At 68.2% G+C, this 55,462-nt stretch carries 58 protein-coding genes and 1 pseudogene (2 of these 59 running past the window's edge); 42 read left to right on the plus strand and 17 right to left on the minus strand.

The annotated features are described in order from the left end of the window. From EIZ45_RS13475 to EIZ45_RS13530, 12 genes are all read left to right on the plus strand, one after another. A protein-coding gene (locus EIZ45_RS13475) for an aminotransferase class V-fold PLP-dependent enzyme (protein WP_134663298.1) crosses the window boundary here: on the plus strand, positions 1–258 show its 3' portion. 1,077 nt of this gene lie to the left of the window's left edge; 258 of the gene's 1,335 nt are visible here — the last part of the coding sequence; the start codon falls outside the window, past its left edge; the stop codon is at positions 256–258. 60 nt (positions 259–318) lie between these two features. Then, a complete protein-coding gene (locus EIZ45_RS13480) occupies positions 319–1,797 on the plus strand; it encodes an MFS transporter (protein WP_134663297.1) in 1,479 nt (492 codons plus the stop codon). Between the two features lie 41 nt (positions 1,798–1,838). Continuing rightward, on the plus strand, positions 1,839–2,975 hold the full coding sequence (locus tag EIZ45_RS13485; RefSeq protein WP_199818199.1) for an alpha/beta hydrolase: 1,137 nt from the start codon (positions 1,839–1,841) through the stop codon (positions 2,973–2,975). Positions 2,976–3,025: 50 nt separating this feature from the next. After that, positions 3,026–3,712 carry a TetR/AcrR family transcriptional regulator gene (locus EIZ45_RS13490; RefSeq protein ID WP_037820575.1) on the plus strand — a complete coding sequence of 229 codons (687 nt, stop codon included), beginning with the start codon at positions 3,026–3,028 and terminating at the stop codon, positions 3,710–3,712. Between the two features lie 579 nt (positions 3,713–4,291). Beyond that, the gene (locus EIZ45_RS13495) at positions 4,292–5,962 is read left to right on the plus strand and encodes a (2,3-dihydroxybenzoyl)adenylate synthase (RefSeq protein ID WP_240690646.1); all 1,671 of its coding nucleotides are present in this window, start codon (positions 4,292–4,294) and stop codon (positions 5,960–5,962) included. After that, the gene (locus tag EIZ45_RS13500; protein WP_134663296.1) at positions 5,959–7,488 is read left to right on the plus strand and encodes an FAD-dependent monooxygenase; all 1,530 of its coding nucleotides are present in this window, start codon (positions 5,959–5,961) and stop codon (positions 7,486–7,488) included. The genes EIZ45_RS13495 and EIZ45_RS13500 overlap by 4 nt, the downstream gene beginning before the upstream one ends. Further along, positions 7,485–8,243 carry a maleate cis-trans isomerase gene (locus EIZ45_RS13505; RefSeq protein WP_134663295.1) on the plus strand — a complete coding sequence of 253 codons (759 nt, stop codon included), beginning with the start codon at positions 7,485–7,487 and terminating at the stop codon, positions 8,241–8,243. Before EIZ45_RS13500 ends, EIZ45_RS13505 begins: the two co-directional genes overlap by 4 nt. A gap of 13 nt (positions 8,244–8,256) precedes the next feature. Next, complete coding sequence (locus tag EIZ45_RS13510) at positions 8,257–8,895, plus strand: VOC family protein (RefSeq protein ID WP_037812098.1); 639 nt, start codon at positions 8,257–8,259, stop codon at positions 8,893–8,895. Between the two features lies 1 nt (position 8,896). After that, positions 8,897–9,151: a hypothetical protein gene (locus tag EIZ45_RS13515; RefSeq protein WP_043839400.1), complete on the plus strand. Its 255-nt coding sequence runs from the start codon at positions 8,897–8,899 to the stop codon at positions 9,149–9,151. After that, positions 9,144–10,394, plus strand: a complete 1,251-nt coding sequence (locus EIZ45_RS13520; protein WP_134663294.1) for an alpha/beta hydrolase — start codon at positions 9,144–9,146, stop codon at positions 10,392–10,394. The genes EIZ45_RS13515 and EIZ45_RS13520 overlap by 8 nt, the downstream gene beginning before the upstream one ends. A gap of 879 nt (positions 10,395–11,273) precedes the next feature. Then, positions 11,274–12,452: an MFS transporter gene (locus tag EIZ45_RS13525; RefSeq protein WP_134663293.1), complete on the plus strand. Its 1,179-nt coding sequence runs from the start codon at positions 11,274–11,276 to the stop codon at positions 12,450–12,452. A gap of 14 nt (positions 12,453–12,466) precedes the next feature. Further along, positions 12,467–13,279, plus strand: coding sequence for an aldo/keto reductase (locus tag EIZ45_RS13530; RefSeq protein WP_134663292.1), 813 nt, complete (start codon positions 12,467–12,469; stop codon positions 13,277–13,279). A 132-nt stretch (positions 13,280–13,411) separates the two neighbouring features. On the opposite strand, the gene EIZ45_RS13535 is transcribed toward EIZ45_RS13530, so the two are convergent. Then, complete coding sequence (locus tag EIZ45_RS13535) at positions 13,412–14,002, minus strand: dihydrofolate reductase family protein (protein ID WP_043839391.1); 591 nt, start codon at positions 14,000–14,002, stop codon at positions 13,412–13,414. Between the two features lie 71 nt (positions 14,003–14,073). Here EIZ45_RS13535 and EIZ45_RS13540 point away from each other — a divergent pair, with 71 nt between their 5' ends. From EIZ45_RS13540 to EIZ45_RS13600, 14 genes and pseudogenes are all read left to right on the plus strand, one after another. Then, on the plus strand, positions 14,074–14,643 hold the full coding sequence (locus tag EIZ45_RS13540) for a TetR/AcrR family transcriptional regulator (protein ID WP_043839390.1): 570 nt from the start codon (positions 14,074–14,076) through the stop codon (positions 14,641–14,643). Between the two features lie 76 nt (positions 14,644–14,719). Beyond that, complete coding sequence (efeU, locus tag EIZ45_RS13545; protein WP_043839389.1) at positions 14,720–16,753, plus strand: iron uptake transporter permease EfeU; 2,034 nt, start codon at positions 14,720–14,722, stop codon at positions 16,751–16,753. A gap of 19 nt (positions 16,754–16,772) precedes the next feature. Continuing rightward, the gene (gene efeB / locus EIZ45_RS13550; RefSeq protein WP_167754327.1) at positions 16,773–18,005 is read left to right on the plus strand and encodes an iron uptake transporter deferrochelatase/peroxidase subunit; all 1,233 of its coding nucleotides are present in this window, start codon (positions 16,773–16,775) and stop codon (positions 18,003–18,005) included. Positions 18,006–18,047: 42 nt separating this feature from the next. Beyond that, the gene (locus tag EIZ45_RS13555) at positions 18,048–18,452 is read left to right on the plus strand and encodes a MerR family transcriptional regulator (protein ID WP_043839387.1); all 405 of its coding nucleotides are present in this window, start codon (positions 18,048–18,050) and stop codon (positions 18,450–18,452) included. 230 nt (positions 18,453–18,682) lie between these two features. Beyond that, entirely contained in the window at positions 18,683–19,204 is a 522-nt protein-coding gene (locus EIZ45_RS13560; protein WP_134663290.1) for a YlcI/YnfO family protein, read from the plus strand. A gap of 78 nt (positions 19,205–19,282) precedes the next feature. After that, on the plus strand, positions 19,283–20,128 hold the full coding sequence (locus EIZ45_RS13565; protein WP_037812081.1) for a DUF4097 family beta strand repeat-containing protein: 846 nt from the start codon (positions 19,283–19,285) through the stop codon (positions 20,126–20,128). Positions 20,129–20,149: 21 nt separating this feature from the next. Then, on the plus strand, positions 20,150–21,109 hold the full coding sequence (locus EIZ45_RS13570) for an ATP-binding cassette domain-containing protein (RefSeq protein WP_134663289.1): 960 nt from the start codon (positions 20,150–20,152) through the stop codon (positions 21,107–21,109). Then, complete coding sequence (locus EIZ45_RS13575) at positions 21,106–21,921, plus strand: ABC transporter permease (protein ID WP_037812077.1); 816 nt, start codon at positions 21,106–21,108, stop codon at positions 21,919–21,921. Before EIZ45_RS13570 ends, EIZ45_RS13575 begins: the two co-directional genes overlap by 4 nt. Before the next feature lie 14 nt (positions 21,922–21,935). Next, the gene (locus tag EIZ45_RS13580; RefSeq protein WP_134663288.1) at positions 21,936–23,126 is read left to right on the plus strand and encodes a cytochrome P450; all 1,191 of its coding nucleotides are present in this window, start codon (positions 21,936–21,938) and stop codon (positions 23,124–23,126) included. 116 nt (positions 23,127–23,242) lie between these two features. Further along, positions 23,243–24,013, plus strand: coding sequence for an aminoglycoside N(3)-acetyltransferase (locus EIZ45_RS13585; RefSeq protein WP_240690645.1), 771 nt, complete (start codon positions 23,243–23,245; stop codon positions 24,011–24,013). Between the two features lie 120 nt (positions 24,014–24,133). Further along, a pseudogene (locus tag EIZ45_RS13590) lies at positions 24,134–25,105 on the plus strand (type III PLP-dependent enzyme); the annotation flags it as partial. Positions 25,106–25,180: 75 nt separating this feature from the next. After that, positions 25,181–25,558 (plus strand): adenosylmethionine decarboxylase, encoded by a 378-nt coding sequence (speD, locus tag EIZ45_RS46795; protein WP_240690651.1) that lies wholly within the window; start codon positions 25,181–25,183, stop codon positions 25,556–25,558. Continuing rightward, positions 25,555–26,385: a spermidine synthase gene (locus EIZ45_RS13595; RefSeq protein ID WP_134663286.1), complete on the plus strand. Its 831-nt coding sequence runs from the start codon at positions 25,555–25,557 to the stop codon at positions 26,383–26,385. The genes speD and EIZ45_RS13595 overlap by 4 nt, the downstream gene beginning before the upstream one ends. Next, complete coding sequence (locus tag EIZ45_RS13600; RefSeq protein WP_134663285.1) at positions 26,382–27,188, plus strand: nucleoside-diphosphate kinase; 807 nt, start codon at positions 26,382–26,384, stop codon at positions 27,186–27,188. The genes EIZ45_RS13595 and EIZ45_RS13600 overlap by 4 nt, the downstream gene beginning before the upstream one ends. On the opposite strand, the gene EIZ45_RS13605 is transcribed toward EIZ45_RS13600, so the two are convergent. Then, positions 27,189–27,659 (minus strand): MarR family winged helix-turn-helix transcriptional regulator, encoded by a 471-nt coding sequence (locus EIZ45_RS13605; protein WP_134663284.1) that lies wholly within the window; start codon positions 27,657–27,659, stop codon positions 27,189–27,191. Between the two features lie 220 nt (positions 27,660–27,879). Between EIZ45_RS13605 and EIZ45_RS46460 the strand changes: the two genes are divergently transcribed. The 3 genes from EIZ45_RS46460 (at position 27,880) to EIZ45_RS13615 (ending at position 29,286) form a co-directional block, all read left to right on the plus strand. Continuing rightward, complete coding sequence (locus EIZ45_RS46460; protein WP_205669935.1) at positions 27,880–28,116, plus strand: hypothetical protein; 237 nt, start codon at positions 27,880–27,882, stop codon at positions 28,114–28,116. Between the two features lie 51 nt (positions 28,117–28,167). After that, positions 28,168–28,293 (plus strand): hypothetical protein, encoded by a 126-nt coding sequence (locus EIZ45_RS47355; RefSeq protein WP_255409804.1) that lies wholly within the window; start codon positions 28,168–28,170, stop codon positions 28,291–28,293. A gap of 117 nt (positions 28,294–28,410) precedes the next feature. Continuing rightward, positions 28,411–29,286 (plus strand): nuclease, encoded by an 876-nt coding sequence (locus tag EIZ45_RS13615; RefSeq protein WP_134663283.1) that lies wholly within the window; start codon positions 28,411–28,413, stop codon positions 29,284–29,286. Here the strand turns inward: EIZ45_RS13615 and EIZ45_RS13620 are convergent. Beyond that, positions 29,246–30,415, minus strand: coding sequence for a GyrI-like domain-containing protein (locus tag EIZ45_RS13620; protein WP_134663282.1), 1,170 nt, complete (start codon positions 30,413–30,415; stop codon positions 29,246–29,248). The genes EIZ45_RS13615 and EIZ45_RS13620 overlap by 41 nt on opposite strands. 16 nt (positions 30,416–30,431) lie before the next feature. Continuing rightward, positions 30,432–31,163, minus strand: coding sequence for a phosphotransferase family protein (locus EIZ45_RS13625; RefSeq protein WP_134663281.1), 732 nt, complete (start codon positions 31,161–31,163; stop codon positions 30,432–30,434). A 283-nt stretch (positions 31,164–31,446) separates the two neighbouring features. Here EIZ45_RS13625 and EIZ45_RS13630 point away from each other — a divergent pair, with 283 nt between their 5' ends. Next, the gene (locus tag EIZ45_RS13630) at positions 31,447–34,206 is read left to right on the plus strand and encodes a BTAD domain-containing putative transcriptional regulator (protein ID WP_134663280.1); all 2,760 of its coding nucleotides are present in this window, start codon (positions 31,447–31,449) and stop codon (positions 34,204–34,206) included. On the opposite strand, the gene EIZ45_RS13635 is transcribed toward EIZ45_RS13630, so the two are convergent. Continuing rightward, positions 34,203–34,739 (minus strand): M15 family metallopeptidase, encoded by a 537-nt coding sequence (locus EIZ45_RS13635; RefSeq protein ID WP_205669934.1) that lies wholly within the window; start codon positions 34,737–34,739, stop codon positions 34,203–34,205. The two genes, EIZ45_RS13630 and EIZ45_RS13635, sit on opposite strands and share 4 nt — an antisense overlap. Positions 34,740–34,827: 88 nt before the next feature. On the opposite strand from EIZ45_RS13635, the gene EIZ45_RS13640 reads away from it, so the two are divergent. Both EIZ45_RS13640 and EIZ45_RS13645 read left to right on the plus strand, forming a co-directional pair. Continuing rightward, positions 34,828–35,502 carry a response regulator transcription factor gene (locus EIZ45_RS13640; protein WP_037812063.1) on the plus strand — a complete coding sequence of 225 codons (675 nt, stop codon included), beginning with the start codon at positions 34,828–34,830 and terminating at the stop codon, positions 35,500–35,502. Positions 35,503–35,516: 14 nt separating this feature from the next. After that, entirely contained in the window at positions 35,517–36,611 is a 1,095-nt protein-coding gene (locus tag EIZ45_RS13645) for a sensor histidine kinase (protein ID WP_370318139.1), read from the plus strand. Here the strand turns inward: EIZ45_RS13645 and EIZ45_RS13650 are convergent. The 4 genes from EIZ45_RS13650 to EIZ45_RS13665 are packed head-to-tail and all read right to left on the minus strand — an operon-like array spanning position 36,561 to position 40,313. Next, positions 36,561–37,658, minus strand: a complete 1,098-nt coding sequence (locus EIZ45_RS13650) for a glycosyltransferase (RefSeq protein ID WP_134663277.1) — start codon at positions 37,656–37,658, stop codon at positions 36,561–36,563. The genes EIZ45_RS13645 and EIZ45_RS13650 overlap by 51 nt on opposite strands. Beyond that, a complete protein-coding gene (gene vanX / locus EIZ45_RS13655) occupies positions 37,659–38,267 on the minus strand; it encodes a D-Ala-D-Ala dipeptidase VanX (RefSeq protein ID WP_134663276.1) in 609 nt (202 codons plus the stop codon). It lies immediately after the preceding gene. Further along, complete coding sequence (vanA, locus tag EIZ45_RS13660; RefSeq protein ID WP_134663275.1) at positions 38,264–39,301, minus strand: D-alanine--(R)-lactate ligase; 1,038 nt, start codon at positions 39,299–39,301, stop codon at positions 38,264–38,266. The genes vanX and vanA overlap by 4 nt, the downstream gene beginning before the upstream one ends. Further along, positions 39,294–40,313: a D-isomer specific 2-hydroxyacid dehydrogenase family protein gene (locus EIZ45_RS13665; protein ID WP_134663274.1), complete on the minus strand. Its 1,020-nt coding sequence runs from the start codon at positions 40,311–40,313 to the stop codon at positions 39,294–39,296. Before EIZ45_RS13665 ends, vanA begins: the two co-directional genes overlap by 8 nt. 248 nt (positions 40,314–40,561) lie before the next feature. Between EIZ45_RS13665 and EIZ45_RS13670 the strand changes: the two genes are divergently transcribed. Then, the gene (locus EIZ45_RS13670) at positions 40,562–41,437 is read left to right on the plus strand and encodes a hypothetical protein (protein ID WP_134663273.1); all 876 of its coding nucleotides are present in this window, start codon (positions 40,562–40,564) and stop codon (positions 41,435–41,437) included. A 17-nt stretch (positions 41,438–41,454) separates the two neighbouring features. Here EIZ45_RS13670 and EIZ45_RS13675 read toward each other — a convergent pair whose 3' ends face one another. Genes EIZ45_RS13675 through EIZ45_RS13685 form a run of 3 tightly spaced genes read right to left on the minus strand, consistent with a single transcriptional unit; the run spans position 41,455 to position 43,867 of the window. Next, positions 41,455–42,111 (minus strand): response regulator transcription factor, encoded by a 657-nt coding sequence (locus tag EIZ45_RS13675; RefSeq protein ID WP_037812055.1) that lies wholly within the window; start codon positions 42,109–42,111, stop codon positions 41,455–41,457. Beyond that, the gene (locus EIZ45_RS13680; RefSeq protein WP_134663272.1) at positions 42,108–43,262 is read right to left on the minus strand and encodes a sensor histidine kinase; all 1,155 of its coding nucleotides are present in this window, start codon (positions 43,260–43,262) and stop codon (positions 42,108–42,110) included. The genes EIZ45_RS13675 and EIZ45_RS13680 overlap by 4 nt, the downstream gene beginning before the upstream one ends. Then, complete coding sequence (locus tag EIZ45_RS13685) at positions 43,259–43,867, minus strand: DUF1453 family protein (protein ID WP_134663271.1); 609 nt, start codon at positions 43,865–43,867, stop codon at positions 43,259–43,261. Before EIZ45_RS13685 ends, EIZ45_RS13680 begins: the two co-directional genes overlap by 4 nt. A 224-nt stretch (positions 43,868–44,091) precedes the next feature. Between EIZ45_RS13685 and EIZ45_RS13690 the strand changes: the two genes are divergently transcribed. Then, positions 44,092–44,715 (plus strand): VC0807 family protein, encoded by a 624-nt coding sequence (locus tag EIZ45_RS13690; RefSeq protein ID WP_134663270.1) that lies wholly within the window; start codon positions 44,092–44,094, stop codon positions 44,713–44,715. Here the strand turns inward: EIZ45_RS13690 and EIZ45_RS13695 are convergent. Continuing rightward, positions 44,700–45,146, minus strand: a complete 447-nt coding sequence (locus tag EIZ45_RS13695; protein ID WP_051173179.1) for a MarR family winged helix-turn-helix transcriptional regulator — start codon at positions 45,144–45,146, stop codon at positions 44,700–44,702. The two genes, EIZ45_RS13690 and EIZ45_RS13695, sit on opposite strands and share 16 nt — an antisense overlap. Before the next feature lie 130 nt (positions 45,147–45,276). Between EIZ45_RS13695 and EIZ45_RS13700 the strand changes: the two genes are divergently transcribed. Next, entirely contained in the window at positions 45,277–46,464 is a 1,188-nt protein-coding gene (locus tag EIZ45_RS13700) for an FAD-dependent oxidoreductase (protein ID WP_134663269.1), read from the plus strand. On the opposite strand, the gene EIZ45_RS13705 is transcribed toward EIZ45_RS13700, so the two are convergent. From EIZ45_RS13705 to EIZ45_RS13715, 3 genes are read right to left on the minus strand one after another with little or no spacing between them, the layout of a single operon-like run. Beyond that, positions 46,431–47,039 carry a CPBP family intramembrane glutamic endopeptidase gene (locus EIZ45_RS13705; protein ID WP_134663268.1) on the minus strand — a complete coding sequence of 203 codons (609 nt, stop codon included), beginning with the start codon at positions 47,037–47,039 and terminating at the stop codon, positions 46,431–46,433. The genes EIZ45_RS13700 and EIZ45_RS13705 overlap by 34 nt on opposite strands. Beyond that, positions 47,036–47,932: an NAD(P)H-binding protein gene (locus tag EIZ45_RS13710; protein WP_134663267.1), complete on the minus strand. Its 897-nt coding sequence runs from the start codon at positions 47,930–47,932 to the stop codon at positions 47,036–47,038. Before EIZ45_RS13710 ends, EIZ45_RS13705 begins: the two co-directional genes overlap by 4 nt. A gap of 37 nt (positions 47,933–47,969) precedes the next feature. Then, positions 47,970–48,416 (minus strand): MarR family winged helix-turn-helix transcriptional regulator, encoded by a 447-nt coding sequence (locus EIZ45_RS13715; RefSeq protein WP_134663266.1) that lies wholly within the window; start codon positions 48,414–48,416, stop codon positions 47,970–47,972. Between the two features lie 45 nt (positions 48,417–48,461). Here EIZ45_RS13715 and EIZ45_RS13720 point away from each other — a divergent pair, with 45 nt between their 5' ends. The 5 genes from EIZ45_RS13720 to EIZ45_RS13740 all read left to right on the plus strand — a co-directional run bounded on the left by EIZ45_RS13720 (position 48,462) and on the right by EIZ45_RS13740 (position 52,683). Continuing rightward, a complete protein-coding gene (locus EIZ45_RS13720; protein WP_134663265.1) occupies positions 48,462–48,821 on the plus strand; it encodes a hypothetical protein in 360 nt (119 codons plus the stop codon). A 73-nt stretch (positions 48,822–48,894) separates the two neighbouring features. Next, a complete protein-coding gene (locus tag EIZ45_RS13725; RefSeq protein ID WP_238608023.1) occupies positions 48,895–49,809 on the plus strand; it encodes a 3-oxoacyl-[acyl-carrier-protein] synthase III C-terminal domain-containing protein in 915 nt (304 codons plus the stop codon). Positions 49,810–49,821: 12 nt separating this feature from the next. Continuing rightward, positions 49,822–51,108, plus strand: coding sequence for a type III PLP-dependent enzyme (locus tag EIZ45_RS13730; RefSeq protein WP_134663263.1), 1,287 nt, complete (start codon positions 49,822–49,824; stop codon positions 51,106–51,108). Next, positions 51,108–51,896, plus strand: a complete 789-nt coding sequence (locus EIZ45_RS13735) for a hypothetical protein (RefSeq protein WP_134663262.1) — start codon at positions 51,108–51,110, stop codon at positions 51,894–51,896. The genes EIZ45_RS13730 and EIZ45_RS13735 overlap by 1 nt, the downstream gene beginning before the upstream one ends. A 142-nt stretch (positions 51,897–52,038) precedes the next feature. Further along, on the plus strand, positions 52,039–52,683 hold the full coding sequence (locus tag EIZ45_RS13740; protein ID WP_043839341.1) for a response regulator transcription factor: 645 nt from the start codon (positions 52,039–52,041) through the stop codon (positions 52,681–52,683). Positions 52,684–52,814: 131 nt separating this feature from the next. Here the strand turns inward: EIZ45_RS13740 and EIZ45_RS13745 are convergent, their stop codons facing one another. Further along, the gene (locus EIZ45_RS13745; RefSeq protein ID WP_134663261.1) at positions 52,815–54,095 is read right to left on the minus strand and encodes a sensor histidine kinase; all 1,281 of its coding nucleotides are present in this window, start codon (positions 54,093–54,095) and stop codon (positions 52,815–52,817) included. Positions 54,096–54,232: 137 nt separating this feature from the next. On the opposite strand from EIZ45_RS13745, the gene EIZ45_RS13750 reads away from it, so the two are divergent. After that, positions 54,233–55,030, plus strand: a complete 798-nt coding sequence (locus EIZ45_RS13750) for an ABC transporter ATP-binding protein (RefSeq protein WP_037812034.1) — start codon at positions 54,233–54,235, stop codon at positions 55,028–55,030. Continuing rightward, positions 55,030–55,462: the 5' portion of an ABC transporter permease gene (locus tag EIZ45_RS13755; RefSeq protein WP_134663260.1), read on the plus strand. The gene runs 2,141 nt beyond the window's last position; the window shows 433 of its 2,574 coding nt (coding positions 1–433); its start codon is at positions 55,030–55,032; the stop codon falls past the right edge of the window. Before EIZ45_RS13750 ends, EIZ45_RS13755 begins: the two co-directional genes overlap by 1 nt.

A 55,462-nucleotide genomic window follows, 5' to 3' on the forward strand; every position in this document is an offset into this window, starting at 1 on the left:
ACCTACTGGCCGCGACGGACCCGGATGAGCGAGATCACCGAAGCCGCCAACGCCATCCTCCAGAACGGCATGGCGGACAAGGACAACCCGCTGTATCTGTCCACTTTGCGCGTCGACGCGGAGGCGTTCGCCGTGCTGCATCCGGACGTCGAACGGGACGCCGAGACCGTCACGATCCTTCGTTCGGTGTTGATGAAGCCCGAGCACGAGGCCTGGATACCGCAGCTCAAGCAAGCGCTCGACCGGTTGGCGGAGTGAGTCCCGGACAGCGGGACTGACCGGTTCGATCCGGACGGACCGCCGGTTACATCGGTGCGCATGGCTGAGCAACCGCGCACCGCAGAGCGGTCGACCTGGTATTACTTAGCGATCGTCGTGGCGATCGCGCTCCTGACCGAGAATGCCAACTTCGAGTTCACCCTCGTCGGGGTGGGCCTGCCCGACATCGCCGCCGCCTTCGGAACCGACCAGGTGGCGCTGGTGATGACCGTCGTCTTCGTCGCGTCGCTCGTCTTCCTCCCGATCGCCGGGAAACTCGCCGACACGCACGGCAAAAAGAAAGTCCTCCTGGCCGCGGCCATCATGTTCGGCGTCGGCTCGCTGATCTGCGCACTGGCCCCGGTGTACTGGCTTTTCCTCACCGGACGCGTGCTCCAGTCCGCTTTCGTCGTCGCGTACGTCGCCGGTTACGGCCTCATCCGCGACCTCTTCCCGCCGCGACTGGTGCCGCTCGGCGTCGGCGCGCTCGGGGTCGGCACCGGCGTCGCCGCGTTCGGCGGTCCGCTGCTCGGCGGGTATCTCGTTGATACCTACGGGTTCCGGAGCGCCTTCTGGTTCACCCTCGGCTACGACGTCGTCGTCTCGACAATCGTGCTGCTCGTCGTCCCCGAAACCCGAGTGCGGATCAAACGCCGCATCGACGTCGCCGGCGGCTTGCTGCTCGGTGGCGGGATGGCGGTGCTCGTGCTCGGCTTGGTCGAGAAGGAGTATCTCGCTTACGCAGTGGCGCTTTCGGTGATAATGCTGGCGCTTTTCGTGATTGTCGAGCGTCGCCGCGCCGAACCGTTGATCGATCTAGCGCTGGCGGCACAACCCAAGGTGTGGCTGACGCTGCTCGCGTCGGGAACCGCCATCTTCGTCACCACTGCCAACAGTTCCGTGCTCATCCCGCAGCTGCTTCGGACTCCGCACGTGCCCGGAGTGTCAGAACACGGTCTCGGCATGAACGCGTTGGAATACGGCGTGCGCTACGGTCTCCCGTTCGGTCTGGTCGGCGCGGCCGCGGGTTACGCCGCCGGATGGGTATGCCGGAGATTCGCGCCGAGAACTGCTTTGCTCACCTCGATCATCGGCACCCTCGGCGGGGTCGTGCTGATCCTTTTCGGACAGTTGAGCGGACCGGTCCTGATCGTGGTGATCGCCGCGCTCATGGGCATCGGGCTGGGATTTCTCTACGCCGGAGCCAACAATCTCGTCATCGAGGCCGTGCCCGCGGAGGCGCAGGGCGTCACGACTTCGTTGCTCTACACCGCACTCGGCGTGATGAACACCCTCGGCACGGCGATCGTCGGATCGATCACCGCTGCCCATCAGGTCCGGCTCAGCTCCGGTGTCTCGATCACCAACGACACCGGATACCAGGCGGCGTACTTCGTACTGCTCGGCGTGAGCGTCCTCGCGCTCTTGCTGACTGTCCTCATGCGACACGGCCGCACCCCGGCCACTGGCGGAACAGCTGCGGCGGAAAGGCCAGGTCTTGACATCAACACCAGTGTCGATAATATGACACAATCGTAAACATGGGTTGATGCCGTCCGGCCCCATGGAAGGAGACCACCGTGCGCAGCGTCAAACGACTTGCTACTCGGATGTTGGCGGTGATGTCGGCGGGGCTGCTCACGCTGACCGGCGTCGCGAACGCGGCCGACGCCTGGCCTGCGACCGAGGCGGTGCCCGGCCTGCCCGGCACGCCGGTGTCCGCCGACGTGCCAGGAACGGCTTCGGCCAGCGGCGCGCAGTGCCGCGACTACTTCTTCCCGGTCACCGAATCGCCGGAAAGTCCTGCTGTGCTCAAGGAATTCGGCCAACTGTGCACATCGGACCCGGCCTTGCTCGGCAAGCAGCCGGTGCAGATCCTCATCCACGGCGGCACCTACGACCACACCTACTACGACTGGCCGTACCAGCCGGACCGCTACAACTACGTCCGCTACATGACCCAGCGCGGCTTCACGACGCTGAACCTCGACCGGATCGGCTACGGCCACAGCGACCATCCGCCGGCCGCGAGCATGAACTTCGACGTCGCGGCCAATACGACCCACCAGATCGTGCAGTATCTGCGCCAGGGCGCGCTGGGCAAGCAGTTCGGCACCGTGACGGTCAACGGATACTCGATGGGCGGCCTCACCGCGCAGGTCGAGGCGGGCAAATTCCACGACGTCGACGCGTTGATGGTGCACGCCGTCGGCCACGGGCTGCTGACCCCGCGCTCCACGCTGCGGCTCGGGACGTTCGCCTATCCCGCGCTGCTGGACCCCAAGTTCGCGGACAAGCCGTGGGCGCTCGATCCGGCGTACCTCACCAGCATCCCCGGCAAACGCGACCTGTTCCACGGTCCACAAGGGACGTATGACCCGGAGCAGCTGCAGGTCGAAGACGCCACAAAGGACACTATGTCCGCGACCGAGCTGGCGGACATCACCTTGCGCACCTACACCGACCAGACGAAGAACATCGACGCTCCGATCCTGTGGTCGCCGGGCCAGTACGACAAAATCTGGTGCGGCACCACCGACGACTGCAACACCGATCCCATGGCGGCGAACGAAGCGAGCTACTACCGGCCGGGCGTGTTCACGAAATACCTCGTGCAGAACACCGGACACGCCACGCTGCTCGGCTACGGCGGCGTCGACTACCTGCGGGAAATCGTGAGCTGGCTCGGCGAACGAGGGATCCGCGGGGTCCAGTGAGCCGGGTGCGCCGCAGTTCGCCGGGGCAGCGGACCGGTAAACTGCGGCGCATGTCCACGGCAGAGCGAGGCAAGGGTTCGCGCAGCGGGTTGCGCCGGACGCTGATGACGTCCGAACTTCTGGACACCGCGACCAAGCTGTTCGCGGAAAAGGGCTACGAGGCCACGAGCCTGCTGGACATCGCGAACGCGCTGAACATTTCCCGGCCGGCGCTGTACCACTACGTCAGCAAGAAGGAAGACCTGCTGGCGATGCTCGTCGAGCAGGTCACCAACGGGTTCGCCGAGGTGCTGGCCCAGCTGAAGGCGCGCGACGACCTGACGCCGTCGGAGAAGATCGCCGACGTGGTCGCGCTGATCGTGCGGCAGCGGGCGGAGCACTCCGACCAGTTCCGGATCCTCGACCGGTCCGAGCCGATCCTGCCGGAGCCGCTGGCCGGCGAGCATCTGACGGCCAAGCGGAAGATCCTGCGGGAGTTCACGGCGCTGGTCGAGGCAGGGATCGAAGCTGGGGAATTCCGGCGGGTCGACGCGCGGACGGCGGCGTTGTCGTTGCTGGGGATGTGCAACTGGGTCGCTTGGTGGTTCCGGCCTGGGGGCGATGTGGATTCGCTCGTGGCTACCGTCACTGGGTTGGCGACGGGGATGTTGGCGGCTGGGGAGAATGCCGGGCGGGGGCGGCAGGACGCGCGGACTATTGCGGAGATTCGGGGGTTGTTGGATCGGTTGGAGGGGTGAGGTTTCTCCTCCTGCTGGGTCGGGGAAAGAGCGGCTGTGTCGGGGGGAAGAGCGGCTGTGGCGGGGGAAAGAGCGGCGAAGCCGCGAAAAGAGAGCGGCGAAGCCGCGAAAAGAGAGCGGCGAAGCCGCGAAAAGAGAGCGGCGAAGCCGCGAAAAGAGAGCGGCGAAGCCGCGAAAAGAGAGCGGCGAAGCCGCGAAAAGAGAGTGGTTGCGTGGGGCACCCCGAAGTTTGATTGTGACTACGGCGCGGGGGTGCTTGTCAAGGCGGGAAAGATGCCTTGACAAGCACCCCCGCGCCGTGTTTTCGGCTTCGTATCGGGGGCGGGGGAGGTGTGGGTGCCTCGCTCGTTGGGTGCACCGGGTGCGGCTGGGTGGGGATGGGGGCTAGCGCCCCAATGTGGCATTGGGGCGCATCGCGTAGGGCGGGCGAGCTGAGCTGGGGCTGGGCTGGTCGTGAGGGGGACCCTGAGGGAATCAGGGGCTGTGAGGGTGGCCCTCACGAACCTCGCGCTGTGACATGAGTGTCGAAAGTTCGACACAGATATTGAATTCTGCGCTCTGGCGGCTTACCTTGGCTGCATGACGTTGCCTCCAGCTGCACTACCAGTGGCCCCGTTCGACGAGGTCAGCGTGCTTGCTTATCGGCGTGCCGGGTTGTGGGCGGGGCAGTCCCTGCCTGCTGAACTCCTGGCCGCGGCTCGTCGGCACGGTGGCCGTACCGCGCTCGTTTCCGAGGGTGTGGCGTGGTCGTACGACGAGCTTTTCGACACTGCGTCGCGGTTCGCGGCGGGGCTGCTCGGGTCGGGTGTGGTCCGTCCGGGGGAGCCGGTGGTGTTCCAGATGGGGAACGTGGCGGAGACCGTCGTCGCGTACCTCGGGTGTTTGTTCGCTGCCGCGCCGCCGGTCTGTACTTTGCCGCAGCACGGGACTCGCGAGATCGGGTTGCTCGCGGCGCACGTCGGGGCTCGGACGCTGATCGCGCAGGCCGATTTCCGGGACGGGCGGTTGCGCAAGCAGGCTGAGCAGTTGCTGGCGGACGGGGCCGTCTCCGACGTCGTCGTGTGCCGGGGCGAGGCGCTCGGAGATACGCCGTCGTACTCGCGGCTCGTGGCTGAACAAGTGCGGGAACCGTTGCCCTACTTGGATGTTGACCTTGCCCGGCCCGCGGTGTTCCAGCTTTCCGGCGGGACGACGGGGCTGCCGAAGGTCGCGCCGCGGTTGCACGAGGAGTACGCCTACAACGCTCGTGCCTGGGCGGCCTCGATGGCGATGGACGAGCACTCGCGGGTGCTGTATCCGTTGCCGCTCATGCACAACGCGGGTATCTCGCTCGCGCTGCAGCCCGCGATCCTCACCGGAGCGACGCTCGTTCTCGCTCCCTCCGCGGACGTCGACACGCTGCTCGACCTCATCGCCGAGCACCGGCCGGACGTGCTTCCGCTCGTGCCGCCCGCGCTTGCCGTGCGGCTTCTCGAATCGCCGCGGGCACAGGCGGCGGACCTGTCCTGTCTGCGGGATTTCGTGGTCGGCGGGCAGCGGTTGCCGGTGGAGGTCGCCGAGCGGTTGCGGGACGAGCTCGGCATCCGGATCCGGCAGATGTTCGGGATGGCCGAAGGGATGTTCCTGGTCACGCCCGCCGGCGCGGACGAGGACGTGCGGCACCACACCGTCGGTGCGCCGATCTCCGCGGCGGACGAGATCCGGATTCTCGACCCGGTGTCCGAAAGCGAAGTCCCGGACGGAGAGGTCGGCGAGTTCGCCGCGCGCGGGCCGTACACGATCCGCGGCTACTACCGCGCCGAGGAGCACAACAAGACCGCGTTCACGCCCGACGGGTTTTACCGCACCGGCGACCTGGCCCGGCGGCACGTCAGCGCGAAGGGCGTCAGCTACTCGATCGACGGGCGGATCAAGGACGTCATCAACCGCGGCGTCGAGAAGATTTTCGCCGAGGAGGTGGAGGAGATCATTGTTCAGCATCCGGACGTGGTCACTGCCGCGCTCGTCGCGATGCCCGATCCGGTGCTGGGCGAACGAGCGTGCGCGTACCTCGTGCTCGAGGACGGCGCCGAGCCGCTGACGGTGGAAACCCTTGGCGCGCATCTGCTCAGCCGCGGGCTCGCGAAGTACAAGCTGCCCGAACGCGTCGAGGTGGTGCCGGCGCTGCCGTTGACGAACGTCGGCAAGGTCGCGAAGAACCGGCTGCGCGCGGACGTGCAAGCGAAACTGGCCGAAGGGAGTGCCCGGTGACCCGGCGCGCGAACGTAATCGGGGGCGGACCTGGCGGGCTGTATGCCGCCCGGCTGCTGAAACTCAACGACCCGGGTCTGGAGGTCGTCGTCCACGAGCGGACGGACGCGTCGCGGGCGACGTTCGGGTTCGGGGTCGGGCTCACCGAGGCCACCATGCGCAACCTCGAACAGGCCGATCCGGAGACCGCGGACCGGGTCCGGGTGGTCAGCTACGTCGGGCACGAACTGCGCTTCGATGCTCCCGACCGGTCAGTGTGCCTGCACGGCGCGCGCAATCTCGCGGTCGGCCGGGCGGAGCTGCTGCGGGTGCTGCGAGAAGCGGCGACCGAGGTCGGCGTCGAATACCGCGCCGGGTCGCGCGCCGATCTCGGCACCGTGACCGGCGACGTCGTCATCGCCGCGGACGGGGTCGGCAGCGCGACGCGCACCAAACTCAGCGCGGAACTCGGCGTCCGCACCACCCTCGGACGGACGCGGTACGTGTGGTGCGGTGCCCCGTTCGCCGCGTCGTCGGCCTTCTTCGCCGCGGCTCGGCGGGGGCCCGAGCTGTTCGTCACCCACGCTTATCCGTACGCGGAAGATCGCAGCACTTTCCTGATCGAAGTGGACGACGAGACGTGGACGAGCGCCGGTCTCGCTGAGTTCGACGCGGCGACCGGTCCCGGCGAAACGGACCGGCAAAGCGTTCGGCTGCTGGAAAACGTGCTCTCGGACCAGCTTCGCGGCGGCGAGCTGCTCACGAACCGCACTCGCTGGAGCCGGTTCGTCAACCTCGGCCTCGACCGGTGGCACAGCGGGAACGTCGTGCTGCTCGGCGATGCCGCGCACACCGCGCACTACACGCTGGGCTCGGGCACCAAGCTGGCGCTGGAAGACGCGATCGCGCTGGCCGGGGCGTTGACGGGGGAGAGCTCGCCGTCCGCCGCGTTCGCCGCGTACGAACAGGCGCGACGACCGGCGGTGGAGCGGTTCAAGCAGCTCGCCGGCCGCAGTCAGCGGTGGTGGGACTCCTACCGGTGGCGGGCGGACTGGTCGGCCGAACGGCTCGGCCTGTCCTACATGACGCGTTCGGGCAACATCACGATGGCCGACTACGCCAGGTCCGAACCCGAGGTCGTGCGCGCCGCGCTGGAGTGGCTGGGTTCGGCACCGACCGGCGACCCGGAGGAATGGGTGCTCGCACAACCGCTGCGGGGCAACGGGTTCCAGCTTCCGTCGCGGGTCACCACGCGTGCGGACCTCGGCCCGGTCGAAGAGCTTTCCTGGACCGAGCCGGACGTGTGGAGCGAGCCCGCCGACGACACGGTCGCCCGCGCTGGTCGCGGTTCCGGTCCGCTGCTGCTCACCGGAGCCGCGGAGGAGTTCTGGGCAAGGGTCGACCTTGCCGAGCGGCTTCGCCTGCAGACCAGCCGCTGCGTCGGCGTGCAGCTCCCCGAATCCGCGCGGGCCTTCGCGGCGACCTCGATCGGTGCCGGCCGGGCCGATTTCGCAGTCTTTGAAGACTTTCCCAGGAGGAATTCGTGACCAGCACTTCCCGGCGCGTCGGGCTGATCGTGCCGAGTTCGAACGTCACCGTCGAAACGGAGCTGCCGCGGCTGCTCCAGCGGGTGGCGGACGTCGAGTTTTCCTTTCACTCCAGCCGAATGCGCATGCACGCGGTGACGCCTGAGCAGCTGCGCGCGATGAACGCTCAGCGCGAGCGTTGCGTCCTGGAGATCGGCGACGCGCGGACGGACGTGCTCCTCTACGCCTGCCTCGTCGCGGTGATGGCGTCCGGCGTCGGGGCACATCGGGACACGGAGCTGCGGATCGCCGAGCAACTCGCGCTCGGCGGCGCGGACGCCAAAGTCCTGTCCAGCGCCGGTGCGCTGGTGCGCGCGCTGAAGGATCTTGAAGCCAACCGCGTCGCGCTCGTCATGCCGTACACCGAACCGGTCGCACGCACTGTGGTCGAGTACCTGGAGGCCGAGGGCTTCACGATCACCGGCTGGCGTGCGCTGGGCGTCGCGGACAATACGGAGGTCGGCTGTATACCGGGCGACAATGTGCTGTCTGCCGCCCGCGAACTCGACCTCCGGGACAGCGACGCGCTGGTGCTGTCGTGCTGTGTCCAGATGCCGTCGCTCGACTTGATCCAGCCCGCGGAGGACGAATTCGGGCTGCCCGTGCTCTCCGCCGCCACCGCCGGCGCGTACTCGATCCTGCGCAGCCTCGGCCTTCCGGTCGACCTGCCCGGCGCGGGTTCGCTGCTGCGCGCCGACGCCAAAGTCCAGGCCTGAAAGGAGTTTCCGCATGACTGACAAGCCAGTGCACCGCGTGCGCGGGGTCGACCACGCCGCCTTCCCGACCTTCGACCCGGTCGCCACCGTCCGGTTCTACCGCGACGTGCTCAATTTCCCGATCGTCCACTCGATCTGCGCCGCGGGCTGGGGCCCGGAGAAACACCCGGACTTCATCCACTTCTTCTTCGACATCGGCGGCGGCGACCGCCTGGCCTTTTTCTATTACTTCGGCTGGGAACCAGCAGGCGACCAAACCGCCCCGGGCGACGCGTGGGCCCGGCTGCCGCACGGCACGCCGAAGTTCTTCGCCGACAGCAGGCATTTGGCGATCAACGTCGCCGACGAGGAAGATCTGCTGGAATATCGCCGTCGCCTGGACGAATCCGAATGGCCGGTGGAAATGCAGGTGATGCACGAAACCATCGAATCCATTTACACCCACGACCCGAACGGCTACATGGTAGAAATCACCCGAGCCTTGCGTCCAGTGACGCCGCAGGAGGATCTCGACGCGGAACTGACCCTGCGCGCGTTGTGCGATGTCGCTTCGGGCGAGGACCCGTCGATGGACAAACTGCTTACGCGCAAAGCAGAACTGATCGTCGAGGAAGCGGCTTCGTGGGAGCCCGCGGGGAAGGAGATGGTCTGACGTGGCGCGTTTCTATGTCCTAGACGTGCCGGAAAACGAAGGTGTCCTCGCCGTGGCCCGCCAAGACGACGGCAATACGGTCGACCGGATCGGCCCGTACTTCCGAATCAGCGCCCCGGAAACGATCGTCATCGACCGCCGCGCGACGGGCTGTCGGCACGCCGTTTGGTACAGCGCGATCGCCGGTCTGGAAGGGTCCGTGATCACTCAGCACGACAAGAACGCGCTGCGGATCGAAAGGCGCCCCCATGCCTGAAAACGGCCTAGGCGCGGGCCGTTACCTGGCCCCCGCCTCCCTCCCCGAGGCGACCACCACGACCGCCCACCAACTCACCACCTCCGACGGCGCGACAGTCAACGGTCTGCTTAGGACAGTCCCCGGTGCCTCCACAGTGGCGTTCCTGATGCATCCCCGGCAGGATTTCTCCCACCACGTCCTGGTTCCCGAACTGCTAGCCCAAGGCTATGCGGTATGGACCCAAGGCACCCGCACCGTCGGCAACGACCTCACCCTGCTGCACGAACAAGCCCTACTGGACATGGCAGCCGGACACGTCTTCCTGCGCTCCGCGGGCTTCCCGTCAGTAGTCCTCATCGGACACTCCGGCGGCGCAGCCTTGGCTGCTTTCTACTTACAGCAGGCCGCCCTGCCTCCATCCGCCCGACTCCACTGCGCCCCAAGCGGAAAACCCGTCCCTCTCCCTGAGTCCGAAATGCCCGTCGCCGACGGTTTCCTCATGATGGCCCCGCATCCCGGCCAGGGCGCTTTGCTGCTGCGCCTGATCGACCCCTCGGTCACCGACGAACAAGACCCCCGCTCAGCTTCACCGGCCTTGGACCCCTACCTCCCCGCGAACGGTTTCGCCACCCCACCGGAATCCTCGACGTACTCCGCGGATTTCATCACGGCGTACCGCTCGGCCCAGTACGACCGCGTCGCCCGAATCGACGAACGAGCCCGGGAACTGGCAGAGGAATCGGCCACCGCGCGGCGTCGCTACGCCACCTCCAAAGACCCAGAGGACCGACGGAGCGCCCTGGCGACCGGAGTGCTAACCGTCTACCGCACCGACGCGGACCTGCGTTCAGTCGACCTGTCACTGGACCACAACGACCGCCCATACGGTTCGCTATTCGGCCGCCGCCCGGACCTGACCAATTACGGCGTGCTCGGCTTCGGCCGCCTGACGACTCCGGACTCCTGGCTGTCGACCTGGTCGGCTATCTCGAGCAACGCAGACTTGGCCGGCTGCCTGCCGGACGTGAAGGTGCCGACGCTGCTGGTCGAACTGACTGGCGATCAGGCGTGCTTCCCTGCCGACGCCAAACGCTTCCACGACTTGAGCGGCGCGTCAGACACCACGCATGTTCGGGTGCCGGGCAGGCATTTCGGCGCCCCTCTGTACGAGGGCATGACCTCAGGCGCAACCCTCGCCGGCGCGGAAATGGGCCGGTGGCTGGGGGAGCGCTTCCCAGCAGGCGCGCTCGCGGTGCGGTAAGCCGGGCTGCTTGCTCCTGGCGGGTTCGCTCGCGGCGAGGTGAGTTGGGTTGCCTTCTCCTGGTGGGTTCGCTTGTTTTCCCTGAATTCTTTCTTCTGTGCGCCGGTCTTCTCCCGTGGGGAGGACCGGCGCACTTTCGCTTCCCCGAGGGCCTGCGATCCGGCCGCTGCGATCAGGAGGCGACGGGAGTCCCGGGCCGCCGCTCCAACACCGGACGGTCGTTGATCTGCCGACTGACCACCGATATCCAAGTCGATTGCATACGGTCGCCTGACCATGCACCGATAGTTGATTGCATACCGTCGACGGGCGGCGCGCGGACACGGCAGGCCCGGAATGGATTCTGCCGATCGGATCCGGTCGAATCCGGCGGCTCATCTACCGGAGACAGTGAGCAGGATTCCAGTCGTCTGTCCGCCAGTCGCCAGTCGCCAGCCGCCAGTCGCCAGCCGCCTGCCTGCCAGTCGCGTGTCCGCCAGTCGCGTGTCTGCCAGTCGCGTGTCTGCCGGTCACCTGTCGACCAGTCAACGGCATCCCAGTCGATTGCATACAGTCGGCTGCAGTCTGCGGGCAAGCGACATCCGGCAATCGACACCTCGCCGCAGTTGACACCTCTCTCGCTGCAGTCAAACCCCACTGCAGCCGACACCTCTCTCGCCGCAGTCGATACCCCGGCAAGAACCCCCGCGGACTGGCGCAGTGCATTGGCGCGCGGAGACCGCTCACGCGCTCGCAACCCCGGTTCCGCACCCATGCCGTCTCAAGGCCACCCCCAACTGTGACCCTCATCAACAACAAGCGCCAACAACATGCCGCGTATGCAACTATTGCGAAGGCCGACAAACAGCACCAACACGCAGACCAAGGAGACGCGGGCTCATGCCACTAGCACTGGTAGCGCTGGCCATCGGCGCGTTCGGGATCGGCACCACCGAATTCGTGATCATGGGCCTTCTCCCCGAGATCGCCGCCGATTTCGGAGTGTCCATCCCGTCCGCAGGCCTTCTGGTGACCGGTTACGCGCTCGGGGTCGTCGCCGGAGCGCCGGTGATGACGATTCTCGGCACGAAGATCAATCGCAAGACCATGCTCATGCTGCTCATGGGCCTGTTCATCGCCGGGAACCTGCTGTCGGCGGTCGCGCCCGCGTTCGGGGTCATGCTCGCTGGGCGGATTGTCGCGTCGCTTGCGCACGGGGCGTTCTTCGGGATCGGCTCGGTCGTCGCGGCGGAGCTCGTCGCGCCGGACAAGCGGGCCGGGGCGATCGCGATCATGTTCACCGGGCTCACGGTCGCCAACATCGTCGGCGTGCCGCTCGGGACGTTCGTCGGGCAGGCGGTCGGGTGGCGGGTCACCTTCGGGATCGTCGCGGCGCTCGGCGTTGTTGGGCTCGTCGGCGTCGCGAAGCTGGTGCCGGACCTGCCCCGGCCCGAAGGGGCGCATTTGCGCAAGGAGCTCGCCGCGTTCCGGAACGTTCAGGTGGTGCTCGCGATGGCCATGACGGTCCTCGGTTTCGGCGGGGTCTTCGCCGCGATCACCTACATCGCCCCGATGATGACCGAGATCGCCGGGTACTCCTCGGGCGCGGTGACCTGGCTGCTGGTGCTGTTCGGCATCGGCATGTTCCTCGGCAACCTGACCGGCGGCCGGTTCGCCGACCGCAAGCTCATGCCGATGCTCTACGTCAGCCTCGGCGGGCTCGCGATCGTCCTGGCGCTGTTCACCGTCACCGCGCACAGCAAAATCCTCGCCGCGGCAACGATTCTGCTGATCGGCGCGCTCGGCTTCGCCACCGTGCCGCCGCTGCAGAAGCGCGTTCTCGACCAGGCGCACGGCGCGCCGACGCTCGCGTCCGTCGTCAACATCGGCGCGTTCAACCTCGGCAACGCGCTCTCCGCGTGGCTCGGCGGCGTCGTGATTTCCGCCGGATTCGGTTACACAGCACCGAACTGGGTCGGGGCCGCGCTCGCCGGTTCCGCGCTCGGCCTCGCGGTCTTGTCGGCCGCCCTCGAACGCCGACCGCGCGTCGCGGTGCCCGAACCCCTTGTCCAGCACTGAGAAAGGCAATACCGATGAAGATCCGCCTCAACAACGGCGTCGAAATCCCGCAACTCGGCTTCGGCGTCTTCCAAGTCCCGGACGACCAGACCACTGCCGCGGTGAGCAGCGCTCTCGAGGCCGGCTACCGCAGCATCGACACCGCCGCGATCTACGGCAACGAAGCAGGCGTCGGCCGCGCCATCGCCGAGTCCGGGATCCCGCGCGACGACCTCTTCGTCACCACCAAGCTGTGGAACGAAGACCAGGGCTACGACTCCACCCTGCGCGCCTTCGACGCCAGCCTCGCGAAACTCGGTCTCGACTACGTCGACCTGTACCTGATCCACTGGCCGACCCCCGCCCGCGACCGCTACCTCGACACCTGGCGCGCCCTGGAACACCTCGCCAAGGACGGCCGTATCCGCGCCGCGGGCGTGTCCAACTTCCAGCCCGCGCACCTGCGCCGCCTGCTCGACAACAGCGGCCTCGTGCCCGCGGTCAACCAGATCGAGCTGCACCCCGGCCTGCAACAGGCCGAACTGCGCGCCTTCCACGCCGAGCACGGCATCGCGACCGAAGCGTGGAGCCCGCTCGCTCAGGGGGCCGTCCTGACCGACCCGGCGATCGTCGAAATCGCCGCGCGCACCGGGAAATCCGCCGCACAGGTGGTGCTGCGCTGGCACCTGCAGTTGGGCAACATCGTCATCCCGAAATCCGTGACGCCCGCCCGGATCCGCCAGAACCTCGACGTCTTCGACTTCGACCTGACCGACAGCGACCTCGCCGCCATCGCCACCGCCGACCGCGGCCTGCGCACCGGGCCGGACCCGGATCAGTTCAACTGACGGATCGCTGCGGGCTTCTGTTCCAGCCAAGGTTCGTGAAGGGCTCCTTGAGGGAATCAGATTCCCTCAAGGAGCCCTTCACGGACGGCTGCGGGCGTCGGGCGGACCGCTCGGCACCCGAAACGCCTCCGGTCACGGCCTGTTCCGCACGAGCCGGGTCGCCGTGACCCCGTTCGGGAAGGCCGTCCGTTCCGCCACCGAAAACACCGTCGGATCGAACCCTCCCTCCACCATCGGGATGCCCGCACCGGCCACTACCGGGTAGCTCTTCAACACGATTTCGTCGATCTCCGGCAGCAGCGCCCCGGCGAGTTTGCCGCCGCCGCAGAGCCAGATGTCTTTTCCGGTTTCCTCCGTCTTCAGGTCTCTCACCAGGCCGACCGGATCGCCGGGGACGACGGTCACTGCTGGGTCGAGGTCCGGTTTCAGGGTGCTCGACACGACGTACTGGCGAAGGTGCGCATAGGGACTGGGGACGCTCGGATCGAGTTGATGGGTCGCGCGGCCCATCAGGACAGTGTCGAACCGGCGGTTCGGGGCGCCCTCGACACCGGCGCCGGCGCGGAAGGCGGTCGGGACGGTTTCCGGGTACAGCGTGTTCATGAATCCCATGTAAGCGGCGGTCTGCTGGGCGTCGCCCTGCGGGAAGAAGTCGAACTCGCCCGCGGGGCCGGCGATGCGGCCGTCGAGGGTGACTGCGATGTAGTACACGAGCTTTCGCATCTGGTAACTCCGTCTGTAGTACTATGGATGAAGTGGTTTAAAACATACTACTACGGCTGGAGTGGTGTCAAATGGTGCGGAGGAACGACCAGCGGCGGGCTGCGCTCGTCGACGCGGCGATCGAGGTGCTTGCGCGCGAGGGAGCGCGAGGGCTGACGTTCCGGGCGGTTGACGGGGAGGCCGGCGTGCCCGCGGGCACCGCGTCGAACTACTTCGCCAATCGTGACGAGCTTTTCACGCAGGCCGGGGCTCGGGTGTACGAGCGGCTGCAGCCGGAGGACGACTCGCTGCCGCCGGGGCTCGGGGACCGGGAGTCGTATGCCCAGCTGATGCGTGAGCTGGTCGGCCGGATCGCGGCGTTCCGCACCGGGTATCTGGCGTTGCTGGAGCTCCGCCTCGAAGCCACTCGGCGGCCGGAATTGCGGAGGGTGCTGACGGAGCGGGTCCGGGACGACGTCGAGGGGAACGTCGCGTACCACCTGGCGTCCGGGCTGCCCGGCGACGCCACCGCGGTCAAGCTGCTGATTCTCGCGCTGAACTGGCTGATCGTCGAACAGCTGACCTTGCCGGACGTTTTCTCCGAAGCGGAACGGGAACACTTGATCACCGAGGCGGTCGAACGGATCATCGGCCCCGAATAAGGACTATCCGGGAGAAAAAGAACCGTTTCCCGGCCCGCTCTCGACCGCTAATTTAGGTTTGCCTATCGTAATCTGCGTGCAGTGGGCAGACGCGGTTCCGAACCTGATGATCGGCTTGCGCGAAGGGCTGGAAGCGGGCCTCGTGGTGAGCATCCTGCTGGCCGCGCTGCGCAAGATCCGGCGGCCGGAAGAGGGCACAGCGGGGCCGGTTTCGGCCGCTCCGGTGTGGCTGGGCGTGCTGGGCGCGGTGACCGTAGCGGGCAGTTTCGCCACAATTCTCACCTTTTCCACCGATGTCCTTTCTTCGCGCGCGCAGCAGATCGTCGGCGGCTCGTTGAGCGTGCTCGCGGTATTCCTCGTCACCGGCATGGTGTTTTGGATGCGGCGTACCGCGATGGGGCTTTCCGCGCAATTGCGCGGCGAAGTCGAACGCGCGGTGGCGATCGGCGCGGGCGCGCTTACCCTCACCGCGTTCCTGGCGGTCGGCCGCGAGGGCCTGGAGACCACGCTGTTCCTCTGGACGGCGGTGAAAGCGTCCGGCACCACGGTCGCGCCGCTGACCGGAGCGGCGCTCGGGCTCGGTCTCGCGATCCTGCTGTGCTGGCTGCTCTACCGCCGCGCGGTAAAGCTCAACCTCGGCGTTTTCTTCAGCCGCACGGCATTCGTGCTGATCGTCATCGCGGCGGGCGTTCTGTCCTATGGCCTCGGCGACCTCCAGGACGGGGGCGTGCTGCCCGGCCAGAGCTGGGTCGCCTTCGACCTCACCGGCACGTTCGACCCGAACTCGTGGTGGGTTTCGCTGATCAGCGGCGTTACCGAGTTGACGCCCCGGATGACCGTCCTGCAGGTGACGGCCTGGCTCGGTTACCTCGCCGTCGTGCTCCCGCTGTTCGTCAAGGCCGGTCGGCAGCCCCTCGAGCGCAAGCCGGAAAGCGAACCTGCGCCGGCGGGGAAGTGGGAACGGCTGGCGGGCAAGCACACCGCGATCGTCGCGGGCGCGCTGGTGCTGGCACCGGTCGCGGTGGCCGCGTTGGTGATCGCCGTACTTCCCCAAGCCGCAACGGGTTCCACGATCTCCGTATCCGAGCACGATTGCGCGCCGGAGTGGAAGTCCGCGCAGGCCGGTACGCAAAGCATCACGGTGACCAACAAAACCGCGAAGGCAGGCGAGATCCGGCTCGACGACAGCAGCGGCGGAATCGTCGCGGAGATCGAGACGATCGGCCCGGCCACGAGTGCCACGATGTCCGCGACGCTGGCCGACGGTTCCTACACCTTCCACTGCCTGATGTCCGGGCAGGCGACCACCGCGTCGGCTCCGGTGCAGGTCAGCGGTGGGGCGGCGAACGACGGTCCGGCTCCGGTCAAGCCGGTCACCACTGAAGATCTCACCGGCCCGAATCAGAAATATCTCGCTTACGCAGCCCAGCAACTCGGCACGGTGTCGATCGCGGTGGGCACGGTCCGCGCGGATCTGGCCGCGAACAACACCGAAGCGGCGAAGAAGGATTGGCTGACCGCGCAGCTCGCGTGGGAGCGAGTCGGCGCGTCCTACAACAGCTTCGGCGACGCGGGTACCGCGGTCGACGGCCTGCCCAACGGGTTGCCCGCCAACGCAGCTGATCCCGGCTTCACCGGGTTGCACCGCTTGGAGTACGGCTTGTGGCACGGTCAGGCTCCGGCGTCCCTGGTCCCGGTCGCCGACCAGCTCACCCAGGACCTCACGGCCCTGCGCGGAAAACTCGCCACTGACGACGTCGCGGGCGATCCCACGAAGCTGCCGATCCGAGCGCATGAAATCCTCGAAGACGCGATCCGCGATCATCTGTCCGGAATGGACGATCAAGGCAGCGGAACCGCTTACCCCGCAACGGATGCCGACGTCGACGTCACCCGAACGGTGCTGGTCGAGCTGACCCCGCTGCTCAACGAGCGCGCTCCCAATCTGGTCCAGACAGCGGAAAAGCAGCTCACCACGTTGCACGAGGCGCTGGTCAACCACGCGCCCACCACTCTCGCCCAGCGGCAGGCGGTGAACGGCGCGGCCGGAGCTGTCGTCGAAACGCTGTCCGCGGTGCCCACTCTGCTCGAAGTTCCCCCGAGCCACTGATCGGCTGGTGAATCCCGAAGTGACGAACGTCAATCGCCGCAACTTCCTGAAAGGCGCGGCCGCCGGAGCGGCAGGCACCGCGCTCACCGGAGGCGTGCTGATCGGCGGCGCACAGGCAGACGAACGCTCCGCCGGCGCCGCGCCGACCCCGGCGACGGAGTATCCGTTCCACGGCGCCAACCAGTCCGGTGTGCTCACCCCGGCTCCGGCCGAAAAGCAGGCTTCCGCCGCCTTCGTGGCATTCGACCTGCTCAGCGGCTCGAAGACGGACCTGATCGCGCTCCTGCGCACGCTCACCGACCGCGCCCGGTTCCTCACCACCGGCGGTACGCCGCCGAATCTGGGCGTCGGACGGCCGCCGTCGGACAGCGAGGTGCTCGGCCCGTCCGTCGTCGCCGACGGTCTCACCGTCACGGTTTCCTTCGGCTCGAGCCTCTTCGACCGCGTCGGTCTCGCTGTGCGGAAACCGAAAAAGCTGACCCCGATGAAGATCTTCCCGGACGACGCGCCGGAAGCCGCCTGGATGCACGGGGACCTGCTGATCCAGTTGTGCGCCAACAATCCGGACACGGTGCACCACGCGCTGCGCGACCTCACCCGGCACACGCGCGGCGCGATGCAGTTGCGGTGGAAGATGCACGGCTACAACCCGCCGCCGCGGCCGTCCGGCGCGGGCCGGAACCTGCTGGGGTTCAAGGACGGTACGGCGAATCCGGTCGGCGGCGAGGCGAGCGGGCTGGTGTGGGTCGGCGATCCGGCCGAACCCGCGTGGGCGCGCGGCGGCAGCTACCAGGTGGTGCGGCTGATCCGGATGCTGGTCGAGTTCTGGGACCGGGTGTCGATCAACGAACAGGAGAAGATGTTCGGCCGCCGCCGCGATTCGGGCGCGCCGCTGGACGGCAACGCCGAGACCGACAACCCGGACTACGCCGCCGACCCGAAGGGCGCGGTGATCCCGTTGACCTCGCACATCCGCATGGCCAACCCGCGCACGCCCGCCACCGACAACCAGCGCCTGGTCCGCCGTTCCTACAACTACGACCTCGGCGTGGACGCGAACGGGGAACTCCAGGCCGGGCACGTGTTCGTCTGCTACCAGCAGGACGTGCGGCGGCAGTTCGAGACGGTGCAGCAGCGGCTGGCCGGCGAACCGCTGGTGGACTACGTCCAGCCGTTCGGCGGCGGCTATTTCTTCACGCTGCCCGGCGTCCGCGACCAGGCCGACTGGTACGCTAGCGGGCTATTTGGTTAGGCTAACCTTGCTTCGAGTGGTCGAGGTGCGGTGCAATGAGGTATGGACCTGTACTCGATCGGCGAGGTGTCGGCGCGCTTCGACGTGCCGGTGTCGACGCTGCACTACTGGGAGAGCTGCGGCCTGATCGAGCCGCGCCGCCGCTCCGGCTGGCGGTTCTACGACCGGGACCAGCTCTACCGGATCGCGCTGATCCGCACCTGGCGCGAAACCGGCCTGCTGAGCCTCGACGACATCGCGGCGCTGCTCGGGGTCCACGGCCAGTCCGGCGACTGGCGGAGCACGGTCACCGCCCGGATCGAGTCGATCCAGGCGCAGGTGACGCGGCTGCTCGACGCGCAGGCTTATCTGCACCACCTCATGACGTGTCGGCACGACGGTCCTCTGGACGAGTGCCCTGGGTTCCGGGCCGGGGTGGAGCTGCCGGTGGCCAAGGCGGCCAAGTAGCCGAGCCTGGCCAGGTCGCGTCGTTCCGGTGAAGTGCGTGAGGGGAACCCTCAGGGAATCAGAGTCAATGAGGGTTCCCCTCACGTACGTTCGCCCGGCGTGGAGCGGCACGGGGTTGCTCGAGATGGCACCAGGTTTGAGCTGCTGGTTTGCTGATTTCGGTGCCATGGTGATGCCAAACTGAGCCATGGTGGCTTGTGGTGGTGCCAAGCGTGTGCCATAGTGGTGCCATGAACTTGACCACGTACGTAAGCAACCTCGGGCGGGAATTCGCGACGCTGGCCGAGGCCGGCGGCGAAGAGGGACGCGCGCTGGTCGAGCGGCTGACCGGATCGCTCGAATCGGCGATCCGGATGACCCTCCTGGACACCCTGTCCGGCGCCGTCGACGAGATCACCCGGGACCTCGCGCCCGGCTCGGTCGAACTGCGCCTGCGCGGCCGCGACCCGAACTTCGTCGTGACCGCGCCGCCCGCCGAACCCGCTCCGGCTCCGGCGCCCGCGGCGGAACCGGCTCCGGAGGCCGAACCGCTGTTCTCCGAGGACGGTCCGTCCGCGCGGATCAACGTGCGGCTGCCCGAACAGCTCAAGGCCGCGGTCGAGGAGGCCGCCGCCAAGGAGGGCCGTTCGGTCAACGCCTGGCTCGTCCGGGCGGCCACCGCGGCGCTGCAGCAGCGGCCCGAACGCGAGCAGCGGTTCGAGCCGCCCGGCGGGACGTTTTCCAAGCAGAGCTTCACCGGCTGGGTCCGGTAGCTCTCTCTTTTTCGCGCACTCCTTCACCCGTCTCTGACCTGCGGAGACGGCACACCTATCCGAAATGTGGGGACAACCATGCCTAAATTCGACACTCCCGACCCGATTTCCGTCACCCTCGACTTGGGCGTCGGCCAGGTCCGGTTCGCCGCGAGCGACCGTGCCGACACGGTCGTCGAGGTCCGGCCGACCGACGAGGCGGACTCGTCCGACGTGAAGACCGCGAAGCAGGTCCGCGTCGACTACAGCAACGGCACGCTGCACATCACCGGCCCGAAGATGCGGGCGTTCGACTTCTCCCGCAAGACCCGCTCGGTCGACGTGACGGTCGAACTGCCCACCGGCTCGCGGGTCACCGCCGAGGTGCAGGCGGGTGCGTTCCAGGGCACCGGGCAGCTCGGACAGTCGCGGTTCAAGACCGCGGCCGGGAACGTCAGCCTCGACCGCACCGGTCCGCTGCGCGTCGACACCTCGGTCGGGCACGTGACGGTCGAAGGGGTCGCGGGCGACGCCGAGGTCTCCACGTCGTCCGGGAAGGTCCGGCTCGGGCAGATCGACGGGACCGTCGCGGTCAAGAACTCCAATGGCGAAACCACGATCGAGTCCGCCGGCGCCGAGGTCCGGGTGCGCGCGGCCAACGGCGACATCACCGTCGAGCACGCTGGTTCCGGGGTCGACGCGAAGACGTCCAACGGGGCGATCCGGCTCGGCGAGGTCGTCCGCGGTTCGGTCCTGCTCGAGAGCGCGATCGGCGACCTGCGGATCGGCATCGCCGAGGGCACCGCGGCCTGGCTCGACGTGAAGACCAACTTCGGCCACGTCCGCAACCAGCTGGAGACGTCGGCCGGCGCGGGCGAGTCCAAGGAGACCGTCGAGGTCCGCGGGCACACGGCGTTCGGCGAGATCGTCATCCACCGCTCCTGACTCACATCTGAGGGGAAACCTATGTCCAGCAACCATTCCCGGCCCGCGATCGCCGCGACCGGACTCCGCAAATCCTTCGGCGACCACGTCGTGCTCGACGGCATCGACCTCACCGTCGCCCGCGGCACGGTCTTCTCGCTGCTCGGCGCGAACGGCGCGGGCAAGACCACCACGGTGAAGATTCTGTCCACTTTGATCAATGCCGACGCCGGTGCGGCGCAGGTCGCCGGGTACGACCTCGTCGCGGAAGCGGACGGGGTGCGGGCTTCGATCGGGGTCACCGGGCAGTTCTCCGCCGTCGACAATCTGCTGACCGGCGAGGAAAACCTGCTGCTGATGGCGGATCTGCACCACCTCGACCGGACCGCCCGGCGGCAGCGCACGGCGGAGCTGCTCGAACAGTTCGATCTCGTCGAAGCGGCGAAGAAGCCGGTGTCGACGTACTCCGGCGGCATGCGGCGCCGGCTCGACCTGGCGCTGACGCTGGTCGGCAGCCCGCAGGTGATCTTCCTCGACGAGCCGACCACCGGCCTCGACCCGCGCAGCCGCCGGGCGATGTGGGAGATCGTGCGCAAACTGGTGGCCGACGGGGTCACGATTTTCCTTACCACGCAATACCTCGAAGAGGCCGACGAACTGGCGGACCGGATCGCGGTGCTCGACCACGGGCGGATTGTCGCTGAGGGTACGGCGGAAGAGTTGAAGCGCCAGATCCCCGGCGGCCACGTCCAATTGCGCTTCGAGGAAGAGGCAGACCTCGCGGAGGCGCAGCGTGCGCTGAGCGAGGCGTCGCGGCAGAACGACGCGCTGGTGCTGCGCGCGCCCAGCGACGGCAGCTTGCAGTCGCTCAAAGCGTTGATCGACCGGCTCGACGCTTTGGCGGTGAAGGTCGGCGAACTGTCCGTGCACACCCCTGATCTCGACGACGTTTTCCTTGCCCTGACTGGCAATCCCACTGACGAAAAGGTGACTTCCCGATGACTGCTCCCGTTCTCGCCGGCCCGGATCTGCGGTTCCACCCGGTGCGCGATTCGCTGACCATGCTGCGCCGGAATCTCAAGCACATGCTCCGGTATCCGTCGCTGACGATCATGCTGGTCGGCATGCCGGTCGTGTTCCTGCTGCTGTTCGTCTACGTTTTCGGCGGCACTCTAGGCGCGGGGTTAGGCGGCGCGGGCGGAGGCAGAGCCGAGTACGCCAACTTCGTCGCGCCGACGATTCTGCTGATGACCATTACCGCCACCGTGCAGGGAACGGCGATTTCGGTGGCGATGGACCTGACCGAGGGGGTCATCGCCCGGTTCCGGACCATGCACATCGCGCGGGTTTCGGTGCTGACTGGGCATGTGCTCGGCAGTGTGCTGCAAGCGTTGTTCGGGCTCGTGGTCGTCACCGGGGTCGCCTTGCTGGTCGGGTTCCGGCCCGCCGCCGGGGTCGGTTCGTGGTTCGCGGCGGTCGGATTCCTGGTGGTGGTGGCGCTCGCGCTGGTGTGGCTGTGTGTCGCGCTCGGACAGGTGAGCAAGAGCGTCGAATCGGCGAGCAACACGCCGATGCCGTTGCTGCTCCTGCCTTTCCTCGGCAGCGGGTTCGTGCCGACCGACTCGATGCCGGGTGCGCTGCGGTGGTTTGCCGAGTACCAGCCGTTCACGCCGATCATCGAGACCCTGCGTGCGCTGCTGCTCGACAAGCCGCTGGGCAACCACCTGTGGTTCGCGCTCGGCTGGTGCGCCGTGATGGGCGTCGGCGGCTATCTCTGGTCCAAGAAGCTTTTCAATCGCGAATACGCACACTGAAGGGGGCATGGGGGATGACTGGCGAAGAGATCGTGCAAGGGGTTCCGATGGGGCGGGCGCGGGGATGCCCGTTCGATCCTCCGCCGTCGCTGACCGCGGTGCGGGACCGGGCTCCGCTGACGCGGATGGCGTTCCCGGACGGGCACGTCGGCTGGCTGGCCACCGGGCACGCGGAGGTCCGGGCGATCCTGGCGGACCAGCGGTTCAGCAGTCGGTACGAATTGTGGCACTACCCGTTTCCCGGGATGGAGCAGTTCCCGGAATTGCCACCGGCTCCGGTGGGGGATATGACGGGACTCGACGCGCCGGAGCACACGCGGTTCCGGAAACTGCTGACGGGCAAGTTCACGGTGCGGCGGATGCGGTTGCTCAGCGACCGGGTGGCCGAGGTCGCCGACGAGTATCTGGACGCGATGGAGAAGGCCGGGCCGGGGGTCGATCTGCTCGAAGCTTACGCGTATCCGGTTCCCGCGGTGATGATTTGCGAACTGCTCGGGGTGCCTTATTCGGATCGGGCTTCGTTTCTGGGGTATGCCGCGGCGATCAGTGATGTCGATCTTTCCGAAGCGGAGAGGATGACTGCTTATGGACAGCTGCAGGAGTATGTGGCTTCGCTGGTACCGGCTAAGCGGGCCGCGCCCACGGACGATCTGTTCAGCGACCTGACCGGCAGTGACCTGACCGACGAGGAATTGGCGGGGCTGGGGACGTTCCTGCTGGCGGCAGGGCTGGATACCACGGCGAACATGCTGGCGTTGGGGACTTATGCGTTGCTTCGCCATCCGGAGCAGTGGGCGGCGGTGCGGGATGAGCCGGAGGCTTCTGGCGGGGCGGTTGAGGAGTTGATGCGGTATCTGTCCATCGCGCATACCGGGGTGCGGGCGGCGCTGGAGGATGTCGAGGTCGGCGGGCAGGTTATCCGGGCTGGGGAGTCGGTGGTGCTGTCGGTGCAGGCGGCTAATCGGGATCCGCTGAAGTTCGAGCGGCCGGATGAGCTCGATGTGCGGCGGGGCGCGGTGGGGCATGTCGGGTTCGGGCATGGGATTCATCAGTGTTTGGGGCAGCAGTTGGCTCGGGTGGAGATGACCGTGGCGTTGCCTGCTTTGGTGCGGCGGTTTCCGGAGCTGCGGGTGGCGGGGGAGGTTGTTTTGCGGCCTGAGTTGCAGAATATTTATGGGGTTTCGCGGTTGCCGGTCGCCTGGTGAGTTCGGGTCGGTTGTGGTTGCGTTGGCTCCCTCGCTTTTGATTGTTAACTGCGGCGGGGGCGAGGGGATGGGGGTGGAGTGGTCGTCTTGGTGAGTTATGACGGTTGGTGGCGGTTGTGGGTGTGGTTGACGCGGATGTGGTGTGTGCGGGGGTTCGGGAGTTGGGGGTTTCGTTTGGCGGGGTGGTGATTGTGCATTCGTCGTTGTCTGCGTTGGGGGACGTGGATGGCGGGGCGGATGCGGTGGTGCGAGGGGTGTTGCGGGCGGTGGGGCCCGAGGGGACGGTGGTGGTGCCTGCGTTTACGCCGCAGGTGGCGGATCCGTTTCCGGAGTGTGTGGGGGCGGGGGACGTCGAGGTGGACGAGGCGCGGGGGAGGGTGCCGCTGTTTCATGAGGGGCTGGCGACGCCGATGGGGGCGATTCCCAACGCGGTGCTGGGGTGGGAGGGGAGCTGTCGCAGCCGGCATCCGCAGGCGTCGGTAGCGGCGGTGGGGGCGCGGGCGGCGGAGGTTGCTGGTCGGCAACCGCTGGCGTATGCGGTGGGGCGGGGGTCGCCGTTCGAGTGGTTGTACCGGGAGCGCGCGCGGATCTTGTTGCTCGGGGTCGGGCACGACCGGAACTCGTTCTTGCACTACGCCGAATCGCTGGTCCCGCATCATCGGCGGAAGGTTCGGCGGTTTCCGTACCTGGTGGACGGGGAGCGGGTGTGGGTGCGGACCGACGACGTCGGGGACGACAACGGGCGCTTCTTTCCTCAGGTCGGGGCGGAATTCGAGGCGACGGGCGGCGTCCGGCGGGGGAAGATCGGGAGCGCGGAGTGTCAAGTAATGGACTGTGTACCGTTCGTAGGGTTCGCGCGGCGCAGGCTCGCGGAGCTGCTTCGGTGAAGCCGGCACCTATACTCGGGCGTTGTGACTGAAGGGTTCTCGCAGGTGCTGGAGCGTTGCCGGGCGTTCCTGGAGGAGCGGCAGCCGTCGACGCCGTGTCTGGTCGTGGACCTTGACGTGGTGCGCGGGAACTGCGAGCGGCTTGGGCGGGTGCTGCCGGAAGCGCGGATGTACTACGCGGTCAAGGCTAATCCGGCGCCGGAGGTCGTGCGGGTTCTTCGGCAGGCGGGGGTCGGGTTCGATGTCGCGGGGCGCGAGGAGATCGAGTTGTGTCTCGCGCAAGGGGTGCGGCCCGAGTTGCTGTCTTACGGCAACACGGTGAAGAAGGCTCGGGACATCGAGTTCGCGCATCGCGTGGGGGTGCGGCGGTTTACCTTCGACAGCCTCGAGGACCTGGAGAAGATCGCGGAGTTCGCGCCGGGGGCGACGGTCTCGTGCCGGATTCTGGTGGACAGTCCTGGATCGCAGACGCCGTTCGGGCGCAAGTTCGGCTGTGCTCCCGAGATGGCGGTCGACCTGCTGGTTCGGGCGGCGGGGCTGGGGCTGGATCCGGAGGGGGTCGCGTTTCACGTTGGGTCGCAGCATGTCGATCCGCGGGCTTGGGAAGTCGGGATCGCTGCCGCGGGCGAGGTGACTCGTGCGGTTGCGGAGCGCGGGGTTTCCTTGCGGGGGTTGAATATCGGCGGTGGGTTTCCTGTCGGCTATCGGACTGAGCCGCCGCCGTTGGAGGAGTACGCGGCGGTTATTCGCGACGCCCTCGGGCGGCATTTCGCGGTGGCGCCTGAGTTGTCGTTCGAGCCGGGGCGGGTGGTGGTGGCGTCGGCTGGGGTGATTCGCAGCGAGGTCGTGCTGGTGTCGCGCAAGTCCGCAGCGGATGAGAAGCGTTGGGTGTATCTCGACATCGGCCGGTACGGCGGGCTCGCCGAGACGGAGAACGAGGCGATCGCGTACCGGTTGGTCACCGCACATGACGGCGGTCCGGATGGGCCTGTTGTGGTTGCGGGGCCGACGTGCGACGGGGACGACGTGCTTTATCAGCGCACGCCGTATCGGTTGCCGTTGGCGTTGCGGGCTGGGGATTACGTCGATATTCCGGACGCTGGAGCGTACACGCAAAGCTATTCTTCGGTGTCGTTCAACGGGTTTCCGCCGCTGCGGTCATACTTCATCGGAGGGGAGCACGGCGGGGTCGGGGAATTCGCTGGACGGCATGTGCTGGCTGAGTTCTCCGGAGTGTCCGCGGAGCTGCTCGACGATCCGGCGTTTCTGTGCGAGAGCTTGGAACGAGTGCTGGACAAGGCCGGCGCGACAGTGTGCGAGCTGACGTACAAGCAGTTCGAACCACACGGGGTGACGGCGATGGCGTTGCTGTCGGAGTCGCACGCTTCGATCCACACGTATCCGGAGCGCGGGTCGGCGTTCGTGGATGTGTTCACGTGCGGGCACACGGCGGATCCGGAGCAGGCGGTTCAGTTGTTGCGGGACTTGCTCGGCGCGAGCGTTTCGCGGGTCACTACTATCCACAGAGGACAGGAAGACAGTTGAACATCGAGGAACCAGTCGGCGCGGGACTGACCCGGACGTGGCACGTCTCGGACGTGCTGGTCGACACGCGGACTGCCTATCAGCACCTGGTGATCGGCAAGACAACGCAGGGGATTTCGCTGTTCTGCGACGACGAGCGGCAGAGCACCGAGTTCAGTCAGCTGGTATATCACGAGGCGTTGCTGGTTCCGGCGTTGCTCCTGGCGTCCACTGTGGACCGGGTGTTGGTCGTCGGGTCCAGCGAAGGTGTGGTGTGCCAGATCGCGGCCGAGGCGGGGGCTTCGGTCGATCACGTGGACATCGACGCCGAGGCGGTTCGGCTGTGTGCGGAGCATCTTCCGTACGGGTACACGTCGGCTGAGCTGGCTCGGGCGGAGCGTGGCGAGGGGCCGGTTCGGGTGCATTACGTCGATGGGTGGGAGTACGTCCACGCCTGTGCGGAGAAGTACGACGTGGTGCTGGTCGATCTGCCGGATGAGCAGGACGGCACCGATGCTCAGCACAATCGGTTGTACGGCAAGGAGTTCCTGGAGCAGTGCCGGTCGTTGCTGACGCCTGGTGGGGTGGTCGCGTATCAGGGCGGGTGTCCGACGTTGTGGCGGAACTCGACCTTGGTGAAATGCTGGCGCCGCTTCGAGGAGGTCTTCCCGACGCCGGTTTACTTCGGGTCGCCGGAGCACGAATGGGCGTTTTTCTTCGGGACGGACGTGGAAGCGCCGCTGGAGACCATGGTGGCGCGGTTGGAGACGATGCCGTACCGCCCGGTGTCGGTCGACGCGCTGACGTTGCGCGGGGCGACGGTTCCGCCGATCAGCCTTCGCCGGTGACGGATGTGTGGACGTTCGCGCTGATCACTCCGGACGGAGTGGTCAGTGAAGCGTTCGATTCCGTTGTGGATCTGGTGCAGCGCAACGGCTTCGTCGTGGTGACGGGTCGGGTGCTTCAGCTGGATCTGCCGACGATGATGCGGGTGTACCGGGCGTCGGAAGCGGTTGATCTGGAGAACGATCCGTTCGCGCGGCTTTACGGTTCAGGAGCGGCGTGTTTGCTCCTGCTGCATCGTGCCGACGGGGACGCTTGCGCGACGTTGACGCGCTGCAAGGGCGCGACCCGGCCGGACGCGGCGGAGCCGGGGACGGTGCGGTACCTCGGGGAGAACGTCATTCTCAATCTCCTGCACTGCCCGGACGATCGAGCCAATGCGCTGCGCGAACTGTCCATTTTGGTCGGTCCGGAGACTGCTGAGCGGTACCGTGCGGACGCGGTGTCCGGGATGCTGCGCGGGGCGGCGGCGGTGCGCGCCAGTCTTCCCGCGACCCATGGCTGGGAGGCGATTTCCTGCCCCGCAGTGGTGAATCGCATCCGGCGGCGGATCGCACAGCAGTTCGCGCCTGCCGATGCGGGCCTCCAAGCCGCCCTGGAAGACGAGCATCACCGGATCACTGAGTGCCGGACCAGTGGTGAACGGCGGCGGGCAGCGAAGCGGGCGAATCCGGCGATCCAGCGGCGGCTCACCAGCCTCGGGCTCGGAGAGCTAGCCGGAGCGCCGCCGGATCAGGCTGTGCTTGCCGAGCGCGGCGTCTTCGTTTCGCAGCTCGAGAGGCTGGTCATCGACACGCACAACGCGTGATCAATGCCCGGAGAACCACCCCGGCAGATCCAGCCTTGCCGATTCCGGCGAAGCGACCTTCCGCAGATCCTCTTCCATCGACCGCAACCGCCCGGCGCCCAAGGTCTCAGCCCACTCAGCCCGCAACTGGTCGAAGATGTGTGCGGACTTGGTCAGGCAGTCGAGACCGCGGTCGGTCAGGCGCACCAGCATGCGGCGACCGTCCTCGGGGTCGCGTTCTCGGTGGACGTATCCGAGCCGCTCCAGGGTGTCGATCGTCTTGCCCGCGGCCTGCTTGGTGACCCCGAGCGTGCGGCCCAGTTCCACGGCGGTGGTGCCGGACGGGCCGATTGCCTGGAAGACGAAACCGTGCATCGGGCGCAGGCCGGGGTGGCCCTGCTTCGCCAGCTCGGCGTGCAGGTCGTCGATCAGGCTGCGGAAGGCGAACAGCAGGCGCAGCGGCAGCTCGTATCCGGGTGGATCGCTTGACATAGGTAGACAACCTCGTTGACTATATGGACAACCTGATTGTCTATCTTAACGGGGAGAGCAGCATGACAGTGATCCGGGACAGCCGTCGGACCGAGACGCCCAACGCGGTGATGACGACGTTGGCTTCGCCGACGCAGGGCGGCAGTCAGCAGGCGGTCTGGAGAGTCGAGATGGCGCCCGGCGCGGTCGGGCCGGTGCACGCGTTCGATACCGAGCAGGTGTGGACGATCCTCGGGGCGCGGCGGAGATCACCGTGGGCGGTGTCGTTGAGGCGGTGCAGGAGGGGGAGACGGTGGTACTGCCTGCGGACGCGGAGCGGCAGGTGCGGGCGGACGCGCGGAGCGGCATGGTGGCGATCGCGTGTGCGCCGGGGAGCACGCGGGTGTATCGGACGGGTGTGGTGCCGGCCTGTGCGACGGCGGACGGGGACAAGATTCTTCCGGGCTGGGTCGCCTGAGCTGTGGCGGGCGTCACGGAATGTTCGGCGATCTTGGGCGCTACAACGGATATGTCTGCTCCCACTACGCCAGAAGAGTCCGCCGCGGTCGTTCCCGTTCTGGACGACTTCGATTTCCCGCTCGTCGACGGCGCCGCCTGCCGGATCGACGACCCGGACTGCGAAGCCTGCCAGTAACACCGCACGCACGGAGGAATCCGCTGCGTGACAAGTGGTAACAACACGAGTGACCGGTCGGTGACGGCTCGGGAAACACGGTAACTGCCGGCCCTTCCGGCAGTTACCGTCATTCTCGTGCCGTTGACATTGATCAAAGGTCAGTTCCGGGTCGTCGGGGCCTCCCCGGACGGGGATTCGGTCCGGTTCTATCCCGACCGCGCCGACGCGTTTTCCGCCGCCAACCTCAAAGTGCGGACCAATTCCCGCGGCGGGGTGCAGTTGCGCCTCGACGGGATCGACGCGCTCGAAACGCATTACCGCCCGAGGGTCGCCGGGGCCGAGTTGTGGCGTCAGCCCAAGGAACTGGCGGACGCCGCCGGGGCGGAACTGTTGCGGTACCTCGGTTTCACGAAGATCGAGCGCGACGAAGGCGGCCGCGTTTCCACCAGTACGCCGGGGGAGACGAGCGGGCACATCCTGACCCGGTTCGCCGACAAGTACGGCCGTGCGGTCGCGTTCGCGTTTCCCGGGCAGCGCGCGGGGCGTTCCACGGACGGCGGGAGCGTGCACCTCGACCCGAAAGCGCTGAAGGCGTCGGCGAATTTCCGTCTTCTCGAAACCGGGCTGGCGTATCCGACGTTCTACTCCAAGCTTTACCCGGATCTCCGGCAGGCGATGTCCGACGCGGCGGTCGCGGCGCGCACTGCGGGCAAAGGCGTGTGGGAGCACGACGTCACCACCAAGGGATTCAAGCTGAGCAGTCGCGCCCAATTGCGCGACGATGTGGTGCTTTTGCCGAAACTGTTCCGCCGTTTGGCCGATTACCTGAGTCTCGACGAAACTGACGGTGTCTCGCTCGCCGGGTTCGCGGATTACATCGACACCCGCAACGACCGGCTTTTCACCATCCCGGACGGGCACGCGACGGAACTCCACACGCTCCTGTCCGTCCGGCGGCAGACGCTGAAGCTCACGACTCCGCCGGAGCAGATCGTGTTCGAAGAGGCTTGACCGGCTGCCGCAGCACGGTCTTCAGCTTCTCGGGCGCGGTGCGGCGTGGGTCGCTCAGGTAAATCTCGTGGTGGTCGCCGTTGAAGGTCAGCTCGTGCGCGGGCAGGTATTCGTCGTGGAGTCGGTGCAGCGTGGGCGTTTCGTCGTCGTACGAGCCGAGGTGCAGGATCTGGACGCTCGTGCCTTCGGTCAGCGTGCGTAGCCGAACGCTGGTGAGGGCGGGGTTGTCCTTCTTCTTCGCGACGCTTTCGGCGGCTTCCCGGACCATCTCCTCGGTGACCCAGGCCGGCTGATTGATCATCATCGTCCAGTCCCACTTCGCTTTTTCCCGAGTGAGGAAGACGGTGGGGTCGTCGGCGCGCCACAGCCCTTCGAGCGGTCCGACGACGAAGTCCCGGCCGAGGGTTTTCTTGCTGGCGAACTTCACCGAATACGCGATTCCGTACAGCGCTTCGACGGCGTTCGTGTACTCCGGCGCGGTGTTCGGGTCGCCGTGGCCGTCGACGGCAAGGTACTGCAGCGCGGGGACGTCGACGAGGGTGAAGTCCTTCGACGGCGGCGCGTACAGCGTGCGGTGAGCCTTCTTGACGTCGTACTTCTCCATCGCGGTCTCCTTGGCGAGGACGCTCTCGGTCCAGGTGAGGTCGGCCGTGAGCATCGCTTCGCTGTAGTCGAAGATCGCCGCCGCGGCGTCCGGCAGGGGTTCTTGGCGGGCGCGCGTCGCTCGGACTTCGGCGAGTTGTGCGCGTACCGCGGCGAGCCGGGCGGTCAGGCCGGAATGCACTTCCGCGTCCGGCAGGCCCGGGCTGTTGGCCATCGCGATGAGGACGCGCGCGTGGACCGGCGTGAGGGTGGTGAGTGCTTCGCGGGTGGCGTCCGCGCAGAGTTCGACGCCGGACGGCGTGGCTTGGAAGGTCGCGCGCGATTTCCCGGAGCGCGGGCCGCCGGTGGCTTCGATCAGGCCGCGTTTGGCCAGCTTGTCGAGGACGTAATAGATCGAGGAGAAGCCGAGCGCGGTCCAGGCGCGGATGCCGCGGTCCTCGATCACCCGCTCCAGTTCGTAGCCGTGCCGGGGTTGTTCGACGAGCAGGCCGAGGACGGTCAGTTCGGCGTCGGTGAGGGCGGGCACGCCAGCTATTCTAGTACTAGAATAGCTGCGCCTCCAGGACCGCGACCTCCGGTGCCGGGTCGAAGCCGTGTCCGAGCAGCCAATGGACCACCCGGAGGCTGCGCAGCGACCACCACGCGCGGAGTACGTCGAGGTCGATGTCCGTGCCGTAACCGGCGACGACGTCGGCGAGGTGTTCCTGGTGGGCGAGGGTCAGGGCGGCGAGGTCGAAGAGGGCGTCGCCCTGGGCGGCTTCAGACCAGTCGAGGATGCCGGTGACCTCGTCGCCTTCGACGAAGATGTGGGCGACCTGCAGATCGCCGTGGGTGAACACCGGGGTCCACGGCCGCAGCGCCGCCTTGGCGAGCTGGTGGTTGCGGGTGACCAGGTCGGCGGGGAGGGCGTCGTTCGCGATCAGCCACGCGCATTCGCGGTCGAGCTCCGCGGCGAGTTCGTCGGGGTCCCAGCCGGGCGAAGGCGGCAGCGGCGCCTCGTGCAGTTTGCGGGCGGCGGCTCCTGCGGCGGCCCAGGCCTCGGGCGACGCGGTCGACGGTGTGCCAGGGCGGCCCAGTTCGCGGCCGGGCAGGGCGGCGAGCGCTAGCACGGGCGGTTTCCGCCACAGGATCTCCGGCGTCGGGACCGGGGCCAGCGCCATCGCCGCGACCTCGGCGTCGGCGCGCGCCTGATCGGTGTCGACCTTCAGGAACACGTCGCCGACGCGCAGGGTCGCGCGTTCGTGGTGGGCGACGATGACTTCGACTTCCTCCATGGCCGCGATTGTCACGAAGACGATCACTCGCGTCGCCCCATTTTTCCGGCGCGCCGCGGCGAGTACCCCCAGCACTCGCCCCTCCCGCGGAGGCTGTCCGCCCGGCCCCACCGCCGCCGGCCCGGAGGCCGGCGACCAGGTCCCCACCTCGGGGGCCGGACGTGGTTCCCACCCTGCCCGGCGCCGTCCCCAAGCTGTCCCCGGTCTGTCCTTTCGATCTTCGCGGTGCCGGTGACCTGCACGGGTATGCTCGTAACCCGGAGCGGAGGAGGGAAGTCGCGGAATGGATTTTCGCGTGCTCGGAGCGCTGGAAATCCAGGACGGGACCGACCGGCTGACGTTGCCCGGCGCGCGCCATCGCCGCGTGCTGGCCTGTTTGCTGCTGTCGCCCAACTCGGTCGTCCCGCTGCCGAAGCTGATCGAGGCGACGTGGGACGGCGAGCCGCCCGCGACCGCCACGAAGCAGATCCAGAACTGTGTGTCCGTGCTCCGCGAGCGGCTCGGCGATCCCAAGCAGAAGCTCATCGTCACCGACGGCTCGGGCTACCGGATCACGGTCGACAATCTGCAAGTCGACTGGCTTCGGTTCACCGACGCCGTTGCCGCCGCCCGGCAGTCGGCGGAGGCAGGCGCGCTGGCGGACGGGGTCGAGAAGATCCGGTCGGCGCTGCGGCTGTGGCGCGGTCCGGTGCTGGACGGACTGGACGCAGCGGCGCTCGCCGGGCGGGCGGCGCGGCTGGAGGAGCAGCGGCTCAACGCGGTGGAGCTGTGCATCGACTGGCAGCTGAAGCTCGGTCAGCACCGCGAGGTCGTGGACGAGCTGGGGGAGATCGTCGAGGAACATCCGCTGCGGGAACGGCCGTACGCGCAGCTGATGCTCGCGTTGGACCGCAGTGGGCGGCAGGCGGACGCGCTCGCGGTGTTCCAGCGATTGCGGACGCAGCTCGCTGAGGAACTCGGGGTCGATCCCGGTGCCGAGGTGCGCCGGTTGCACGAGCAGATCCTGCGCGGGGAGACCGAAGAGCCGGTTGTCGTGGAGCAGGTGCGGCCGGAGCAGCCCTCGAGTCAGCTCGACCGGGCGGCCGAGGAACTCGCGGCGGCGATCGTCCGGCAGTGGACCGCCGAGACCGAGATCCGCTCGCTGCACCGTCCGGAGCCGGTGCCGCTGACCTGGACGAGCACCGAGCGTCCGGTGGCCGCGGCCGCGGCGGCGGTGCTCGGCCGGCCCGGCGACCCGGAGCGGCTGACGTTCAGCGGCGATCTCACCGACGTCGTCGCGAAGTTCCGGCAGGTCCCGGCGCGGCAGCTGGTCGTGCTCGGCGAGCCGGGCGCGGGGAAGTCGGTGCTGGCCATCCTGCTCACGCTGGGGCTGCTGGCCGACCCGCCGCCGGGCGAACCGGTGCCGGTGCTGCTGCCGCTGTCGTCGTGGAATCCGCGCGAGGAACACCTGCACGGCTGGCTCGCCCGACGGCTGGTCGAGGAGTATCCGGGCCTGGCGAACACCGGCGCGTACGGCAAGGGCGCGGCGCTGCGGCTGGTGCTCGAAGGCCGGGTCATCCCGGTGCTCGACGGTCTCGACGAGCTGGCTCCCGGGCTGCACACCGCCGCGATCGACGCGCTGGACCAGGCCGTTTCCGGGGGCCGTCCGCTCGTGGTGACCTGCCGCAGCACCGAGTACGAATCCGCGGTGGAGCAGTCCGGGACCTTTCTGTCGCGCGCGGCGGTGGTGGAGATCGAACCGGTCGAGACCGAGGACGCGATCGACTTCCTCACCGCCCGGCAGCGCTTCGGCGAAACCCGCTGGGACCCGGTGGTCCGGCAGTTGCGGCAGCATCCGGAAAGCCCGCTGGCGCAGGCACTTCGCACGCCGCTGATGGTCGATCTGGCCAGGACGGCGTACGCGCATCCGTCGACCGATCCCGGCGAACTCTGCGACACGACGCGCTTTCCCGACCGCGCGGCGATCGAGCGACATCTGCTGGACGAGTACCTGCCCGTGGTCTACACCTCGCGACCGGCCCCGCCCGCCCGGCTCGACCGGCCGACCCGGCCGCGCGATTACCCGGCGGAACAGGCGCAGCGGTGGCTGAGCTTCTTCGCCCGGCAGCTGGAACGGGATCAAAGCCGCGATCTCGCGTGGTGGCAGCTGGATCGTGCGGTGCCGAGGCTGGTGCTGGGGCTGTGCCTCGGGCTGCCGCCGGCGTTGCTGTTCGCGCTGACCGGCTGGATCGCCGCGGGTCCGGTGATCGGGGCGATCTACGGGCTGTCGTTCGCGGTGGCAGGTTGTGTAACGCATACAGTCGGCAGCCGACCGGGCCCGTTGCGGGTGGAGGCGCGGTTCCGCGGTACTGCGGGCCGGTTCCTGCGCCGGTTCGCGGTCGGGGTGCTGATCGGGGTGTGCCTCGGCTTGGCCTGGTCGCTGTCGATCGGGGTGATCGCCCTGCTCGCGATCGTGTTCGGGCTGGCGATCGGCGTCCACGTCTGGCTGGATACGCCGCTGGAGGCGAGCCGCGTGTCGAGTCCGGCGAGCGTCCTGCGCAACGACCGCGCCGCGACGTTGTCGTTCACCTTGTCCTTCATCGTCTCGCTGGGCCTGTTCTACGGGATGGCGTTCGCCTTCACGAAGGAAACGCGGTTCCTCGGCGTCTTCAACGACCATTACGACCTGGCGCTGGCCTTCGCCGGCGGACTGGCGTCGGCGTTGCTGGGCCGGTTTTTGGTGCGGAGTCCGGGAAGTCTCGCCTACGGCATCGCTGGCGTGATCATCGGCGGCCAGGTCTTTTCGCGGGCTTCGAGCACGGCACAGGCGGTGGCGGCCGGGCTGATGTTCGGGTTGGCCGTGGGGCTGAGCGTGTGGATCTCCCGGGCTTGGGGCGCGTATACGTTCAGCCGGTTGTGGCTGGCCTCGCGGAAGCGGATCCCGGTGGATCTGATGGGTTTCCTCGACGACGCGCATCGCCGCGGTGTGCTCCGGCAGGTCGGCGAGGTCTACCAGTTCCGGCACGCGCGGTTGCAGGAACGGCTCGCGGCGGATCCGGGTTAACGCTGCAATCGCGGGTCTTGCGATGGGTCCGCGTACATCGGCGGGCAACCCTGGTCGATGGCTTCGGGACGCAGTTCGTAGTGCCACGGTTCGTTGCGGTAGATCTGGCACAGCCCATACGCGGCACCGTGTTTCGACAGCCACGACGTCGCTTCGGCGGGACCGAGGTCGATCGCGTTCCCCAGGACGTGCGCGGACCGGTCGGCGGTGGCTACCCAGCGAGCGGCTTCCTGTTCCGAGCCGTACTTCGCGATCGCCTTGTGCCGAAGTTGATTCTGATACGCCGGGGAACGCCAGCCGCTGTTGACGCGGAATTCGACGCCGTCGTTCGCGGCGTCCTTCGCCGCTCGACGCAGCGCATCCAGGAAAACCGGGTCGAGATTGGCCACGGCCGGAATCTCGGCGAACACCGTGGTGCCGGGCGGGACGGCTCCGTCGGCCTCGCTCAATGCGCCACGACGGCGAAGCACCTGGCGGACGGTTCGCCGGAAAACGGCGAGAGCCGGGCGTCGTGCGGATTCGCTGCGGGTCATGGCATTCAGCCAAGGCGAACCGGTGTTGCCAGCACGTACGCGGTTTCGGATATGCCAGCGATACGTGTCTGCTCGTAGCATCGACGGCATGCGTGTGCTGATCGTCGAGGACGAGCCCTACCTGGCTGAGGCCATCCGGGACGGGTTGCGCCTGGAGGCGATCGCGGCCGACCTCGCCGGGGACGGGGACACAGCGCTGGAAATGCTGAGCGTCAACGCGTACGACATGGCTGTGCTCGACCGGGATATCCCCGGGCCCTCGGGCGACGAGATCGCGAAGCGCGTCGTCGCGTCCGGCAGCGGCATGCCGATCCTCATGCTCACCGCCGCCGACCGGCTCGACGACAAGGTCTCCGGCTTCGAACTCGGCGCCGACGACTACCTCACCAAACCGTTCGAGATGCGGGAACTCGTGCTCCGGCTGCGCGCGCTCGATCGCAGGCGCGCGCACAACCGGCCGCCGGTGCGGGAAATCGCGGGACTGAAGCTGGACCCGTTCCGCCGCGAGGTTTACCGCGACGGCCGGTACGTCGCGCTGACCCGGAAGCAGTTCGCCGTCCTGGAGGTGCTCGTCGCGGCCGAGGGCGGGGTGGTCAGCGCCGAAGAACTCCTCGAACGGGCCTGGGACGAGAACGCGGACCCGTTCACCAACGCCGTGCGCATCACGGTTTCGGCGCTGCGCAAACGGCTCGGCGAACCGTGGCTGGTCGCGACCGTCCCCGGGGTCGGCTACCGGATCGACGACGGATCGGACCGCGCGTGATCCGCGAGCCGGGGATGAGCGTCCGGCTCAAACTGACCCTCAGCTACGCCGGATTCCTCATGCTGGCCGGGACGCTGCTGCTCGGCGCGGTGGGTTTCTTCCTGCTGGACTACCAGGACCGGGCGCTGGAGGTCATGCCGGTCGTGATGGCCCCGTCCGGCCGTGACCTGATCAAGGATTTCGCGCCCGACGCCGCCGTCGTGATGCTGCTCCTGCTGCTGTTCGGCCTGCTGGGCGGCTGGATTCTCGCCGGGCGCATGCTCGCCCCGCTGAACCGGATCACCGCCGCGACCCGGCAGGCGTCGACCGGGTCGCTCGCGCACCGGATCGAACTGGAAGGCCGCGACGACGAGTTCCGGGAACTCGCTGACAGCTTCGACGCCATGCTCGCGCGCCTCGACGCGCACGTCGCCGAACAGCGGAGATTCGCCGCCAACGCCTCCCACGAACTGCGCACGCCGCTGGCGATCACGCAGAGCCTCCTCGAAGTCGCCCGCGACGACCCGGAGCGCGATATCGGCGAACTGCACGAGCGTCTCCGCGTCGTGAACGCGCGGGCGATCGAACTCACCGAAGCGTTGCTGCTGCTCAGCCGCGCGGATCAGCGGTCGTTCACCCGGGAGCCCGTCGACCTGTCGCTTCTGGCGGAAGAAGCCGCGGAGACGTTGCTCCCGCTCGCCGAGAAACACGGGGTGACCATTGAGACCGCTGGTGATGTCACTGCCGTGAACGGGTCTCGGGCGCTTTTGCTGCAGCTGACGACGAATCTGCTGCACAACGCCATCGTCCACAACCTGCCGGAAGGCGGGACCGTGCAGCTCCGCACGACTGCGTCCGCCACGTCGAGCACGCTCATCGTGGAAAACACCGGGGAGGAAGTCAGCCCGGAGCGGATCTGGACGTTCACTGAGCCGTTCCAGCGCGGCACCGAGCGGATCCGTCGTGATCACGCTGGGGTCGGGCTGGGGCTGGCGATCGTGAAGAGCATCGCGCAGGCGCATGACGGGACGCTTTCTCTCGCGCCGGGCGTTGCGGGCGGGCTTCGGGTGACGGTGCGGCTACCTGGCGGGTCGATGTTGTTGGGCGATCGACAGGACGTGTCGCGCTAGGACGGTGTCGGCGTCGGGTGCTCCGGTCGCGGAGGCGCGGGCGGACATCGCCGCGAGACGTGCTGGGTCGGTGAGGATCGGGACGAGGGCGGATTCGATCCAGGCTGGGGTGAGGTTGGCGTCGTTGACGAGCAGTGCGCCGCCTGCCGCGACGACTGGCCCGGCGTTCAGCCGTTGCTCGCCGCCGCGGTCGGGCAGCGGGACGAACGCGGCGGGGAGTCCGACGGCGGCCAGCTCGGCGCAGGTCATGGCACCGGAACGGCAGATCGCGAAGTCGGAGGCGGCGTAGGCGTACTGCATTTCGTCGACAAACGGCAGGACTACATACGACGGGTCGGCCGCTTCGACGGTGTGCCGCGGGCCGGTGATGTGCAGGACTTGCACCCCGGCTTTCCGTAATGCGGCAGCCGCGCCGGAGGCGGCGGCGTTGATCGTGGTGGCGCCTTGTGAACCGCCGGTGACCAGCAGGACCGGGCCATCGGTGCTGAGGCCGAACTTGCGGCGAGCTGCTTCGCGGGTCGCGGGACGGTCGAGTCCGGTGATCGCTGGGCGCAGCGGGATCCCGATCGCGGTGCCGTTTTTCAGCCGGACGTCCGGGGAAGCGGTGTACACGTGGGGCGTCAGCCTGGCCGCCATGCGGTTGGCTGCTCCCGGGCGGATGTTCGCTTCGTGGATGACGATCGGCAGCTGGCGCCGGCGGGCGGCGAGGTAGGCCGGGGCGGCGACGTAGCCGCCGAAGCCCACCACCACGTCGGCTTCAACCTGGTCGAGGACTGCGCCGGCGGCGCGGATCGAAGCGCGCAACCGGGACGGCGTGTGCAGCAGCGCCCGGGTTGCCTTGCGCGGAAGCGGGACCGGCGGGATGAGTTCCAGCGGGTACCCGCGCGCCGGGATCAGCGTCGTGTCCAGGCCGCGGACGGTGCCGAGCGCGGTGATCTCCGCGGCGGGGGCCAATCTCCGTAGTGCGTCGGCGAAGTTCATCGCGGGTTCGATGTGCCCGGCCGAATGGCCTCCGGCGACGACCACGCGTGGTGCTTTGATGTCCATCTAGGCAACGAGAAAATCGAAGTACGTGTCCGGATAGGGTTCGTCCTTCAGCGTGTAGTGCCACCACTCGGATTCGTACGCGGCGAAACCGCAGTCCTCCATGATGGAACGGAGGTGCTGCCGGTTCGCCGCCTCGGTCGCGGTGAGACCGGGTGCGCCGTGGTGCGAGACCGCGTCCATCAGGTCGAAGCCACCGCCCATCGCGACGAGCTCGCCGGTGTCCAGGTGGTACAGCGTCAAATCCGTTGTGCTGCCTCGGGTGTGTCCGGATTTGGTTGCCACGTAACCATTTTCGAACATCTCCGCACGGTTGAGGTTCGGATAGTGCTGACGCTTTTTCCGGCCGTCCTCCGGCTGTTTCGCCCAGCGCAGGAAACAGTCCACGGCGCGCTGCGGCCGGTAGCCGTCCCAGATCAGCAGGCCGAAGCCCAGCGTCGCGGCTTTGTCCTGCGCGCTGTGCAGTGCGCTGCACAAGGCGTGGGTGCCGACGATCCGGTTCGCCAGGTAGCCGTCGACCGGTTTGCCGGTGAAGTTGTCCCAGGTGGCGTACTTGGCGTCCCAGCGGATCCCGGGCACGGCCTCGTCGAGGAAGGCGAAACCGGGCTTCATCGGGGCGTCCCGGCCAACGCGAGCGACACCATCCGGTCGAGCATGTCGGCGAACGAAAGTCCGGCCGCTGCCATCATCCGCGGGTACCGGCTGTAGGAGGTCAAGCCCGGGAAGGTGTTGACCTCGTTGAGCATGGCGGTGCCGTCTTCGAGCAGGAACAGGTCGACGCGGGCGAGTCCCTGGCAGCCCAGGGCGCGGTAGATGGTCTGCGCGGTCGCCTGGACGCGGGCGCGCGACTCCGCCGGGATGTCCGCGGGGACGAGGATGGTCGAGTTCTCCGAGCCGCTTTCCGGGTTGTCCTCCTGGTGGATTTTGAAGAACCCGTGCGACAGCCGGATCTGGTCCGGTTCGCCGACGAGCAGGTCCGCGCCGTTGCCCAGTACCGCGCACCCGACCTCGCTGCCCTCGACCGCTTCCTCGATCAGCAGCTTGGAATCGAACCGCGCCGCCTCCGCGAGCGCGCCCGGCAGGTCTTCCTCGCGCGAGACCTTGGTGACGCCGAACGACGAACCGGACCGGGCCGGTTTCACGAAGACGGGGTAGGAGAACTTGCTGGCGTCGACGTCCTCGTCCGCGGTGCCGGCCCAGAAGTTCGGTGTGGCGATGCCCGCGCTGTCGACGACCAGGTACGCGAGGGATTTGTCCATGCACAGCGCCGAACTCTGCACGTCACAGCCCGCGTAGGGGATTCCGGACAGTTCGAGGAGGCCCTGCATCGCGCCGTCCTCGCCGAGTTTGCCGTGCAACACCGGAAGCACCACGTCCAGCCGGACCGGCTCGTACTTGCCCTGCTCCTCGACGAGCAGCCCGTGGACGCCCCGATCCGGCGACAACATCGCCGGGCGACCGCTGTCTTCCCACGCCTCGCCGGGTCCGTCGCAGAGTTGCCACGAGCCGTCCTTGGTGATCCCGACCCAGTACGGTTCGTATTTTTCCGGGTCGAGGTTCTTCGCGACCTCTCGCGCAGATTTCACCGAGACGGGGTGTTCCTCGGAGATTCCGCCGAAGATGACGCCAACCTTGAGTTTAGCCATGGTTTGTCCAGCTTTCGAAATTCAGGCAGTTGAGGAGGCTGTTTTCCACCGCGTCGCGCAAGGCATGGTCGGTGTGGTACGCGGTGTGCGGGCTGATCAGGACGTTCGGGAGGTTTTGCAACCGCACCAGATTCGTGTTCTCGAGGGGTTTGCGGCGGCAGTCGGCGTAGAACATCCCTTCCTCCCCTTCGAGGACGTCCAATGCCGCGCCGCCGAGCCTGCCGCTTTCCAGTGCGGACAGGAGAGCGTCGGTGTCGATCAGCCCGCCGCGGCCCGTGTTGACGACGATCGCGCCGGGTTTCATCTGCTCGATCCGTTGGCGGTCAAGGAGATGGTGGGTTTCCGGAGTGAGCGGGGTGTGCAGGGTGACGATGTCGCTCTGCCGCAGCAAATCGTCGAGGGGAACGTAATCGGCTGACGTCCGGGGGTACAGGTCGTAGGCCAGCTTCTGCCCTCCGAAACCCCACAGCCGATCGATGACCGCCGCGCCGATCCGTCCGGTTCCGATGACGCCAACAGTGAGGTCGCGCAGTTCTCTTCCGGGGGTGTGGCTCAACCGGTAATCGTGCGCGTCCGTCCGGCGGATGAGGGACTTCGCGTTGCGGATCGCCATCAGCATCAACATGAGCGTGTAATCAGCGACACTGTCGGGCGAATACGCCACGTTTTCCACGGTGATGCCCATTTTCTCGGCATATTCGACGTCGAGATGGTTGCAGCCGATGCTCCGCGTCGAGAGATACTTGACGCCGACGTCGCTCAGCGCACGCAAGGTGCCATTGGTGATGCGGGTTTTGTGACTGACGCTGACACACCGGTTCCCGGCGGCGAGTTCGACAGTGGCCTCGGACAACGCCGCCGCGGTGACAGTCGGTGTCACCCCCAAACGAGACACCGCCTCCTCGACCAGAGCGGCTTCGTCGGGCCCGCAGCCGTAGATCGTGATCCCGGCCGCCGGAACCAGCGACCGAACCCGAAGCCCCGCGGCACGTGCCGGTTCGCGGTAGGTCATGGGTGCCAGTCAAGGCAGGAGGATGTTGCCAGCACGTATGCGGTTTCAGATACACGGACGATATGCGGATCGCGGGTCGCCGGGGGGATGGTGGGGAAAACCGGTGGAGCTCGCAGACCTCAGCGTGGTCGGATAGACGAGTGGGGGAGTGGGAGCAAAAGAACGCCGCGCGCCGGGCAGCGGTCTTGGCCCTGCCGACCGTCCACGCCTGGCATCATGCGCGAATCGTGCCGCCACAGCACGGAGATGTGCGGATCTCAGAGTCGATCGGGCCGCTCGGTGAGCTGCTGGCGGTGTGGTCGGCTCCTGCGGACCGAGCGGTGAAGCTTCCGGAAGTACGCGCCTCGCGTCCGGTGCGGGTGACCGTGCATGTGCCGGAAATGGCGGTCGCCGCGCGGATTCCGGATTTTCGGCTGGCGCATCCGACGGTGCAGCCACTGCCGGACGGTCGCGTGCTCACGGTCGACGCGCGGTGCACCTGGCGGTCTGAAGGGCCGGACCGCAACGCGATCGTCTACGACTCTGACGGTGAAGCGGTGGCCGAGCAGACCTTCGGCGACGGCATCGATCACGTGCAGGCCACACGAAACGGCGAGATCTGGGTCGGCTACTTCGACGAAGGCGTCCTCGGTTCGCACGGCTGGGGTGACGACGGTGCCGCGCCTCCCGTTGGCCGGAGCGGGCTGGTCCGGTTCTCGGCCGAGTTGACTGAGCAATGGCGTTACCCCGATTCCGCGCGGGCGGCGTGGGGGCACATCTTGGATTGCTACGCCCTCAACGTCGACGGCGACACCGCATGGACGTGCTTCTACACCGAATGGCCCGTCGTCCGGATCCACGACGGCGGCGTGACCGGGTGGCGCAACGAAATCCGCAGCGCCACCGCGTTGGCAGTGCGTGGTTCCCGGCTGGCCTTCTACGGCGGTTATCCGGTGTACCGGGATCGGCTGGTTGCCGGAGTGCTCGATGACGACCGGTTCCGGGTCATCGGCGAGTACCGGCTCGTGTTGCCGGATGGGGAGGAAGTACCGCGAGATGCCCGGGTTTTCGGGCGGGGCGCGGACTTGCACGTCGTGACCCGGGACGACTGGTACCGGCTCAGTCTCGAAGACCTGCCTGGATAGGAACCGCGCCGCAAAGGTTATGGCCGACGCTGGCCGTTCTGATAGTTGAGCGCGTAGCGGACCGCGTCGGCGCGCGAGTGAAAACCGGCCTTGGCGAAAAGGTTGTTGATGTGGGTTTTCACGGTGGCCTCGCTGATGACCAAGGCGGCCGCGATTTCCGGATTGCGCAGGCCGTCGCCGATCAGGCCGAGGATTTCGCGTTCGCGTGCGGTCAGCGCCAGATCCGGTTCGGCGGGAGGGGCCGGTTTGGCGGCCAGCGCGAGCAACCGTCGCTGCACCTCGGGCGAGAGCACGGTCTGGCCCTGCGCCGCGGTGCGCACGGCGTGCAGGATCGTGGTGCGGTCCGCTTCTTTGGTCAGGTATCCGCTCGCGCCCGCCTGCAGTGCGGCCAGGATCGACTCGTCGTCGTCGAACGTGGTGAGCACGAGAACGGTGGTGTCCGGCTGGCTTTCGCGGATGCGCCCGGTCGCGCCGACCCCGTCGAGCACCGGCATGTTGAGGTCCATCAGCACGACGTCCGGACGGTGTTCCTGCGCCGCCTTGACCGCTTCCGCGCCGTTGGTCGCGGTCGCGACGACGTTGACGTCCTCGGCGAGGTCGAGCATGACCGCGAGCGCTTCGCGGACAGTCGCCTGGTCGTCGACGACAACGAGACTGATCGGGCGGTCGGTCATCGAGGCAGCTCCAGTTCCACGGTCCAGCCGTCGCCGGCCGGGCCTGCTTTCAAGGTGCCGCCGAGCAGGGCGGCCCGTTCGCGCATCCCGACGAGCCCGACCCCGGAACCGCCGGCCAGTTCGGCGCGGCGGGGTTCGGTCGCGGGCCCGTTGTGCACGGTCAGCCTGACATGATCGGCGGTGAAGGCGAGCCGGAGGCTGCGAGTCGCGCCCGGCGCGTACTTGGCCGCGTTGGTCATCGCCTCCTGCGCCGCCCGGACCATGGTGTGCGTGGTCTCCGGGCCGACCGAGCCGGCTTCGCCCTCGATCGCGTACTCGGCCGACGCGTGTTCGGCGAGCTGGCTCAACGTCTCAGGCAGCGGCAAGGTGTCTTCGCGCAGCGCGTGCACCGCGCGGCGGGTCTCGCTGATCGAGTCGACGGCGATGGCGCGTGCCTTGCGGACCGCGGCGGCTGCCTCGTCGTCGCGGCCGCTGCCGCGCAGTGCGTCGGCCAGGTCCAATTGCAGGGCGATCCCGGAGAGCGAATGACCGAGGACGTCGTGAATCTCGCGCGCGATCCGGCCGCGTTCGACGAGCGCTGCCTCGCGGGCTTCGGACTCGCGGGCGCGCTGGGCCGAGTCGGCGGCGAGCTGGGCGTTGCGGACTGCGTCGAGACGGTCGTGGTGCGAGATGCCGACCGCGACCGGCAGACCCACGGTCAGGGGCACCCACACCGGCCACACCGGGAATCCCGGCAACAGCTCGCCGACCGTCCAGGTCGCGGCGGCCGCGATGACCGATCCGGCGACCGCGATGGTCACCGCGGCCCGGCGGGACGCGAGCTTGACCCCGGACGCGGACGCGGCGACGAACGGGAACATCGCCGCGAACGTTCCGTGCGCCAGCGGCAGGAGCAGCGCGCCGAACAGCATGTACGCGCCCATCACGGTGATCTGCCGGTTCTCCGCGACCCGCGCCCAGGGCAGCAGCGAGACGATCCCGGCGACCGAGCACAGCACGAACAGCGACAAGGCCAATGGCCGGTACGCGACGGTCGCGTCCGGCCATTGAACCGCGGTGCAGGCGATCGCGGTGAGGACGAGGGCTGGCTGGATCAGCTCGTCCCGGTACTGCCCGAGAAGGGACAGCGACCGCCGGTCCGTCGTGCTCATGGGACCAGGTTCCTCCTCGTCTGGCCGGCGTCGTTCGCGGACTGAGTGTTCCACTCGGCCGGGCGGCCGGTGAGGTTGCGCTGGATGTTGTCCAGCAGCGGCGAGGTCTGCCCGGGCGCGCCGTCGCTGCCCCGGGTCCACATGACCTGGTGCCCGGCGCGCAGTGCGCGGTAGAGCACGACCAGCCCCTCGGCGAGGATGCCGACGCCGATGGTGAGCAGCATGCTGTTCGAGACGCCGCCCGCGTCCTGCGGGGCGAACGCGTCGAGCGCGACGTTCACGCCGATCTTGACCACGATGTTCGCCACCCACAGCCCGACGGTGACCGGCGTGTAGCGGACGAAGGCGGTGCCGTCGCGCCGGGAAATCCGGACGCTGTACCCGCGCAGGACGCCGAGGACGACGCTGATCGCCGCGGTGCCGATCAGGAAGACCAGCGAGGCCGCGGTCTTCACGTCGCCGGACACCGTGCTGAGGCCGACGACGGACAGGATCGCGGGCAGGATCAGCATCTGCTTGGCCTGCGCGGGTTCGCCGATCATCCGCCGCACCATCAGGTAGCCGACCGCCGCCACGATCAGGACGATCTCCACGGGTCCGCTCATGGGTTGTTCCTGCCTTTCGATTTCGTTCCGATGCCGAGAAAACTACGGCGGAACGGCGGCGAAGTCGTGCGGTGAGCGGCGTATTCGCGGGTGGAGAAACGCCTCCACCCGGCCCTGGATTTCTCCACCCGGGATACGCCCGCGGCGCCAAGACGGCCGGGCGCGGCGACCGTAGCGTTTTCCTGGCGAATCCCAGCAGCCAAGCCAAAATCGGGGAGTACGGCATGACCTCGCACGCCCGCACGATGATCACCACTTTGTTCCTGGACGTCGGCCTGTCCGTCGTCGCCTACTACGCGGCCAACCTGCTCGGCGCGAGCGCCTACGTGTCACTGCTGATCGGCACGATCGTCGCGGGACTGCGGACGATCTGGGTCGCGGTGGCACAGCGGCGGCTCGACCTCTTCTCGTCGTTCCTCGTGCTGCTTTTCGGCCTGGGCCTCGGGTTGAGCTTCCTCACCGGCGACCCGCGCCTGTTGCTGGCGAAGGAATCGGTGACGACCTTCTGCGCCGGCGTTGCTCTGGTCGGCAGCTGCGTGCTCAACCGGCCGCTCGCGTACTACGCGGCTCGACGCTTCGCGCTCTCGGCCGGCGGCGAGCAGCAGCGTGAATTCGAGGCCACCGCGAGCGACGCGAGGTTGCGGCGGCGTTGGTACCAGGTCTCGCTGGTGTGGGGCCTCGGGTTGACCGCCGACTCCGTGCTGCGCATCGTGGGCGTCTACACGCTGCCGTTCGACACGGCGGCCGCTTTTTCGCAGGCGTTGATGGTCGTCGCGTTCGCCGGGCTGATCGGGTGGACGCTGCTGACCCGGCGGCGGGGCGAGCAGGCGGTTCAGCGCCGGTCGTAGGCGCGCATCGCGGCCGCGACGTCGTCCAGGAAGGACAGGACGACCGGGACGTGCTCCGGCTCGAGCCGATCGGTGATGGCTTCCATCTCGGCGAGCAGCGGGCCCAGCGCGTTCCGGACGTCCTCGCGGGCGTGGTCGGTGGCCTCGAGGTGGACGCGCCGCCGGTCGCCCGGATCGGCGTGGCGGGCCAGGTGCCCGGCCGCGGCGAGCCGGTCGACCAGCACGGTCGCCGACGCCGAGGTGATGCCGAGCCGGGTGCCCAGCTCGCCGGGCCCGATCGGCTCCGGACTGGAAACGACCTGGTCGAGGGCTTGCACGTCGGTGACCCGCAGCGACAGTTTCCGCGCCAGCGCCGCCTGCATGCCCCGGCCCGCTTGCAGCAGCCGCCGCACTGCCAGGGAGAGGTCCCGCGCCGCTTGCTCGTCCGCCACGTCGGCATGGTAGCTAGAACTTCTAGCGACGAGGTACAGTGCCGACTATGGCTAGAAAATCTAGCGAATTAGCCGACGTCAATGCCGAGATGGTGCGGAAGCTGCTCGACGGCCTCGAACCGGGGGCGGAATGACCGGCGTGGTCGTCGCAGGCGGCGGACCCGGCGGCATGATGCTCGCCTACCTGCTCGGCCGCGCCGGAATCCCGGTCACGCTGCTGGAAGCGCACCAGGACTTCGACCGCGACTTCCGCGGCGATTCGTTGCACCCCTACACCCTCGAACTGCTCGACCGCCTCGGCTTGGCCGACCGGCTGCTCGCCCTTCCGCATCACAAAGCGCGCTTCTTCCGCTTCCACACCCCAGCCGGGTCGATCACCACCGCCGACTACGGCAAGCTCTCCTCGCCGTACAACTACGTCGCCCTGATGCCGCAGGCGCACTTCCTCGATTTCTTCGCCGCCGAAACCGCCGCGCTCCCGGGCACGAGTGTGCGGACCGGTGCCAAAGTTGTCGATCTGAACCGCGATGGCGACGGCCGGATCATCGGCGTCCGCTACCGCGACGACACCGGTACCCACGACCAGCCCGCTGCGCTCGTGGTCGGCGCGGACGGCCGCTTCTCCCGGATCCGCCGCCTGGCAGACGCTCCGGCCCGCTCCCTCGGCGCCACCACCGACCTGCTGTGGTTCCGGCTCCCGCACCGTCCCGAGGACCCGCCGGACGCCGACGTCGACCTCTTCTTCGGCCGGCACCACTACGTCGGCCTGCTCGCCGGGACCAGCGGCTGGCAGGTGGGATACAGCCTGCCCAAGGGCGGTTACGCGGAGGCGCGCGAACAGGGCGTCGGCCCGATCCGGGCGTTCCTCGCCGAGCACGTGCCGTGGCTGGCCGACCGTGCCGATCTGCTGACCGATTTCAGTCAGACGACCCTGCTGTCGGTCGACATCTCCCGGGTGGAGCGCTGGTGGCGGCCGGGTCTGCTGCTCATCGGCGACGCCGCGCACGTCATCTCGCCGGTCGGCGGCAACGGAATCCTCATGGCGATCCAGGACGCCGTCGCCGCGGCCAACCACCTCGTGCGGGATACGTCCGACGCTGCCCTCGCGCGGATTCAGGCCGAACGCGAACCCGCGATCCGGCAGGTGCAGGCGCAGCAGGTCCGGCTGGAACAACGCGCCGCTCGGGCGAGGGAGCGTGGTCGTCCGGCCGCCCCGCCGTATCGGCTGCTGCGTTTGCTCACCGGCATCCCGGGTGCCCGCGCTCGCGCCGCCCGCGCCAATGCCTACGGACCGACTCCGCCGGTGCTGGAATCCTGAGGCGGGAAAAGCCGCGGCAGGCAGCCGATCATCAGGGCGGACCAGGTCACGTGCGTCAACAAGGGTGCCTGAACGCCGCCGCCCCAACGGCGTTGCAGCGTGAAGAGCGTCCCCATGGTCGCTGACGCCAGCACCAACGCCGGATTCCGTGTCGCCGTGGTCGACAGCACGTACATCGCGGTCGATGTACGCGCGCCGAATGCGTCGTAAAGCGTGCCGCGGAAGAAAATCTCCTCAGCGGCACCGGTTACGAGCGTCGTCGTCACCACGGTCGGCGTCGAACCGTGATGGGCGTGGCCGAGCACGCCGGTGATTGCCCGGCGCAGCAACGGAATCCGGCGAGCGACCAATGCGCAGCCGTAAAACACGCCGAACGCGCCCGCGCCCGCCAATACCGGTTGAACGACGGCGGTACGACCTCGTGGCACCGGCCCGGCCGCGCGCGCTCCGGCGAACCAGGTCGCCGCGACCGCCGCGGTCAGCGCGTGAAATCGGCGCGACCCCGGCTTGCTCGCCAAGGACGCGCCCAGCAGCCCGGAGCCGGCCGCGGTCACCGCTGTCAGGAGCTTCTTCACTTGGCCCGCCGACGCCGCGCTCGTTCGCCCAGTGCTTGCAGCACGGCGTCGTTGTAGCCCATCGGCTCGAAGTCGACGATGCGGCGGATGGCGTCGTCGCGGACGACGACCTCGTTGCCCATCGAGTCGATCAGCGCGCGCCCGGTCGTGGCGTCGATGTCGGTGACCAGCGAAAGCCAGTAGGACGAGAGCCGGGGCGTGAGCAGCGGGACCGGCACGATCGCCAGCATCCGGCCCTCGATCACCGCGACGCGTTGCAGCATGTCCCGGTAGGTCAGCACTTCCGGGCCGCCGATGTCGAACGTCCGGCCCTCGGTCTCGGGATGCTCCAGCACGCCGGCCAGGTAGCGGACGACGTCGGCGAGCGCGATCGGCTGGGTGCGCGTCCCGACCCAGCGCGGGGTGATCATCGCGGGCAGGCGTTCGACGAGCTGGCGGGTCAGCTCCCACGACGTTCCGCCGTGCCCGATGACGATCCCCGCGCGCAGCACGGTCACCGGCACCCCGGTTTCCGCCAGCAGTTGTTCGACCTCGCGTCGGCTGGCCAGGTGTGCCGACAGCGAGTCCGCGTCGTCGCCGAGACCGCCGAGGTAGACAATCCGGCGCACTCCCGCTTCCGCGGCGGCACGAGCGAACGCGCGGGCCGCGGCGGCGTCGCGCTGCTGGAAATCGGTGCTGTCCAGGGAATGCACCAGGTAGTAGGCGGCTTCGACGTTCTTGAGCGCGTCCCGCAAGGAACCGATGTCGGCGACGTCGCCGTGGACCGGCTGGCCGGCGCCGCGGTAGCTGTCCGGGCGGCGGGTCATGGCGAGCACGTCGTGCCCGGCGTCGGTCAGCGCCGGGCACAACCGTCTGCCGACGAACCCCGAGGCTCCGGCGACCAGTACCCGCATGCTTGCGACGGTAGCCGGATCAGCGGAATTCCGCTGATCACCGCTGCCGGTCCGTCATGAGCTTGCCCATCAGCCGCGAGAGCGCCTCGTCCAGCTGGCCGCCGAGCCGCGAGCCGAGCACGGCGGCCAGTTCGGCGTCGACGGCCGCCGCGAGCGAACCTATCTCGGCCAGCAGGGTTTTCCCTTCCGCAGTGACGGTGAGGATGTGCTTGCGCCGGTTGTCCGGGTCCCGGCGCCGCTCGATGAGGGCGCGCTGCTCCAGCTGGTCGGCCAGCCGGACGACCAGGCTGGGACTCACCCGCATGAGCCGGGCGATGTCGTCCTGGGTCCGGGCGAAACCCTGGTCGACCATGGCGAGCGTCCCGAGGTGTTTGGGCGTCAGCCCGGTTTCGCGCAGGTGCCCGGCGAAGTCGTTCGCCAGGTCGGTGCCGAGCACCATGAGCCGGAAGGCCGCGGTCTCGGGCAAGGAGCTGTCGGTCGCCACGCGGGTACCCTATCATCGGTGCATAGTTCAATCTGTAAATAGTTGATGAGTGAGGTAACGATGACCGTCCTGGTGGTGGCCAATGCTGTGCTCGCGGTGGTCAGCGTCGTTTTCGCGGTGGTGGCGGCCGTGCGGCCGGCGGCGTTGAGCCACAGCGAGGCACCGGCGAACGGCGAGAAGTTCTACAGCTGGATGTACGCGGTCAGAGCCGTGCCGCTGGGCTGCGCGGCCGCGGTGGTGCCGTTCATCTGGTCTGGACCAGTCTGCGCGGTGGTCCTGATCGCGGCGGCGGTCGCGCAGGCAGGCGACGTCGGCATCGGCATTTTCCGCGGGGAGAAGGGGATGATCGCGGGAAGCGCAGTGGTGGGCGCGGCGCATGTGCTCACCGCCGTCGTGCTGTGGTGAACGAAGCCGGTTGAAAGCCGCGCGTCAGCGTCACGTCAGTGCCGGTTGCGACGCTGTCGGGGTGACGTGCCTGATGTCTGTGTCCAGTTACCTGCCCGCCGCGGTGCCGATCGCGACGCTGCAGGACGCGCTCGGCCTCACCGACGCCCAGTTGCGCAGGCTGCATCGCATCTACGGGTTGTCCGAGGTCTGCCGGTCGCCCGAGTCCGAGGCCGAGATGCTGCTCGGCGCGGTCGCGAAGCTCGACGGGTTCGCCGGGGTCGAGGAACGCGTCCGCTACGTCCTGCGGCCCAAGACCGTGCCCGCGGCGTCGCCGCATCCGTTCGATCCGCTGGCCGAAGTGCAACAGAGGCTGGGGCTGCAGAACGCGCTCGCCTTCACCGTCACCGATCACGCCTGTGCGTCCGGGCTGCTCGCCCTCGACCTCGCCGGCGCACTGCTCGAACAGGACGGCGACCCGGACGCGCTGGCGCTGATTCTCGCTGGGGAGAAGGCTTTCACCCCCGCCGCGCAGATCATCCCGGACGTCGCGGTGATGGGCGAGGGGACCGCCGCGGTGCTGGTCGCGCCTGGCGGGCAACGGGACCGGCTGCTCGGCTACGCGACGACGACGCTCGGCGGTCCCGGCGGCGAGGTCATCACGAACGAAGAGCAGAACAAGGTGTTCCGGCAGATCTATCCGGACGCGCTGGGCGACGTCACCCGCGCCGCGCTCGAGGCCGCGGGGTGTGCGGCGGGCGATCTCGCGCTCGTCCTTCCGCACAACGTCAACAAGGTTTCGTGGATCCGCGCGGCGGAGGCGATGGACGTGCCGCGGAAGCGGATCTTCCTCGGCAACGTCCCGCGCACCGGCCATTGTTTCTGCGCGGACCCGTTTCTCAACTACCACACCGCGACCCGGCTCGGGCTGCTGAACCCGGGCGAGCGCTACCTGATGGTTTCGGTCGGCCTCGGCTCGACGTTTTCCGCGATGGTCTTCGAACACTAGGAGCAGAACCTGATGAGTACGGAACTCGAGATCGAGGGCGTCGGGATCACCGAGCTGGCCGACCGTTACGGCACCCCGCTGTTCGTCTACGACGGCGGCGAACTGTCCGGCCGGATGGCCCGGCTGCGGCGGGAACTGCACGACAGCATGGAGGTCTTCTTCTCGCTGAAGTCGAACCCGAACGTGTCGATTCTGGCTGTGCTGCACGACAATGGGGCTCGCGCGGAGGTTTCGAGCCTCGCCGAACTGCGCACCGCACGCCGTGCTGGGGTGTCGCCGAATGACATCATTTTCCTCGGTCCGGGCAAGAGCCAGGCGGAGCTCGAAGCCTGTCTGGACGAGGATATCGCGGCGATCGTCTGCGAATCCTTCGGGGAACTCACGTTGATCGACCAGCTCGCCGCGGCGCGCGGAGTGCGAGCGCGGGTGGCGTTGCGGGTCAACCCGAGCTTCGCGGTCAAGGGGTCCGGGCTGACAATGGGCGGGAAGCCGCGCCAGTTCGGCATGGACGAGGAACAGCTGTTCGCCGCCGAGGATCTGGTTTCCCGGCATGCGAACGTGCGGATCATGGGCGTCCAGGTCTACATGGGCACGCGCATTCTCAGCGAGGAATCGGTGGTGGAGAACACCACTCGCATCTTTGCGCTGGCCGAACAGCTGTCCGCGCGGCTGGGCTTCGGGCTCGACCTGGTCGACGTCGGCGGCGGGCTGGGCGTGGCGTACTTCGACGGGGAACGCGACCTCGACCTCGATCTGCTGACCTCGCGGCTGAACCCGGTGATCGACGAGTTCGCCACGCGGCATCCGGACACGCGGCTCGTGATGGAACTGGGCCGCTACCTGACCGCGATGAGCGGCACCTACGTCGTGCGCGTCCGTTACGTCAAAACCTCGCTGGGACAGAACTTCGCGGTCGCTGACGGCGGCACCAACCACCACATGGCCGCGGTCGGCATCGGCTCTTACGTCAAGCGCGATTTCCCGATGCGGCTGCTGAACCGGATCGACGAACCGGCCACGGAAACCTGGCAGATCACCGGCCCGCTGTGCACGCCGAACGACGTGCTGGGCAAGAAGATCCCGCTGCCGCCGGTGCAGCCGGGTGACCTGATCGGCGTGGAACGCTCCGGTGCTTACGGCCCGAGCGCGTCACCGGTGCTGTTCCTGAGCCACGGCTACCCCGCTGAGGTGTTGGTCCATGATGGACAGTCCTATGTGATCAGTGAACGGGACGAGCCGGAGGACCTGCTGCGCCGCCAGCACCTGCACCGGCTGCCGGTTCCCGCGGTGGAGGGCTGATGTTCAGTGCCGGCGCTGCCGTGGCGACCACACGGACCTCGCCGTTCGCCGTGCTGCCGATGGGGCTGAAAACCGTGCTGCACCGGCGTTTCAGCTCTGGTGCCGACCGGCTCGACGGCCCGATCATGACGCGGTACTTCACCGACCTGGCCGCCGGACACGACGTCGGCTACTCGCCGGACCTGGTCGCCCAGGCGCAAGGCAACACGTTCATCTCCCTGGCCCGGGAATTGCTGCACGACCAGGTGCGCGAGCCGATCGACCTGGTCGTCGTCGCCCACGACGGCCCCGACTTCGACCCGCGGCTGTCCGCTCCGGTCAACCTGACCGCCGTGCTGCCGGGCGGCCCGATGACGTACTCGGTCTCCGGGCAGGGCCCGCTCGCCGGTTTCCTCGCCCTGCGGGTGGCGGCCGGATACGCGCGCCGGAGGCCGATGCGGCGCGTGCTGATCCTCGTCATGGAGCAGCGGGGAATGCCGTACGCCGGAGCCCGCCCGCCCGTGGACGCGGCGACCGCGCTGCTGTTCGAGTCCGGAGCAGGCAGTACTCGTGTTGCGCTGCTGCCCGGGATCGACCCGGTTGATGCTCGGGCCGAGGCTGATCGGCTCGCGTCGGCGGATCGTTATGGGCCAGGTTTGACTGGCGGGTCGGTCGTGGAAGGACGCTCCGCTACCGCCTTGTGGGCCGAGCCGCCTGCGGTTCTCGCTGATTACGACCCGATTCGCGGGACGCTGGGAATTTGCGCCTTCACGCGAGAAGCCGAGCCGTCCACGCCCCTGCCAGCCTGACCGCCGCTTTCGCGGTACGTGAGGGGAACCCTGAGGGAATCAGATTCCCTCAGGGTTCCCCTCACGCAACCGATCCGGAACTCTCGTCCGCGCCGCTATAATCGGGAGCGGAACTGCCGCGGCGAAGAAAAGGTGAAGATCTGTGCGCGTGGTCATCGGCGAAGACCAGTTCCTGCTCCGCGACGGGCTGGTCCGGCTGCTCGAAGCGCACGGGATGACGATCGTCGCGGCGCTCGACAACGGGCCGGATCTGCTGAACGCGCTGGTCACGGAGAAGCCGGACGTCGGCGTGGTCGACATCCGGCTTCCGCCGTCGTTCACCGACGAGGGGTTGCGCGCGGCGATCGAGGCGCGCCGCCAGGTGCCGGGGCTGCCGGTGCTGGTGCTGTCGCAGTACGTCGAACGCTTGTACGTCAACGAATTGCTGGCCGACGGTGCGGGCGCGGTCGGCTACCAGCTCAAGGACCGGGTGCTCGACGGCGACCACTTCGTCGACGTCCTGCGCGGGGTCGCCGCGGGCAACACGATGATGGACCCTGAAGTGGTGTCGAGGCTGTTCACGCACAACACGCGCGACGTCGCGCTGGAGAGCCTCACCCCGCGCGAGAACGACGTGCTCCGGCTGATCGCCGAGGGGCGGTCCAACAGCAACATCGCCGCCGAGCTGTTCGTCACCGAGAAGGCGGTGTCCAAGCACATCAACAACATCCTGGCGAAGCTGCAGCTGCCGGTGTCCGAGGACAGCAACCGGCGGGTGCAGGCGGTGCTGGCCTACCTCCGCCGCTGAGGCTCCATCGCCAGCGCCACGCCCCCCGGCCGATTACCACCTGGTTGAATCGCCATTGTCCGTGAGGGGAACCCTGAGGGAATCAGATTCCCTCAGGGTTCCCCTCACGGACCGCGAACCCGGCCCGGCGTTCAGCCGATCGGCCGGCACGGGATTTCGATGACCACCGAGGTCGGGCCGCCGAGCGGGCTGAGCACGGTGAGGAATCCGTCCAGCGGGGCGAGCCTGCGTTCGAGTTCGCGCAGGCCGGTGCCCTTCGCCGGGTCCGCGCCGCCGTTGCCGTAGTCGGTGACCGTGATGGACAGCCGTCCGGCCGAATGGTGCATGTCGATTTTCCCGGAATCCGCGCCGGAATGCTTCATCGCGTTGTTGAGCACCTCGGAAACGGTGAAATACGCGGCGGTCTCGACGGCGGGCGCGAACCGGCCGGGGAGGTCGACGGTGGTCTCCATCTCCAGCGTCGCTTCCATCCCGAGTTCGCGGACCGCGTCGGCGAGACCGCGGTCGACCAGCACCGGCGGCTGGATCCCGCGCACCAGATCGCGCAGTTCCTGCAGTGCTTTCACCGAGCTCGCCTTGGCCTCTTCCAGCAGGCTCTTCGCGGCTTCCGGCTGCCGTTCGGCGAGTTTCGCGGCCGCGTCGAGCGTCATTCCCATCGCGACCAGGCGGGCTTGCGCGCCGTCGTGCAGATTGCGTTCGATCCGGCGCAGTTCCAGCGCCTGGTGGCCGACCGCGTCGTCGCGTGTGGTGGTGAGGTGCTGGACGCGCTGGGCGAGCACGGTGCTTTCGGACGGGGAAAGGAATTTCGCCGCCAGCGCCGCGTGCAGTTTCAGCAGGTGCGGGGCCGCCCACAGGACGAGCGGGAAATGCAGCAGGCCCAGCACGACCGCGATCCAGGCGACGGCCGGGTTGTCCACCGGCAGCGCCACGTACCAGTCGCCGAGCCACAAATCGTCCAGAACCGGGTAGAGCAACGGCATCAGCAGCCCGCGCACGCCGTCGACCACCAGCGCCAGCGGGGCCAGCGTGAGCAGGCACCCGATCGTGCAGTCCACCAGCAGCCAGGCCGTGTCCCGCCAGGTGGCACGGTCGGCCAGCAACCGCGCGAACACCTGGAAGAACCGCGTGCCCTCGGGCAGCGGGAGATACGGTTGCGGCACCTCCCGCCCGGTCCAGGCGCCGTGCAGTTTCCGCTGCAGATTGGCGACCGCGCGGACGGCGTACACCACCGGCGGAATCAGGAAGACCCCGACGCCGACGCCGAGCAGGGAAGCCGCGCAGGCCAGGAGCGCGAAAAGCACCACCTCGACCGGTGCGAGCAGACCCAGCGCGGTGCTGTGCAGCACGGCGAGGCCGCCCCGCGCGAACCAGGGCTTCGGCGCCGCCGGCTCGCGGGCATCGGTGGAGGGCATGTCCCGATTATGTGCTGTTCCCGGCTTTCCCGGCAGGGGTGCTAGGACCAGTCCGGATCGAAGAGTTAGCACCATCGGAATCCGCCCTTGCCGCTCGTAGGTTTCTTCTGTACCCGACGCGCCTGGGAGAGTGACCGATGTACCAGTCCGGACAGCCAAGCACGGATGCGGTGACGCTCCGCTCCGTCACCAAGTTCTACGGAGGGAACCGGGCCCGCGTCGTCGCACTCGACGGGATCTCGGTTTCGTTCGCCCGCGGCAGTTTCACCGCGGTGATGGGACCGTCCGGTTCGGGCAAGAGCACGCTGCTGCACTGCGCGGCCGGGCTCGACCAGCCGGATTCGGGCACGGTCGTGCTGGCCGACCAGGATCTCGGCCGGCTCGACGAGGCGCAGCTGACCCGGATGCGCCGCGACCACATCGGATTCATTTTCCAGCAGTTCAACCTGCTGCCGTCGCTCGACGTGGTCGACAACGTCACGCTTCCGCTGCGGCTGGCGGGGAAGAAGGCCGATCCGGCGCTGGTGAACCGGATCATCGAGCAGGTCGGGCTCGGCGGACGGCGCGGGCACCGCCCCGGTGAATTGTCCGGCGGCCAACAGCAGCGCGTGGCGATCGCCCGCGCGCTGGTCAGCCGTCCGCACGTGACCTTCGCCGACGAGCCGACCGGCGCGCTGGACACGACGTCCGCGAGCGAGATCCTGGACCTGCTGCGCGCCGCGGTGCGGGCCGAAGGGCAGACCATCGTGATGGTGACGCACGATCCGGTCGCCGCCTCCTACGCCGACCGGGTGCTGTTCCTCGCCGACGGGCAGTTCGCCGGCGAGTTGCACGAACCGACCGTGGACGAGGTCGCGCGCGGCCTGACCGCGTTGAGCGCACGCACGACGCGGCTCGGCCGCGACGGCCGGAACACCGTCGGGACGGTGCGCTGATGCTGCGCCTTGCCCTGAGCACCCTCCGGTTCCGCAAGGCCGGATTCACCGCGACGTTCGTCGCGCTGCTCGTAGGAACCGCCATCGTGATGGCGTGCGGCGGCCTCATGCAGACCGGGATCTCGCCGCGGGTGCCGCCGCAGCGGCTCGCCGAGGCCCCGGTGGTCGTCGCGGGCGACCAGCACTACAACCTCCCGCCGACGAACCCGGGCACCGAGGACGAGGACCACGAATCCGCGACCCTGCCCGAACGGGTGCGCCTCGACGCGTCACTCGGGGCGAAGATCGCGGCCGTTCCGGGCGTCGCGAAGGTCGTTCCCGACGTGTCGATCCCGGCGACGCTGCCCGCGGATCCCGACGTGAAACTGGTGCGCGGCACCGCGTTGGGGCACGACTGGGCGACCGCCGAGCTGGCCCCGTATTCGCTGACCG

This window comes from Amycolatopsis sp. CFH S0740 (assembly GCF_004522315.1).
GTDB lineage: Bacteria > Actinomycetota > Actinomycetes > Mycobacteriales > Pseudonocardiaceae > Amycolatopsis > Amycolatopsis nivea.

Coding starts and splice junctions, on each gene's coding strand:
- EIZ45_RS13480 (WP_134663297.1), top strand. CDS start 319: ATGGCTGAGCAACCGCGCACCGCAGAGCGGTCGACCTGGTATTACTTA.
- EIZ45_RS13490 (WP_037820575.1), top strand. CDS start 3,026: ATGTCCACGGCAGAGCGAGGCAAGGGTTCGCGCAGCGGGTTGCGCCGG.
- EIZ45_RS13495 (WP_240690646.1), top strand. CDS start 4,292: ATGACGTTGCCTCCAGCTGCACTACCAGTGGCCCCGTTCGACGAGGTC.
- EIZ45_RS13510 (WP_037812098.1), top strand. CDS start 8,257: ATGACTGACAAGCCAGTGCACCGCGTGCGCGGGGTCGACCACGCCGCC.
- EIZ45_RS13520 (WP_134663294.1), top strand. CDS start 9,144: ATGCCTGAAAACGGCCTAGGCGCGGGCCGTTACCTGGCCCCCGCCTCC.
- EIZ45_RS13525 (WP_134663293.1), top strand. CDS start 11,274: ATGCCACTAGCACTGGTAGCGCTGGCCATCGGCGCGTTCGGGATCGGC.
- EIZ45_RS13530 (WP_134663292.1), top strand. CDS start 12,467: ATGAAGATCCGCCTCAACAACGGCGTCGAAATCCCGCAACTCGGCTTC.
- EIZ45_RS13535 (WP_043839391.1), bottom strand. CDS start 14,002: ATGCGAAAGCTCGTGTACTACATCGCAGTCACCCTCGACGGCCGCATC.
- EIZ45_RS13540 (WP_043839390.1), top strand. CDS start 14,074: ATGGTGCGGAGGAACGACCAGCGGCGGGCTGCGCTCGTCGACGCGGCG.
- EIZ45_RS13555 (WP_043839387.1), top strand. CDS start 18,048: ATGGACCTGTACTCGATCGGCGAGGTGTCGGCGCGCTTCGACGTGCCG.
- EIZ45_RS13560 (WP_134663290.1), top strand. CDS start 18,683: ATGAACTTGACCACGTACGTAAGCAACCTCGGGCGGGAATTCGCGACG.
- EIZ45_RS13565 (WP_037812081.1), top strand. CDS start 19,283: ATGCCTAAATTCGACACTCCCGACCCGATTTCCGTCACCCTCGACTTG.
- EIZ45_RS13570 (WP_134663289.1), top strand. CDS start 20,150: ATGTCCAGCAACCATTCCCGGCCCGCGATCGCCGCGACCGGACTCCGC.
- EIZ45_RS13575 (WP_037812077.1), top strand. CDS start 21,106: ATGACTGCTCCCGTTCTCGCCGGCCCGGATCTGCGGTTCCACCCGGTG.
- EIZ45_RS13580 (WP_134663288.1), top strand. CDS start 21,936: ATGACTGGCGAAGAGATCGTGCAAGGGGTTCCGATGGGGCGGGCGCGG.
- EIZ45_RS13605 (WP_134663284.1), bottom strand. CDS start 27,659: ATGTCAAGCGATCCACCCGGATACGAGCTGCCGCTGCGCCTGCTGTTC.
- EIZ45_RS47355 (WP_255409804.1), top strand. CDS start 28,168: ATGTCTGCTCCCACTACGCCAGAAGAGTCCGCCGCGGTCGTTCCCGTT.
- EIZ45_RS13625 (WP_134663281.1), bottom strand. CDS start 31,163: ATGGAGGAAGTCGAAGTCATCGTCGCCCACCACGAACGCGCGACCCTG.
- EIZ45_RS13630 (WP_134663280.1), top strand. CDS start 31,447: ATGGATTTTCGCGTGCTCGGAGCGCTGGAAATCCAGGACGGGACCGAC.
- EIZ45_RS13635 (WP_205669934.1), bottom strand. CDS start 34,739: ATGACCCGCAGCGAATCCGCACGACGCCCGGCTCTCGCCGTTTTCCGG.
- EIZ45_RS13640 (WP_037812063.1), top strand. CDS start 34,828: ATGCGTGTGCTGATCGTCGAGGACGAGCCCTACCTGGCTGAGGCCATC.
- EIZ45_RS13645 (WP_370318139.1), top strand. CDS start 35,517: ATGAGCGTCCGGCTCAAACTGACCCTCAGCTACGCCGGATTCCTCATG.
- EIZ45_RS13650 (WP_134663277.1), bottom strand. CDS start 37,658: ATGGACATCAAAGCACCACGCGTGGTCGTCGCCGGAGGCCATTCGGCC.
- vanX (WP_134663276.1), bottom strand. CDS start 38,267: ATGAAGCCCGGTTTCGCCTTCCTCGACGAGGCCGTGCCCGGGATCCGC.
- vanA (WP_134663275.1), bottom strand. CDS start 39,301: ATGGCTAAACTCAAGGTTGGCGTCATCTTCGGCGGAATCTCCGAGGAA.
- EIZ45_RS13665 (WP_134663274.1), bottom strand. CDS start 40,313: ATGACCTACCGCGAACCGGCACGTGCCGCGGGGCTTCGGGTTCGGTCG.
- EIZ45_RS13675 (WP_037812055.1), bottom strand. CDS start 42,111: ATGACCGACCGCCCGATCAGTCTCGTTGTCGTCGACGACCAGGCGACT.
- EIZ45_RS13680 (WP_134663272.1), bottom strand. CDS start 43,262: ATGAGCACGACGGACCGGCGGTCGCTGTCCCTTCTCGGGCAGTACCGG.
- EIZ45_RS13685 (WP_134663271.1), bottom strand. CDS start 43,867: ATGAGCGGACCCGTGGAGATCGTCCTGATCGTGGCGGCGGTCGGCTAC.
- EIZ45_RS13690 (WP_134663270.1), top strand. CDS start 44,092: ATGACCTCGCACGCCCGCACGATGATCACCACTTTGTTCCTGGACGTC.
- EIZ45_RS13700 (WP_134663269.1), top strand. CDS start 45,277: ATGACCGGCGTGGTCGTCGCAGGCGGCGGACCCGGCGGCATGATGCTC.
- EIZ45_RS13710 (WP_134663267.1), bottom strand. CDS start 47,932: ATGCGGGTACTGGTCGCCGGAGCCTCGGGGTTCGTCGGCAGACGGTTG.
- EIZ45_RS13720 (WP_134663265.1), top strand. CDS start 48,462: ATGAGTGAGGTAACGATGACCGTCCTGGTGGTGGCCAATGCTGTGCTC.
- EIZ45_RS13725 (WP_238608023.1), top strand. CDS start 48,895: ATGTCTGTGTCCAGTTACCTGCCCGCCGCGGTGCCGATCGCGACGCTG.
- EIZ45_RS13730 (WP_134663263.1), top strand. CDS start 49,822: ATGAGTACGGAACTCGAGATCGAGGGCGTCGGGATCACCGAGCTGGCC.
- EIZ45_RS13735 (WP_134663262.1), top strand. CDS start 51,108: ATGTTCAGTGCCGGCGCTGCCGTGGCGACCACACGGACCTCGCCGTTC.
- EIZ45_RS13745 (WP_134663261.1), bottom strand. CDS start 54,095: ATGCCCTCCACCGATGCCCGCGAGCCGGCGGCGCCGAAGCCCTGGTTC.
- EIZ45_RS13750 (WP_037812034.1), top strand. CDS start 54,233: ATGTACCAGTCCGGACAGCCAAGCACGGATGCGGTGACGCTCCGCTCC.